Raw genomic sequence first — 56482 nt, 5'->3', positions numbered from 1 at the left:
TACCGGCCGGAGATTCTCCTGCCTGAGTCCAACGGCATGCTCGGGTGCGTCCGTTACCCGCACACAGCCGCACTGGTCGGCTTTCCAGCCCGGCCCGGACGGTTTCCGGAACATTTCCGGAAGTTGTTGACAGTGCGGCGGACCGATATCGACACTGACCCTTCGGAGGCATGCACAAATGTCGATCGATGGCGTCAGCATCAAGGAGGTCCGGTGAACAGCGACCTGAAGCAGCGCAGAAGAGCTGCGCGAATAGCCCTGCCGACGGCGGTGTTGGTGCTGATAGGCGGCGCCGTGACGGTCCACTCCAGCGCCCCGGCCGCGGCGGCCGAGACCACGCTGCGGGCCGCAGCCGCCAAGGCCGGGCTGTTCTTCGGCGTCGCCGCCTCACCCAACCGGCTCTACCCGATCGTCGGTCAGGAATTCAACCAGCTGACCCCCGAGAACGACATGAAGCCGGACAGGATCGCCACCTCAAACGGCGGTCTGCAGAACACCAGCGGTGCGGACACCTTGGTCAACCACGCCCAGAGCAACAACATGCTGGTCCGTGGTCACACACTGGTCTGGCACTCGCAGGCCGGCGCGTTGCAGGGTGCCAGCCAGGCGACGCTGAACACCTTCATCGGCAACGCCATCAACCGCTGGGGCAGCAGGATCGCGTACTGGGACGTCGTCAACGAGGCGCTGGAGGACAACAACACCGGCCGGCGTCGCAACCAGTGGCCGCACACCATGAACCGGGACGCCAACGGCGACGGTGACTTCTTCGACGCCGGCGACACCGACGTCATCCGGGACTCGTTCATCCGGGCCAAGCAGGTCGTGCAGGCCGGCGGGCTGACCACCAAGCTCTGCATCAACGACTACGACGTCGACGGCCTGACGGTCCAGGGCGGTACCCCGAACCGCAAGGCCGACGCGCTGTACGACATCGTCCGCAACTACCGGCAGTACATCGACTGCGTCGGGTTCCAGGCGCACTTCAACGACAACCCGAACAGCATCATCACCAACGACCTGCAGGCCAACATCCAACGCTTCGCCGACCTCGGCGTCGAGGTGCACATCACCGAGCTGGACATCGACGACGACCTGAGCAACAACGACATCGGCGCCGGCCAGGCGGAGAACTACCGCAAGGTCGTACGGGCCTGCCTGAACGTCGCACAGTGCACCGGCATCACCGTCTGGGGCATCTCCGACAGCGAGTCGTGGCGCTCCTCGGAACGGGGCCTGCTGTTCACCGGCAGCAACGGGAGCTACCAGAAGAAGGCCGCCTACCACGCGGTCCTCGACGAGCTGAACAAGGGCCGAAACTCCACTCCGCCGCCGACCACGCCGCCGGTGACGCCGTCGGTCCCGCCGACCACGCCACCTGTTGATCCGACCACGCCGCCGCCGACGACCACGCCGCCGCCGGCCACCGGATGCGCGGCGACGGTCTCGTTGAACTCCTGGACCGGTGGCTTCGTCGCCACCGTGAGAGTCACCGCCGGCACCGCGCCGATCAGCGGGTGGAGCGTCCAGCTCACCCTGCCCTCCGGGGCCACCGTGACCAACGTCTGGAACGCCAACCGCACCGGCAGCAGCGGCACCGTGCAGTTCAGCAACGTCAGCTACAACGGCTCGGTGAACGCTGGGCAGTCCACCGAGTTCGGCTTCCAGGGCGTCGGGACCGCCACCGGCCTGACCCCGGTGTGCACCGCCGCCTGAACACCACCTGTCCTGAACGGGGGCATGCCCCCGTTCAGGACAGGATGCGCCCTGCTCCCAACTCACCGCGCATGATCAACTATCCGGTCGCGTCGCGCGTGATCCCGTGGGCCGCTCCGGGGTCTCCGCCCCGCCGTCCACGAGTTCGTACTGCAACGCTCCGGAGGGACAGCGCCGGACCACTTCGGCCAGGCGCTCGGCCTCGGCACCGTCGGGTCGGATCCACGGGCGCTGGCCCGGGTCGAAGACCTCCGGCAAGCCGCGGACACACTCGGCGGCGTGCCGGCAACGGCTGGCCTCAAAGGTCACGGTGATCGACCGGCCCTCGTACGTCTTCTTCCCGTTTCCGCTGCTCATACCGACCTCCATCGCTGCCGCGCCCTGCTGTTCAGTCGCTGACTCTGCTGCGGGACTGGTACACCAGGTCCTGGTACTCGGGGTGCCGGGCGATCCACCCCGCGAAGAACGGGCAGGTGGGCAGGACCAGCAGGCCCGCGGCGCGGGCCTCGTCGAGGCCCGCGCGGGCCAGGGCCGCGCCGACTCCCCTGCCCTCGTACTCCGGCGAGACCTCGGTGTGTACGAACGCGATGAGTTCCGTGGTGCGGATGTACTGCGCGACACCCGCGACCTTCGACTCTCCCTCCAGCCGCGCCTCGTACTGGTTGGCTTCGGGGACATCCTTCACATTCACGACCATGTTTCCTCCCTCAGATCTCATCTCCGATACGGGCCGGCCGGCACGACGGACCGGTCAGAGATCGTTTACGACCTGTCCGGCGACCAGCTGGGTCTCCCAGCGGCGTCGCGCACCTCGACCATCCGCCGCACACCGGTCACCAGTCGTGTTCGCGGCGTGACGCGGCGGTCGTACGGTCACCACCCCAGTCTCCGGGGCTCACCGGCCACGACCAGTGACACCACGTCACAAGCGATCGTGACACCGCGCCACTGACGCCTCGGGCGCGTCCGCGCTGTCATGGGGAGACTGGCTCGTCGTGATCCGGCAGGCCAGGCGCGCGACACCGCGAGCGGCACGGCTGCCACGTCGAACGGCCAGACCGATCTGTTCCGTTGACCGCGACGCGCCCGTGCTCGGACGAACCGACATGCTGGGAGCCTCGGCAGTAAGGCCTGGTGCGGGGTCACCGGATCGAGTGTGCGGCAGCATGGCCGAAGCGGATCGGCCGGCTAATCGGTCGTCTCGTGAAGGGGCGGACCGGGCTATAGCTTGGACAGGCTGTGCCATCGCGGCCAGACGGGGGAGACATGGAACTGTTCGGACGGCGCGCCGAGACCGCGGCGCTGGATCGGCTGCTGGATCGGGCGGCGGATCGCGCGGGTTCCGGGCTCGTGCTGTGGGGTGAGCCGGGCATCGGCAAGACCGCCCTGCTCGAGTACGCCGTCGGGGCGGCGTCCGACGCGACGGTGTTGCGGTGTCGGGGCACCCGGATGGAGGCAGGGCTCGCGTTCGCGGCGCTGCACGAGCTGCTGTGGCCGGTGTTGGATCGGCTGGAGACGCTACCCGCCCCGCAGGCTGCCGCGTTGCGGGGTGCGTTGGGAATGAGCCGGGACCCGGCCAACCGCTTCCTGATCGGCGCGGCCGTGCTGTCGCTGCTCTCCGGTCTCGCGCGGGAGCGAGCGGTGCTGGTCGTGGTGGACGACGCGCAGTGGGTCGATGAGGCGAGCGCGATGTGCCTGGGGTTCGTCGCCCGCCGGGTGGCGACGGAACCGGTCGCGGTGCTGCTGACCGGACACGAGGATCCCGCCTCGGGTCCGTGGGAGGGGTTGCCGGCCCTGGAGGTCGGTGGTCTGGCCGACGACGATGCGCGCCAACTCCTGGCCGCTGCCGTGTCGGGGATCGACGCGGCGCTTGCCGATCGGACGGTGCGGGCGGCGGGGGGCAACCCGTTGGCGCTGCACGAGCTGCCCACCCTCGATCGAGAGACCGACGGCGAGGCGACGGCCCTCTCAACTTCCGGGAACCCGGTGCCGGTGGGGCCACGGTTGCGGCGGGCATTCTGCGCCCGGGCCGAGGCACTGAAACCGTCGACCCGGGCGCTACTGCTGCTGGCCGCCGCTGAGGGCCGGGGCGACCGGCACGTCGTGCACCGGGCCGGGGCCGCCTGGGGCATCGACACGTCCGCCTGGGACGAGGCCCTGCGTTCGGGCCTGCTCCGAGTCTCGGGAACCCGCCTGGAGTTCCGGCACCCACTGATCCCGGCAGCCATCTACGACGGCTCCCCCGTCGCGGACCGGCAGGCTGTGCATCAGGCGCTGGCTGCGGCCCTGCCGCAGGCCGCCACCATGGAGCGGGCCTGGCACCTGGCAGCCGCCGCCGACGGGCCGGACGAGGAGGTCGCCACACAGCTGGAGCACGCCGCCGAGGAGTGCCTGCGCCGCAGTGCGGGTCCGATGGCGGCTCGCACCCTGGGCCGGGCCGCCGAGCTGTCCCCAGCGCCAGCGGACGCCGCACGCCGGCTGGCCGCCGCCGCCCGTGCCGCGTGGCACGCGGGCCACGCGCAGGCGGCGCGACAGTTGCTCGACGATGCTGAACGTCTGAGCGGTGCACTTCCCGTCGCCCGGCTGAGCGGCGGGCTGCGCGGGATCCTCGAATTCGCACACGGCATGCCCGAGCGTGCCCACCATTACCTGACATCCGACATGGCCGCGGTACCCGAGACCCGCCGCGCCGTGGAGCTGGGCACGGTGGCGGTCCGCGCCGCCTGGTCGGCCGGTCGGTCCGACCTTCAACAGCAGGCGCTACACCGGGTACGGGCCGTGGACACCGCCGCTGACCCCGCGGTATCGGCGCTGCTGCCCGTGCTGGAAAACTGGTGGTCCTGCTACGACGTGACCGGCGAAGCCACCCCGACGCCCCGGGACCTGGCCAGCGACATCGTCGGTCAGCTCGGTACGGTCGCGTGGGAGCTGCTGCCGCCCGTGCCGCTGGTCCAGGCCTGGGGCATCGACGGTGGCCTGCTCGACGTGCTGCGCGTGCAGGCCGCGCAGCTGCGGCGTCGGCACGAACTCACCGCGCTGGCCCTGGTGCTGGCCCAGATCGCGGTCCTCGACACGGCTGCGGGCCGGTGGGACGCCGCCGAGACGGCGGCGGCCGAGGGCCTGCGACTGGCCGAGGAGGTCGAGGCGGATCACCTCGCCACACAGAGCCGCAGCTGCCTCGGTTTGTTGGCTACCGCCCGCGGCGAGCACCGCGCCGTCGAGGAGCACACCAGCCGGATGCTGCGGGTCTCGGTGCCACGCGGAGTGCGAGCGCTCAGCGCATCGGCGTACTGGATTCGTGGACGAGCGGCGCTGTTCGACGGTCGTCCTCAGGAGGCACTGAACGACCTGCTGTGCCTCGTCGAGCCGGGGCACGAGGCCGCCCACACCACCTTCGCGCTGCTCGCCGCCCCGGACACCGTCGAAGCGGCGGTGCAGGTCGGCAAGAGCGACGTCGTCGGGTTTCACGTCGCCATGGTGCAGGACTGGGCGCAGCGTACGGGTGCGACCTGGGCCCGAGCGGCCGGCCATCGGCTCAGGGCCCTCGTCGAGGGTGGACCGGCGGCCGAGGCCTCGTTCCGAGCCGCCCTGGACGTCGCGGGGGCGGGGGTGCAGCCGTTCGAGTATGCCCGCACTCGGCTGCTGTACGGGGAATGGCTGCGGCGGGCGCGTCGCCGGGCCGACGCCAGTACCCAGCTCGCCGCAGCAGCCGAGACCTTCGACCGCCTCGGCGCGCGTCCACTGCGGGAACGGGCGCTGCGCGAGCAGGCTCTGACCGACCGGCGGGCCGCTCCCCGCGTGGTCGATCCCCCGACCGCTGCCGGGCTGACCGCGCAGGAGCTCCGGGTCGCACGGTTGGCCGCGGACCATCTGACGAACCGGGAGATCGCGGCACAGCTGTTGATCAGCCCACGCACGGTCGGCCACCACCTGGCCAACGTCTACCCCAAACTGGGCATCACCTCCCGTACCGAGCTGGCCAGGATCGACTTCGATGGAGACCTACGGCTCAGCTAGTGCGGTGTCCAGGAGCGTTGGCGGTGTCGCGGCGAGGTCCAGGCGGCGATCCGGCAGGGCGGCCCATCGTGGGTTCTCACCGTGCGGGGCTCCGGGCGTGCCAGCGCAGCGGATTGTCCTCCAGCGCGGAGCGGTCCCAGTGCGCCCGGTCGGCAGCTGCTTCGTAGGTGGTGCGGAGGAACTCGGCGACCGCGCGGTCCGGGTCCGGTGCGGTGCGGGCGGCCTCGTACGGCAGCAGGAACTGCTTGAACTCGGTACTGAAATACGCGCCTTCGGGACTGACCTGCTGTTCGGCGAAACCGTCAGGTTCGGGATAGGCGTAGGAGTAGAAGGCGCCTTCCTCGCCGCCGCCGGGCCAGAACCCGCAGCTGGACAACTCCCGGGAGTAGCCCTCGACCATGACCCAGTCCCCGCAGTTGGGCACGCCCCCGGGATGCGGTGGGGCCGACCGGCCGGAGAAACGGGTGCAGGCGAGGTCCATCCCGCCCCAGAAGAAGTGCACCGGACTGACCTTGCCGATGAAATGCGACCGGAACTCGCCGATCACCCGGTTCGCCTGCAGCAGCTGTCGCCAGAACAGGGCGGCCGCCTCGCCGTCGTAGGAGGCGTGGTCGTGGTCCTCGGCGAACGGGATCGCCGGATCGACCTCGTTGGGACGCGGCCGGATCGGTGCCTCGATCCCGAGCTCGCCGAGCATGGCCATGACCCGCGAGTAGAACTCGGCGACCGACATCGGCCGGAGCGGGAGGCTCCGCGCGCCGCCGTTGCTGGTGCGAACGTCGAGCCGATGGCCGAGGAAGTCGAACTCGATCTCGAAGGCCCCTGTGCCGTACGGGATGGCGGACGTCGTCAACCCGCGCGGGCTCACGTACAGGGTCACCTGCCACCAGTGGTTGACAAACGGAGCGTGCGCCATGCGGATCTTGCCCACGATCTGGGTCCACATGTGCAGGGTCTCGCGGGTGGCGGTCCAGTCCGAGACCCGCAGGCTCGGCCAGCTCATCGTTGCCGGGCTTGTCATCGCTACTCACATCCTTGGGCGCTGTGACGCAAAGGGTGGCGGTCATCGTGATCGTGTCCCGCAGGCCGGTACCTACGGGGCGCCACCGGTTCGCTGATCGGCCGTCTTTCCCTTCCTGACGATCAGCGGTACTCCGGGTTGGCGCTGCCGGGGCGAGTGCCGGCGTCCCAGGCCGTGCGCTGGTTGCCGTAGGCCGGGAACCCGCCGGCCCGACGGATCATGGACGCGAGGTGGAGCAGGTTGTAGGTCATGAACGCGGTGTTGCGGTTGGTGAAGTCGTTCTCCGGACCGCCGGAACCCTCGTCGAGGTAGGAGGGCCCGGGGCCGACCTCACCGAGCCAACCCGCGTCGGCCTGCGGCGGGACGGTGAAGCCGATGTGCTGCAGGCTGTAGAGGATGTTCATCGCGCAGTGCTTCAGGCCGTCCTCGTTGCCGGTGAGCAGGCAGCCACCGACCCGCCCGTAGTAGGCGTACTGCCCCTGCTCGTTGAGTACGCCGGAGTAGCCGTAGAGCCGCTCGATCACCCGACGGGTGACCGAACTGTTGTCGCCGAGCCAGATCGGTCCCGCGATGACCAGGATGTCAGCTTCCAGCACCCGGGTCAGCAGTGCGGGCCATTCGTCGGTATCCCACCCGTACTCGGTCATATCGGGTCGGACGCCGGTGGCGATGTCGTGGTCGACGGCGCGGATCTGATCCACGCTGACCCCGTTCGCCTCCATGATCGCCACACTGCGGTCGATCACCCCCTGGGTGTGGCTACGGCCCGGGGAACGGTTGAGGGTGCAGTTGATGTACATCGCGCGCAGCCCGGTGAAGTCGGGCTTCTCGATAACCGTCGCGGTCACGGGGTCCTTTCCTGGTAATCGGTCTCGTGCCGTCGACCCGTCGGTCGACTCGAAGGTCCTCGCACCGGCACGGTCGACAGAACGGGGCCTGGCTCCCGAGCGCAGCGGCGTATCCGGTGGGTCCACAGGACGAGTGTCGAATACCGGGGCCGGTGCCGGATCGGCCGGTCAATCGGTCGGTCCGCTCGGGGGTAGCGCGCCCCTGCAGCTCGACACTCACGCCGCAGCGATCACACCTGATCAACTGAATCGACGACCGCCAGTCGGCCACCATCGCCGGGATCCGGGTCCGGGATCATCATCTCCGGATCTACGAGATAGACATCGTGACCGTCGAGCGTGAGCCGACGCGCGACCTCCAGGAGCATTCGTCGGGCCACATCGTCGATGGAGTGCACAAGCGAGACATCGAGAACCACTCGGCGCTCCGACGGCGGACTCTCCACGAACTCACGAACGATCCGCTCGGCTCCCGCGAAGCGGATTCCGCCCTGCAGCCGGAGAACCCGGGGCGCGTCCACTCCGCCGCCCCGTACTCGATTGGAACGCACGATCGCGCGCGCCGCGGGAGGGACCTCCATCACATGCAGCCCCATGTCGGACGAGAACCGCTCGAACAGCGACACGCCGCGCACGCTGTTGCCGTGCCGGTCCAGTCGAGGCGAGAAGGTGGCGATGCCGAGCTGACCGGGGAGTGCACCGATCAGTCCCCCGGCCACACCGCTCTTCGCCGGGATGCCGACCTGCGTGGCCCAGTCGCCGGCGGCGTCGTACATTCCGCAGGTGGCCATGACGCTCAGGACCTGGCGCACCACTGACCCGTCCACCACCTGCTCGTTCGACAGGGGATTCACCCCGCGGTTGGCCAGCGTCGCCGCCATCATCGCCAGATCCCGGGTGGTCACGAGCACCGAGCACTGACGGATGTAGCCGTCGACGACGGCCCTCGGGTCCTCGGTGAGGATGTCGTGGCTGCGGGGCATGTGCGCGATGGCGAGGTTGCGGTGCGCGCTCTCCATCTCCGATGCGCACACCGTCTCATCGACCGTCAGCTGACGGCCCGCGAACGCCGAAAGCCCCTGAACGACGCGGTCGACCCGCTCGACAGGCTTCAGGTTCTCCGGTCCGGCCAGTGAGTGAGCGGTGATCGCGCCGGCGTTGATCATCGGATTACGGGGACGCCCGGTGTCGCTTTCGAGGGAGATCTCGTTGAACGCCTCCCCGGATGGCTCGACCCCGACCTTGGCGAGCACGCGATCGAAGCCGCGATCGGAGAGCGCCATCGCGTACACGAACGGCTTCGAGATCGACTGGATCGTGAACGCGACATCGACGTCACCGGCGCCGTGAACCGTGCCGTCGACCGTGGCGAAGACCGCTGCGAGACGCTCCGGATCAGCTGTCGCGAGCTCGGGAATGTATCCCGCAGGCTCCCCGGAGGTGTCCGATTCGACATCTCCGAGCACCTCAGCCAGATAGTCGGGAACGACTGACCGCATCCGTCCTCCTCAGGTTCTCGTGGAGGCCGCAGGGCCTCGCGCACCACCAGCCCGACGGCTGCTGGTGGGTTCGAGCTCGGCGGCCTGGACATCCGCCCCGAATGCAGCAGCCCCGGGCTCGCGGCGAGCCCCGGTCCCGCGGCAGCGTGCGTACGCCGTTCGAACGACGTCGCTTCCGGCCACCCTGTCACGTCGGAGAAGGCCGTGAGCCGTCCCCAGAGGAAGATCCGCGCCCTCGACGACCGTGTGACCGCCACCCGCAGGACCGGGAGAGTCCTGACCGAGCTGCGTCGCTGCCCACACCGCGCGACCACCATCGCGCAGGCCATCCTCGTCCTGCACCACGTCGAAACCAACCGCCGCCCAGGATGAGAAGCATCTCATGGATAGTGGGCGCGGTCCCGCGCGTCTGTGGTGGTGAATGAGGCGTACCGGGACGGAGCTGAGCGGTTGGACGACAAGGCGAGAGCCAGGTTCGGCGAGTTCGCGCAGAGCCGCACCGCCGCCCTGATCCGGGCGGCCTACCTGCTCACCGGCGACCAGCATGCCGCCGAGGATCTGGTGCAGTCCGCGTTGGCCAAGACGTACGTCAAATGGCCGACGATCCGGCACGAGGACCCCGAGGGGTACGTGCGCGCGGTGATGTACCGCGAGCGGATCAGCTGGTGGCGGCGACGGGGACGACTCCGGGAGACGCTTGTCGGCTCGCCGGTGGAGCGGGAGCGCCCGGACGACAGCGGCTACACCGACCTGCGGCTGGTCATGCGGACAGCCCTGCTGCGCCTTCCCGTGGCACAGCGTGCGGTGCTGGTCCTGCGGTACTACGAGGACCTGCCCGAGCGACAGGTGGCCGAGGTGCTCGGCTGCTCGGTCGGGACGGTCCGCAGTCGGACCCATCGGGCGGTCAGTCGACTGCGTGAGGTGCTGCCCGATGCCGAACTCGTGCTGGAGCTGAAGCGATGAACACCCCGATCGACGACCTCATCCGATTCACCCTTACCGATCTTGCCGAGGAGGCAGTTCCGATGAATCTGGCAGATTCCGCCGTCGCCCGGGCGCGCAGGCGTCGTACCCTCACCGTCTCGGTGGGGGCGGCGGGCGTCGTCGCCGCCCTCATGGTCGGCACGCCGCTGGCGTTGGCCGCGGTGGACCGGGACGCCCCGCCGCCGTCCGCACCCGCCGACCAGCTGCCAGCCGCCTCCGCCAGCCCTGTCCCGATCAGCCCAGTCCCGCCCCCACCAGCCGCCTCCCCCACCCTCCCGATCAGCCCTGTCCCGATCAGCCCTGCCCCGCCCCCGCCAGCCGCCTCCCCCAGCCCTGTCCCGATCAGCCCGGTCCCGATCCCGCCGGTGGATCCGAAGGGTCCGGGCACGGGTTCCTGATTCCAGGACCGTCAGCACGCGGTCCCACCTGGACGGGGGTCGACCGCCGTCGGGCTCGCCGGCCGGATCGTCGACCGTCCGGCAAGCTCGGCGGCGGCGGGCCCAAGGTCCGCCGCCGACCCGCCGTCCGGTACCGGTGCAACACACGTTCTTCGTACGGACACTCGGCGCCTCTCTGGGCCCGATACCTGGACACAGAGAGGCGCCGTTGGTGTGGCAGGGCGCGGAGAGCATCGGCCACGTGCAGCGCCAATGCTCTTCGTGCGCCGCGCTAGGCCCTGTGTCGAAGTCCCTGGCCGGCCTACGGCGGGCCCAGGCGATGACCGGCCGCGTTGGGGATTGGTCCGGATACAACACCGGTATCCGGACCAATCGCCGCCTTGCCGGATCACCGCCTGGACTCCGCCTCGGCTCGACCGAAGACTTCGGCACAGGGCCTAGTAACCGTAGATCATCTTGTAGGCCACCTCGGGCAGGAACTGTCCGGCGCTGGATCCGCCGCCGACTCCGCAGTTGCCGTCGGACTCACCCGGTGTCTTGAGCCACAGCAGCATCTCCGCGCCGCCGCCCATCCGGCTGGGCGTGCCGATCCTGCGGCCGCCGGGGTTGCACCATTGGCCGTTGGAGCCGTTGCCGTTGCGGCTGGTGTCGATCACGTACGGCTTGCTGTATCCGAACCTCTGTAGCGCGGAAGCGACCTGATTGCCGTAGTTGGTGTTCTCGCCGGTGGTGAAGTAGTTCGAGACGTTCAGCGCGAAGCCGCGTGCGTTGCTCACACCAGCCATGTTGAGCCGCTGCGCCATCGTCTGGGCGTCGACCCAGCGGGGATTGCCGGCGTCGATGTAAACCCAGGTGTTGGCGGCCCTGGACCGGAACTGGCCGACGGCGCGAGAGAGCATCCCCACCCGGTCGTTGATCTGCGCCTGGCTCATGCAGTTGAAGTCGCCCAGGGAGTCCGGTTCGAGGACCACTACGGCAGGACGGCTGCCGATGGCGGAGGCGAAAGAGGCGATCCATGAGTCGTAGGCGGCGACGCTGCCGGCGCCACCACCGGAGTGTCCGCCGCAGGCGTCCCGGCCGGGAAGGTTGTAGGCCACCAGCAACGGAAGCTTGTCAACAGCGTCTGCGGCTCCCACATAGCTCCCGACCGCGCTCCCGATGTTGCCGCTCCAGTTGCCGAACCACCTGGCCATCGGCTTCTGCGCGATCTCGGTGCGGATGGCGGCGGCCCGTCCGTCGCCCGGGTTCGCGGCCGCCCACGTCGCCGGGCTCGAGTTGGGATCGACGTAGAAGCCGCTGGTCTGGCTGATCGGATCCGCGTGCGCAGCTGGCGCCCCGAGCAGGACCGCGGGAACCGCCAACGCCAGGGCGGCGGCAAGCCCCCAGGGGCGGGCGAAGCGTTTCATGGCCAAGTCTCCTTCGGACAAACTGGAAGCGCTTCCAGCGAGATTTGTCGATACATTACCGTCCGATGGTCGGCAAATGTCAGGCAGATGTCAAGAGAGGTCAATCTCGCGGCAAGATCGAGGCCAGGCATTCCTGGGACCGCTTCCAGGCTGACGACGACAGCGAGCCACCTCGACGCCGTCGATGCCGACCGATACGATCGGTTAGCGATAACGGCACCGGCCGGCGGTAGCGGCTGCCCCGACGTCGGACAGGAAGGACTCGGCATCGCGATGGCAGCGCAGCGGCCTCGGCGGCAACCGACCCTCGACGAGGTGGCCGAGCGCGCGGGCGTGTCACGTTCCGCCGCGTCCCGGGTCATCAACAAGGCGCCACATGTCAGCCGCGCCACGCGCGATGCCGTGGAGCGCGCCATCAAGGAGATGGGCTATCTACCCAACCGCACCGCCCGTGCCTTGGCCACCCGACAGACGGGGATCGTCGCACTCGCGGTCTCCCATGATGATCCCGAGTTGTTCGCCGACCCGTTCTTTGCCCAGGTCATCGTCGGCGTGTCCGCAGCCCTCGAGGAGACCGACCTGCACCTGCTGCTGTGCCTCGCCAGCTCCGGCCGGGGCCGGTCCCGGCTGACCAACCTGCTGCACACGCGCGGCGTCGACGGCATCATGCTGATGGCGCTGCACGGCGACGATCCGCTTACCCACATCGTGCGTCGGGCCGGCCTGCCCGCGGTGTACGGCGGGCGGCCATTGAACTTCGAGCCACAGTGGTACGTCGACTCCGACAACCTCGGCGGCGCGCGACTCGCCACCGAACACCTCATCGGCCTCGGCCGAACCCGGATCGTCACCATCACCGGCCCCATGTCCACCGACGTCGGCCGCGCTCGCCACCGCGGCTACCGCGAGGCGATGATCATGGCCGGGCTGACCCCGTACGCGACGGCAGAAGGTGACTTCACCGAGACCGGCGGTGCCGCAGCGATGAAATCACTGCTTGACAGCCATCCCGACCTCGACGCCATCTTCGCCGCAAGCGACGACACAGCGGCGGGCGCCCTCCGCGTCCTCCTCGACGCCGGCCGGTCCGTGCCAGCCGACGTGGCAGTGGTGGGCTTCGACGACCTCGGCATGGCCGAACGAACCGATCCGCCGTTGACCACCGTTCACCAGTCGGTCCAGGCCCTGGGCAGAGAAATGACCCGGATGCTCGTCGACCTCATCGCGGGGCACGAACCCTCGTCCATCATCCTGCCCACGAAGTTGGTGCTACGCGACTCGGCATGATCCGTGACCCAGTTCAGCCGGCTCGATGAGCGGCGGGGTGGCGCTGAGCGGAGCAGGCGTCAGGAGACTGACGGTGGCCAGCGGCGGGTACGCCACTCGGTCCATGTCGTGAATCCGGCCGGTGGGTCATCGATGGGTTCGCTGCCGTCGAGTTCGCCTGGCGTGGGGATGTCGATGATGGCGGCCCATTCGGCGAGTTCCTCGTCGGACATGGGCCACGTCGTGTGGGGCGCTTCGGCTTGGCGCTTGTCGAGTCGTGTGCGCTGCTCGGCTGGACTGAGTTCGAAGTAGCGCATCTCCACCATCGCGCCGAGGTCTGCCGCAGCCTGCCGCAGGGCCGAGCGCTCGTGTCGGCTCCAAAGGCCGAAGTCGATCACGACGCTGGTGCCGAGTTCGAGGGTGCGTAGCCCGATCTGGATGAGCCGTCCTTCGATCACATCCTGAGCCGATGGCGGGTTCTCGTGCCCGTACAGAGCCTTGACCCATTCGTCCTTCGTGAGACGAAGCGCTGGGTGCTCGATCTCGATGCGTCGCGCGGCGGTGGTCTTCCCGGTGCAGGGGAGTCCAACAGTCAGGAACAGCGTTGGTTGCCTCATCAGCACCCGCTTCCGATCACACGTCCGTCCTTGCTGACATCCGATCATGCCGCTGTCGTCGGGCGAGGCTGGTACGGCGGCGCCGGAGGAAGGTTTCATCCTGGGTGGCGGCGGGTCCGGGAAGTGACTTCTCCGAAGAGCCGGCTCGGGGATGAGAGCCGGTCACGCTGGAGCCAGTTGCCGTTCCCCGTTGTCCTCCCGGGCCCGCCGCCGCGGTCAGTCGACGGGGCTGCGGTGGCGCGCGGAGGCGAAACCGAGCCAGGTGTGCCGGTTGCCGGCCCAGCACCATCCGATCTTCGGCGCTCTGCGTCGGGCGGTGCCGTCGCGTCCGGTTCCGCCGCTGATCCAGATGGCGGGGGTTCGAGCGTCGAGGGTGTCGCCGGTGCGTTTGCGAGAGCCGATCGTCATGAAGCAGTGACTGGGTTCGAGCACCTTCGGTTCCTGTAGCAACCAGCTGATCCCCTCGTTGATGGTGAGCGGTGTTCGTCCGCGTTCGAGGATGGCCGGTAGCGCCTCGTTGGGACTCCAGTTGCGCATGTCGTCGCCGCGGTCGGGTTCGCGGACGAGATAGAGCGGGCGGTCGGGTAGTGCGAGGCCGTCAATGGGTACGAACTGCTCAAGGTCCACCATGTCGTCGACGACGAAGCCGGGTTTGTCGTGACGGCGCAGCAGCGGTGCAAGCTGACGCGCGGTGGCCAGCTCGGGGTGCACGGCCAGCACGCACTGGGGTTCGTCTGGCAGCGCGGCGACCCAGGCGGCGAGTTCCGCCGGACTGCTGCCGGTGACGTCAGCGAGTCCGGCGTCGAGCAGGCGGTGCAGTTGGTCGGTCAAGCTCATCTGCTCTCCTGGTGGAGTCGGGACCGTGAATTGGTTTGCGGATCATCGGCACAACCGCTTGAGCGGCGGGCCGAGCGGCGTGGACTGCGGTGCGCACGAACACGGCGTGTCGCGGTCCGGCCGGTTTCAGTTGCGCAGTCTGCGGTACGCGCGCGCGGACAGCGGCACGAAGACCGCGGTCAGCAGGAGCGGCCAACCGACCGCCAGCCACACCGCCCCGTCGACAAGCGGCCCCTCGGTGATGCCGGTCGGGTTGCCGAAGAGCTGACGGGTGGCGGACGCGGTCGCGGACAACGGGTTCCAGGCGGCGATGGCGCCGAGCCAGCCGGGCATCGTCTCGGCGGACACGATCGCGGTGGACAGGAAACCGATGGGCCAGACCAGCACCTGCACCGCCATCGTCGCGCCCTCGCCGCGGAAGGTCAGCCCCAGGAAGATGCCGATCCACAGGACGGCGAACCTCAGTAGGAGCAGGAGCAGCACGGCCAGGGCCGCCGATGCCGGATCCGACGAGATCCGCCAACCGATGAGCAGGCCACCGAGGATCAGGACCAGCAGTTCGACAGCCGAGTTGGCCATGTCGGCGCCGACGCGGCCCAGCGCCACCGACGCGCTGCCGATCGGCATCGAGCGGAACCGGTCGGTGATGCCCTTGCGGGCGTCGTTGGCCATCGCGGTCGCAGTGGCCTCCACCCCGAACATCATGCTCAGTGCCAGCATGCCGGGCAGCAGGAAGCTGATGTAGTCGCCGCCGCCCGGGACGCTTATCGCGCCGCCGAACAGGAAGCCGAAGACCAGCAGCAGCATGATCGAGAAGAGCAGGCCGAAGATGGGTGCCCACGGCTGGCGTACCCAGTGGGCCAGATCCCGCTGGGTGATGACCCAGCCGGCGCGCAGTGTGGTCATCGTGCCACCTCCTTGTCGGTCAGGGTCAGGAACACCTCGTCGAGGGTGGGACGGCGCAGCATCAGGTCCTCCGGGGTGACGCCGAGCTCGTCCAGGGCGCGGACGATCTCGGCGATCGCGACCACGCCGGTGCCGACCTCGAAGGTGATGGTGCGGGTGTCGGCGTCGATCGCGGGCGGCGCCCCGACGGCGGCCGACATCCGCTGCGCGATGGACGCCAGTGGCTCGCGCAGCGGCACCGTGACGCTCACGCGGTCGCCGCCGACCTGGCGTTTGAGGGCGTCCGGCGTACCACTGGCAATGATCCTGCCGTGGTTCATGACGGAGATCCGGGCGGCCAACTGGTCGGCCTCGTCGAGGTACTGCGTGGTCAGCAGGACCGTTGTGCCGCGGTCGGCGATCCTACGGACGGCGGCCCAGACTTCGTTGCGGCCGCGGGGGTCCAGGCCGGTGGTCGGTTCGTCGAGGAACAGCACCGCGGGGGTCAGGATGAGGCCGGCTGCGATGTCGAGTCGGCGGCGCATCCCGCCGCTGTAGGTGGAGACCGCCCGGGTCGCCGCGTCCGTCAGGCCGAAGGCGTCGAGCAACTGGTCGGCGCGCACCCGGGCGTCGGCGGAGTTCAGGCCGTAGAGCCGGCCGAACATCACCAGGTTCTGCCGGCCGCCGAGGATCTCGTCGACGGCGGCATGCTGCCCGACCAGTCCGATGCGGCGCCGGACCTGGTGGGCCTGGGTGCGCACGTCGAACCCGGCGACGCTGGCGCTGCCGCCGTCCACGTCGATCAGGGTGGCCAGCGCCATGACCGCGGTGGTCTTGCCGGCACCGTTGGGACCGAGCAGCCCGTGGATGACACCGGGGGGCACGCTCAGGTCGAAGCCGTCCAGCGCGTGCACGTCGCCGTACCTCTTGCGTAGTCCGTCGGCGGTCAGGGTGTGGTTGGTCAACACAGGCTCCTAACTCCGTATGCCTTACGGAAATGGTCGCGCGGTACACCGTACACCTCACGGGGTAATCTCCGCACATGGAAAGTCAGGACATCGACCGCACGCTCGGACTGCTGTGGCGGCGCACCCTCGGCACGCCGCAGGGCTCCCGGGGACCGAAGCAGCGGGCCACCATCGACGAGGTGGTTCGGGCCGCGATCGCGGTGGCCGACGAGGAGGGCCTGCCAGCCTTCTCGATGCGCAAGGTCGCCGATCGGCTCGGGCTGAAGCTCATGTCCATCTACACCTACGTCCCCGGCCGCTCCGAGCTGATCGGCCTGATGGTGGACGAGGTGGCGGGCGAGCAGGAACTCCCGCCGCACAAGGGCCCGCTGCGGCAGCGGATGACCCGGGTCGCCGAACAGCTGTGGGACGAGTTCCACAGGCATCCCTGGCTGCTGCAGGTGGAGAACAGCCGGCCGTGGATCGGTCCGAACATCTCCGACCGGTACGAGTGGCAACTCGCGGCCATCGAAGGTGCCGGTTTCACCGATCTCCAGATGGATCAGGTGGTCACGCTGCTGAGTGGGTTCACCGCCGGTATGGCGCGGGCATCAGTGGACGCCCGGCGTACGGCGGAGCGGTCCGGCATCTCCGACGCCGAATGGTGGGAGATCAATGCGCCGGTTCTCGAGCGGGTGATGCCCGCCGACGCCTACCCGGTCTCCGGCCGGGTCGGGCAGGCGGCCGGCGCGGAGTACAACGCGATCGGCGATCCGGAACGGACGTTCCGGTTCGGGCTCGACCGCATCCTGGACGGGCTGGAGCAGTTCCTCACCGTCGCCGACACCGGTGACCACCGATGAGCGGTACGGTTCGGCGGTGCCTGCCAGCGACGAAAGCGTACGACCGGGGTGCCGCTGAGTTGGTTGACTCGCCTTGACCCGCTGGCCCGGACCGAACAGGCTGGACGGGTTCGCCGAGCCAACCCAAATCGATGGAAGACGGTAGCGGTGACTGACGCGACACCCAGCCAATCAGGGCCAGGAAGCCCCCGTGGAGCCCGGCAGTTCCGCGCCAGCCGGGGGCGACGCGTGGGCGACGCCGTCATCGGTGTGTTCGTCCGAGCGGGACTGGTGCCCAGCACGTACATGCTGACCACGACAGGCCGAAAGAGCGGCCGGCCGCTCACGCACCCGGCGACGGTGGTCCAGCACGAGGGGCGGCAATGGCTCGTCGCACCCTACGGAGCGGTGTCCTGGGTGCACAACGCCCGCGCCGCCGGACGAGTAGGCCTGGCCCGACGCGGCGACCGGCGGAGTTACGCCGTTCGTGAGATCTCGGCGGCGGAGGCCGGACCGGTACTCAAGCGCTACGTCGCCGTCGCCGCGGCTACCCGGCCGTACTTCAGTGCGGACAAGGACGCGCCGGTCGAGGACTTCGTGGCCGAGGCTGATCGCCACCCGGTGTTCGAACTCCTCCCGATCGATGAGCACCGCCCTGCCACCGATGACTGACGCTGACGGACATGTCTCGATCGCACACTCTGGGCAGGTGCGCGGGGCGTCCCGCCCACGTCGCGACGACCTACGGTTTGCGGGCAAGTAGTCCGACGAAGGTGTGGTAGGTGTCGGTCTGCTTCGGCGCGGGCGTGCCCGGATCCGGACGCCACTCGGCCAGCGGCACCAGCCCCGGCTCCAGCAGCGTCAGCCCATCGGCGAAGGAGAGGATCTCCTCGTCGGTTCGCCAGCGGCCGGTGCCCAGCGACTCGTTGAAGACCCGCTCGACCTCACGGGCCTTACGGGAGCCCTCCGGGTCCCGCTCACCCGGATCACGGAAGTGCGAGATCGCCACGTAACTGCCCGACGGCAGCGCGTCGATCAACTCTGCCGACACCGCTCGCGGCTCCTCGTCGTCGCCGAGATGGTGCAGGATCGCGAAGAGCAACAACCCGATCGGCCGGTCGAAGTCGAGAAACTGGCGGACGTCCGGATCATCGAGGATCTCCTGCGGTCGCCGAATGTCGGCCTGGATCACCGTCGCGGTGCCCTCCGCGGTGAGCAGGGCCCGCCCGTGCGTCAGGACGATCGGGTCGTTGTCCACGTACACCACCCGGGCGTTCGGGTTGTGCTCGGCGGCGACCTCGTGCACGTTGCCCTGGGTGGGCAACCCTGACCCGATGTCCAGGAACTGGTCGATGTCGGCCTCGGTGACGAGGTGACGGATCACCCGGCGCAGGAAGGCACGGTTCGCCTGGCCGGCGGCCGGCCCGTCCGGCGTGATCCGCAGGGCGTGCTCGGCGACCTTCCGGTCGACCTCGAAGTTGTCCTTACCACCCAGAAAGTAGTCGTAGACCCGGGCCACGCTGGGAACGGTGGGGTCGATTCCGGGGGGTGCGGCCTTGTCGCGGGTCAACGGCATCTCCATCCGATTCCTGAGCCAGCGCACCGGGTTCTGTGTGCACTCCGGGACGTTGTCCGGGAGTGTAGCGATCGGACGGTCAAGATTGCCGCCCCGCCGGTATCGCTCCCACCCGATCGGGCCCCGCGACCAGGAAACACGCCATCAGTCGCAGCTGAGGGCGTTGGCTTCTGCGCGAATCACGTCTCGTCATGCTGATCCGCCTCAGGACGGGCTGCGGACCTGCCGCAGCATTAGTGACGGCCGCTCCGGCGGAGGAAGCACGACAGCAGTTGCCTGAACTCGTGCGGGTGCTCGATCGCCGGCACGTGCCCGCATCGGCCGAACACGTGCAGACGGACATCGGCCAGGTGCTCGAGTAGGGGCCCGACTGCCGTCTCGAGCGGGGTGACCCGGTCGTCGGCGCCGTGCACGAGCAGCACGGGTGCGCGGACCGCGGCCAGCGTTTGCGCCGAGAGGGTGAGCCCGTCGACCCATCGTGCCCTGGGTGGAGGGAACAACGACGCGTAGGCGGCCGCCCCCGCTCGCATCGCAGCCGTCCGGGCATCGACGGCCGAGTCGGTCACGAGCGCCTGGTCGAGGACGAGGCGACTCAGCATGTCTCGTGCCCCGAGAGGGCCGGCGGGGGCGGCCCAGATCGCGTCGAGATCGGCGGACAACGGCGCCCCGGGGGCGCCCATCGTCGAGACCGCCACGACCTGGGTGACCTGCTCGGGGCGCGCGGCCGCCAAGGCCAGCGCCACGGCACCACCCATGGAGTGGCCCACCACGGCGTAGTGGTCGATGCCGAGGGCATCCATCAGGCCCGCGGCCTGCTCCGACCACAGCCGGAGCCCACCGGCGGAACCCGCCGGGACAGGTGTACGGCCGAACCCCGCCTGGTCAGGAGCCACCAGGTGCCAGGACGTGCCGAGCGCCTGCGCAGTCGTTGCCCAGGCGCCGGACCCGGTCGTGCCGGGCCCGGAGCCGTGCAGCATCAGCACCGCGGGCCCGGTGCCGCTCTCCAGGACGTGGACGGGGGAACCGTCGACCGTGACGGTCCGAAGTGTCGTCACCGGGGCGGGGTGGGGGCGCTCATGCCGATGCGGGGTCGACGGACTTCGAGAAGACCTCCATCATCGCCCTGCCGAACTGCGGCATGTCGGGCCATCCCCGGCAGGAGACGAGGTTGCCGTCCACGACGTCGGGAGCGTCGATGACCGTCGCGCCCGCGTTCTCCATGTCACCGGTGATGGGTGGGAAGCACGCCGTCTTTCGACCCTTCAGGAGCCCGTACACCGCTGGTACCTGCGCGCCGTGGCACACCAGTGCGATGGGGAGGTTGCGCGCGAAGAAGTGCTCGGTGATGCGCCGGACGTCGGCGTCGACCCGGATCCACTCGGGGGCACGTCCCCCGGGGATGATGAGGGCGTCGTAGCGCTCGACGTCGACCTCGGCCCAGGGCACGTCGACCGGCAGCTTCCGGCCGTTCTTCTCCACGTAGGCGTCGGAGTTGGGGTCGAACTCGTGAATGACCAGTTGCACGTCACGCCTCGTCCGTGACGAGACGTCGACGTCCCAGCCGCCCTCCTGCACGCGGTAGTAGGGATACATGGTGTCGAGTTCCTCGGCGGCGTCGCCGGTCAGGAGCAGCGCTCTGGGCATCTGCTTCTCCTCGCATCTGGGGGCGGGTGAGGTAGATCCAATCCGATCCGATCCGATTCGGTTAGCATTCCCCGGCCCAGCCCGCCCGTCAAGCCTCCGCCGCCACCGCGTCCGCGTCCTTGGCCTCGTCGAACAATCGCCGGAAACGCTCGCCGGACCGCAGGATGTGGCGGCGCATCGCGTACGCGGCGGCGTCGGGATCACGCGCGGCGATCGCGGCCACAATGTCCTCGTGCTCGGCCATGGCCAGGTGAGTGACCTGCGTGTCGTGGTGCAGCCGGAAGAGGTGCACGTGGCTGTGCAGGCGAGCGAGCGCTTCCCGGATGACCTGGTTCTCCGCGCTCAGGGCGACGAGATCGTGAAAGGCGGCGTCGCGTAGACCGAAGGCGCCATAGGCCGTCGGGCCCTTGCCCCCCTCCAGCTCCGCCATCTCCGCCAGCATCCCGCGCAGACCGGCCACCTGCTCCAGGGAGGCACGTTCGGCGGATCTACGCGCCGCCGCCGGCTCCAGGAGCAGGCGAACCTCGAGCATGTCCTCGAACCGCTGACGGGTGATCTGAGGTGGAATGCGGTAGCCGGCATGGGGCACCCGCACGACCAGGCCCTCGGCCTCCATACGGTTCAGCGCGTCTCGGATCGGCGTCTGCGAGACCCCCAGCTCTCGCGCCAGGACGTCGATCGTGACGCGGGAGCCAGGCTCGATCCGTAGGGACATGAGCTGTCCGAGCAGCGTGTCGTACACCTCGTCGGCGAGCCGGCCACCAGATCTTCCCGGCGACGTTCCGCCCGTCACGGCCCGACGGCCCCGCGCGATCGTTCTTTCGTCGTCCATCGTGACGTGAGGCCCTTCTTTGCGTCTTCCGGAACCTGTTGACATCAGTCACAACTCTGCGACATGCTGACGCCCCAGCCGGATCGTATAGGAAAAGTGGCGTACAACCGCCATCCTGCACCGTCGCGGAGTCTCCCGCGATCGCTCCACCTCGATCACCTGAAGCTCCCATGAACGTGCTCGACATCCCGCTCGGTTCGCCCACGGGCCGCGGTTGGGCCGAAGGCTCCTCGACGGCATGAAGATCCAGTAAATCGCGGCGTGCTCGTGACGCCGGCCTGCGGGTCGCCCCGTGTCAGCCCGGCAGCACGCCTGAACAACCCAGCACCTGGTCGGCGAAGCGCATAGCGAGGTTCCAGAAGTCCCCACCCAGGAAGCAGGCGAGAAGATGCGATATCCCCAGCGAATCGGACGACTGTTGGCTCCCGGTCGAAAGGTGCAGTTGGCGACGGCGGCCATGCTGCTGGTGGCCACGACCATGGCGGCTTGCGGCGATGGCCAGGACGACGGCGGGACGGCGAGCGCCCCCAAGGCGCCGGCGACCATCCCGGAACTCACCAAGGACCCGCTGACCCTCAGCTTCATCTGGTTCGACTGGCCCCCCGCCCAGGCACTGGAAGCCTTCGCGAACGCGGAGTACAAGAAGGAGCGACCGAACGCGACCATCAAGGTCAACACTGTGCCGAACGCGAACTGGCACGACGCGATGTTCACCCAGTTCGCCGCGCGCAAGACCGACTTCGACATCGCGATCCTGGACTCGCAGCACATCGGCGAGGCCGTGACGAACGGCAACATCCTCGACATCACCGACTTCGTCAAGAGCAACATCGACGTCACGGCCTACAACCCGTACCTCCTGGCCGCCTACGGCCAGTTCCCCCAGGCGGAGACCGGCAAGCGCGACGAGAACGCCAGCCTGTACGGACTGCCGCTGCTCGGCGACACCTGGACGATGATCTACCGCAAGGACCTGATCGGCGACACGCCACCGCAGACCTGGGATGAGATGATCTCAGTCGCCGAGAAGTGCCAGACGGACAACCCGGGCGTCAGCGGGCTGGCTTTCCACCAGGCCAACGGCTCCGACGCCGCGGCCGTCACCTACAACACGGTCAACGGCGTCTACGGCGGCAACCTCTGGGACGCCAAGACGCGCAAGATCGAAGGCGTCCTCAACGACGCCGCCGGCCAGGAGGCGATGGACGTCCTGGTCAACAAGATGAAGCCGCTTACCGCCAAGGGCTCCGGCAACTGGTTCATCGACGAGGTGAACGCGGCGGTCGCCCAGGGCAAGGCATGCATCGCGTTCAACTGGATCGCCGCGAGCGGTGGCCTGCTCGATCCGAAGCAGTCGACGCTCGGCGCCACCCGGGAGCAGATTCTCGACAAGCTGGGCTTTGCCACCCTGCCGAGCCAGAAGACCAACCTGGTCCCACTCGGCGGTATGGGGATGCACGTGTCGGCCTACTCCCCCGAGGCAAACCAGGCCGAGGCCCTGAACTTCATGAAGTGGTTCGAGCGGGCCGACATCCAGAAGAAGTGGGCCGCGGCCGGTGGCGTGCCAGCGCGTACGGACGCCCTGGAATCGCCCGAGTTCCTCAATGCAGGGCCGTTCAACCAGGTGTACGCCGACTCGGTGCCACGGATGCGGGACATGTGGAACGTGCCCGAGTACGCGCGCCTCGTCGACATCGAGAACACAAACGTCAACGCGGCGCTCAACGGAGCGAAGAGTCCGAAGGACGCGCTCGACGACATCGCCAAGGAGCAGCAGGCGGTGCTCGACTCCAGCAACCGCAGGGGCGGCGGCGGACTGTGAGTGACCCCGTACCTCTGACGACCGATCACCCCGGGCAGGTGGCGTCTGTGACGCCACCTGCACCGGGTCGGTCCCGCCGGCTGAGCGACCGCGGACTCGCCGTGGCCTTCATCTCCCCCGCGCTGCTGCTGTTGCTCGCGATGTCGGTGTTCCCGTTGCTGTGGGCGTTGTACCTGTCCTTCACCGACTACTCGGCCACCCGCGGCGGCTCCCCCCGATTCATCGGGTTCGAGAACTACACCGCCATTCTGACCTCGGCGCAGGTCCACCAGCGGGCCCTGACGACGTTGATCTACGTGGTCGGCGCGGTCACCCTGCAGACCGTGCTCGGTTTCGCCATCGCCTACCTGATCTCCCGGCGCACGCACGGGCGAGGACTGCTGACCACTCTGTTCCTGGTTCCGATGATGCTGTCGCCGGTCGTGGTCGGGCTGTTCTGGCGATTCATGCTCGACGCGCAGTTCGGCGTGATCAACAGCATGCTCGGCTCGATCGGCCTCGGGCAGGTGGAGTGGCTCACCCGGCAGCGCACGGCATTGATCTCCCTGATCGTGGTCGACACCTGGCAGTGGACGCCGTTCATCATGCTCATCGCCCTTGCCGGCCTCACCGCGGTGCCCAAGTACCTGTACGAGGCCGCCTCGATCGACCGGGCGTCCGAGTGGTTCCGGTTCCGCACCATCACTCTTCCGCTGGTGTGGCCGCTACTGCTCATTGCCGTGTTGTTCCGGTCCATCGAGGCCTTCCGGCTGTTCGACCTCGTCTACATCCTCACCAACGGAGGCCCGGGTGTCTCCACCGAGACGTTGTCGTTCCACGTCTACAAGGTCGCGTTCCTGGGCTTCAACACCGGAACCGCCTCGGCGTACGGGATCCTCATGGTCCTCGTCGTCATCGTCCTCACGCAGCTCTACCTGCGCTACTTGAACAAGCTGAAGGAGGGCTGATGGCCGTCTCCGTCGACGAGGCCGTGGCCGCAGGTCCTGCTCTGGACCGCACGCCCCCCGCGCGCCGCCTTGGCGGCCGGGGCCGATCCGCGCTGGAGATCGCGCTGCTGACCGTGCTGGCCGTCGTGATGCTCTTTCCGGTGCTGTGGATGATCGAAACGTCCATCAAGGAGAACCGGGACGTCTATGCCGTTCCGGCCCAGTTCTTCGGCTTCACGGTCACCATGGACCACTTCAAGGACGTGTTCGTCGCTCCCGGCGGCGGTCGCTCGGCCCTGTCCGTCGCGTTCCTCAATTCCGTCGTGGTCGCCGGGGTCTCCACGGTGCTGGCCACCGTGCTGGGCGTCCCGGCGGCCTGGGCCTACTCACGCTTCGCCGTGAAGGCCAAGAAGGACCAGCTGTTCTTCATCCTCTCCACCCGCTTCATGCCGCCCGTGGTGGTGGTAATCCCGATCTTCCTCATGTACCGCCAGGTCGGACTCATCGACAGCAAGCTCGGCCTGATCCTCATCTACACCGCCTTCAACGTCCCGTTCACGATCTGGATGATGAAGGGGTTCGTCGACGAGGTGCCCGCGGAGTACGAGGATGCCGCCATGCTCGACGGCTACACCCGGTTGCAGGCGTTCCGGCGATTCACCCTTCCCCTGCTCGTACCCGGCATCGCCGCGACGGCGGTCTTCGCACTCATCTTCTCGTGGAACGAGTTCGTGTTCGCCATCTTCCTCACCTCAAGCGACAGCGTGCGGACCGCCCCACCCGCCATCGCCGGGCTCATCGGTGGTACCACCACGGACTGGGGTCTCGTGGCCGCCGCCTCCGTGGTGTTCGCCCTACCGGTGCTCGTCTTCGCCTACCTGGTGCGCAAGCACCTCGTCGCCGGTGTGACGCTCGGGGCGGTGCGACGCTGATGGCGGGCATCGAGGTGACCGCCCTGCACAAGCGCTACCCGGACGGGACGGTCGCGGTCGATCACGTGGAGCTGTCCATCCGCGACGGCGAGCTGTTCGTGATGCTCGGCCCGTCGGGTTGCGGCAAAACGACCACGCTGCGGGCCATAGCCGGCCTGGAGCGGCAGACGACGGGCGACATCCGCATCGGCGACACGCTTGTCAACGACCTGCCGCCCGCCGAACGCGACATCGCCATGGTGTTCCAGTTCTACGCTCTCTACCCGCATCTGAGAACCCGCGACAACCTGGCGTTCCCCCTGCGGGCCGAGGGACTACCCAAGCAGCAGGTGCGCGAGCGGGTCGACGAGGCCGCCCGGCTGATGCGGCTCGGTCCGCTGCTGGACCGGCGACCGCGCCAGTTGTCCGGCGGGGAGCAGCAACGCGTCGCGCTTGCTCGCGCCCTGGTGCGACGACCGCGCGCATTCCTCATGGACGAACCGCTCACCAATCTCGACGCGGAGCTGAGGGCGGACATGCGCACGGAGATCAAGCACCTGCAGGGGGAACTGGGGACGACGATGGTCTACGTCACCCACGACCAGGTCGAGGCGATGTCACTCGGTCACCGAATCGCCATCCTCAACAAGGGCCGCGTCGAGCAGATCGGCACGCCGCTGGAGGTTTACGACCGTCCGGCGAGTCTCTTCTGCGCCGCATTCATCGGCTCACCGCCGATGAATCTGATCGAGGTGGAGCTGACCGACGGGAAGCTGCGCAGCCAGGGCGGACTGGCCCTCACACCACCGCCAGGCCTGCCGCGCGACCGTCGCCTGGTCGCCGGCGTCCGGCCGGAGGCACTGGAAGTCACCGAACCGGGGGCGGACCGTTCGGTCCCGGCCCGCGTGGTCTCGGTGGAGTGGCTGGGCGACGAAATCATCTACGTGGTCGACCACGGCAGCCAGCGCGACGTACGGGTGCGGACGCCACCGACCGTCCGGTTCGCCGCTGACACACCGGTCGGGCTGCGGCACACCGGCGGGACCCCGGCGGTCTACGACGTGAGCACGGAAGAACTGGTGGCCTGATGGGAACCGTGGCAGTGCACGGGCTGTGCAAGTCCTTCGGCAAGGTCCAGGCCCTGGACGGGGTGACGCTGGACGTGCCGGACGGCTCGTTCTTCGTCGTGCTCGGGCCCTCCGGGGCAGGCAAGACGACGACCCTGCGGGCGATCGCCGGCCTTGAGAAGCTTGACGCCGGGTCGGTGCACCTGGACGGGCGGGACGCGACAGCTGACGCCCCGGCCGCGCGCGACCTGGCCATGGTCTTCCAGAACTACGCCCTCTACCCGCGGCACACGGCGTACGAGAACATCGCTTCCCCGCTGCGGGCACGCCGCTGTTCGTCGAGCGAGATCGCCGCTGCCGTCGAGCGGATGTCGAACCTGCTGCACATCGAACGGCTGCTGCAGCGTCGTCCCGCACAGCTGTCGGGTGGTGAGATGCAGCGTGTCGCTCTGGCCCGGGCGCTGGTCCGTCACCCGCGCGCGTTTCTCATGGACGAGCCACTGACAAACCTCGATCTCAAGCTCCGCGTCGAGATGCGCACCGAGCTCACCCGCATCCACCGCAGCCTCGGAGCAACCTTCGTCTACGTGACAAACGACCAGGTCGAAGCCCTGTCCATGGCCGACCAGGTCGCGATCCTCAAGGAGGGGAAGGTGCAACAGGTCGGAACGCCGACCGAGGTGTACGAGCGTCCCGCCAACCAGTGGGTCGCAGGATTCGTCGGGAGCCCACCGATCAGCCTGCTCGCCTGCCACGCCGAGGGAGATCGTCTGGTCGGTGCGCAAGGCTGGACGCTGCCGCGGCCCCGCTGGACCACCGCTGAGGACGGTCGAGCGCTGCTGCTGGGCCTGCGTGCGGAGGACCTGTCCGTCGAGCAGCGCGGCGACGCCTCGTTGTCGGGGGAACTCTACGGGCTTGAGCCGCTCGGTGACCGGACGGTCGTCGACGTCCGAGTGGGGACCGAGATCCTCAAGGTCAAGGCACGACCGACCGTCACCGGAACGACGGGCGAGCGGCTGCTGGTCACTGTCGACCTGGACCGTGCGCACCTGTTCGATGCGGGCACCGGGCTGTCGCTGTCGGAGGCGGGGCGGTAACCGCGCCGGCGGCCACGGCACCATGCGCCCACACCCGGCAGCCGAACCTCGGCGGACCGTCACCCTGGAGCACGGCCTGACGACGCCGAGACGGCCGTGGCCCGAGAAGGCGATCGGTGGCCCGGGGCGTCGCCCTGCGGACCGGGCCACTGCCACAGTCGACCCGCTCGGCACCCTCTCTCCCCCCGACGAGGGCGGGTGGCCCGTCCGTCCACGCGCACAGCGCGATCACTGAGGCACGGCAGACCAAGAAGATCGCAGGAGGCGACGCAATGAGTGACCCGATGAACGTCCTGGCCCCGGAGCACCGGCGGCTCCGGGTCGGCGACGCCTGGCGCGAGGCCGCAAGCGGCGCCACCTTTGCCGTCGAGGACCCGGCCACCGGCACGACCATCGCCGAGGTGGCGGACGCCGACGTCGTTGACGGTCTTGCCGCCCTGGACGTGGCGAGCAAGGCCATGGCGGAGTGGGCGGCGACCCCGCCGCGGAAACGGTCAGAGTTGCTGACCGCGACGTACCGGGCGTTGACCGGGCGATCCGAGGAGATCGCCCGGCTGATAACGCTCGAGATGGGCAAGCCGCTCGCCGAGGCTCGGGCAGAGGTGGCCTACGGCGCCGAGTTCTTCCGCTGGTTCGCCGAGGAGGCGGTGCGCGTCGAGGGGCGGTACAGCACCGCCCCCGCAGGTGGGTATCGCATCCTCACCGTGCCGAAGCCGGTCGGACCGTGCGTCTTCGTGACGCCCTGGAACTTTCCGTTGGCCATGGGGGCCCGCAAGATCGCTCCTGCGCTGGCCGCGGGCTGCACGACGATCACCAAGCCGGCAGCGCAGACGCCACTCACCATGCTGGTCCTGGCCCGCATCATGGAGGAGGTCGGCGTTCCCCCGGGCGTGGTAAACGTGGTGACCACCAAGCGTGCCGGCAAGGTGGTCTCCGCGCTGCTCGCCGACAGGCGCACCCGCAAGCTTTCGTTCACCGGGTCGACCGAGGTCGGGCGCGTGCTGCTGCGACAGGCCGCCGACAACGTGCTGCGCACCTCCATGGAACTGGGCGGCAACGCGGCCTTGATCGTGTGTGCCGACGCGGACCTGGACGTCGCGCTCGACGGTGCCATGGTGGCCAAGATGCGCAACATCGGGCAGTCCTGCATCGCGGCCAACCGGATCTACGTCGAGGAGCCGGTGCGCGAGGAGTTCACGGCGCGCTTCGCCGAGCGGATGGGCGCGCTCTCGGTGGGCCATGGTCTCGACGACGGCGTGGACGTCGGGGCGTTGATCGACGAGTCCTCGGTCACCACGATCGACGAGCTGGTCGCCGACGCGGTCGATCGCGGCGCCCGCGTCGTGGTGGGCGGCGAGCGGCCGGATGGGCCGGGCCACTTCTACCCGCCCACAGTCCTCGTCGACGTGCCCGACGATGCGCGGATGCTCAGGACGGAGATCTTCGGCCCGGTCGCGCCGATCATCTCGTTCACCTCCGACGACGAGGTGCTGGCGAAGGCCAACGACACCGAGCACGGCCTGGTCGGATACCTCTTCACCCGTGACCTCCAGCGGGCGCTCCGGTTCACCGAGGGGCTGGACACGGGGATGATCGGCATCAACCGTGGTCTGATCTCGGACCCGTCAGCTCCGTTCGGAGGCGTGAAGCAGTCCGGGGTCGGCAAGGAGGGATCGCACGAGGGCATCCTTGAGTACCTCGACCTCACCTACGCGGCGATCGACCTGCCGTGACCAGCCTGCCACCTCAGGCGTACGCCGAAAATCACCGCGCCCGGTGCGGACACGACCTGACCGGTCTCCACCCGGCGGACGGGAACCGGGCCACGGCCGGCACGAACCCGCCGGCACCTGGGACGCCCGGCACTTCGCCGGCGTGCGCACCGCCGCCGCCCGGCGCGCGCGCCGGCACCACCGGGGCGGCCAAGCTCGCCGACGCCGTCCCGGTCGCGCAGGTGACCTGGACGTCCGCCCAGCACATCGCCGCCGACGTTCCGGAGAGGCACCGACATGCTTGAGACCGTCCGCGGACCACGCCAGCTGATAGTGGGCGAAGGGGTCGCACAGAACATCCCACGAGTGGTGGCCGAGAGCGGCTCGCGAGTCCTCATCGTGACCGACCAGGTTCTCCTAGGGCAGCCGGGCGTGGCCGAGATCGTGGCCGCCGTCCGGGAGAAGATCAAGGTCGTCGCATTGTTCTCCGACGCGGCTCCAGACGTACCACTCGCCGATGTCGCCCTGGCCGTCTCGGTCGCCGCCGAGGTGGACGCCGACGTGATCCTCGCCATCGGTGGTGGCACGGTGATCGACCTCGCCAAGATCGTCGGCGTCATCCGACGCCACGGCGGGACACCGCGCGACTTCTACGGCGAGTCGAAGGTGCCGGGGCCGACGATTCCGCTCGTCGCGGTCCCGACGACGTCAGGCACCGGCTCCGAACTCACCCCCGTCTCGGTGTTGACCGACCCGGACCGCGAGCTGAAGGTGGGGGTTTCCAGCGTCCACATCGTGCCCGACTTCGCCATCGTCGATCCTGAACTCACATACACCTGCCCTGCGACAGTCACCGCTCACTCCGGCATCGACGCGTTCTGTCACGCGGTGGAGAGCTACACCGCGCGACCCCGGGCCCACGGACCGCGCGACCCGGTGGAGCAGGTGTTCCTCGGCCGCAACCCGATCACCGACCACTACGCGCTCCTGGCCGCGGAGCGGATCGCCCGTAGCTTGCGTCGTGCTGTCCGGGACGGCGGCGACACGGACGCGCGCGCGGACATGTCCTACGGGTCCATGCTCGCCGGGCTCGCCTTCTCGCACGCGGGCACCGCGGCCCCACACGCCCTCCAGTACCCCATCGGCGCAGCCACGCACACGCCGCACGGCCTGGGCGTCGGGTTGCTGCTGCCCTACGCGCTGGACGCGGCCAGGGACGCCATCGGCGACCGGTTGGCCATCCTCGCCAGGGTGTGCGGGCTCGACGTGACCGATGCCTCGGATGCCGAGGCCGCAGACACCTTCCTCACCTGGCTCGACGGGTTCCTTGCCGACATCGGCATCCCGCCCACCTTGGCGGACATCGGCGTCGCACGCGCCGACCTCCCGCGTTTCGCGGAGCTGGCCAGTGGCGTCACCCGCCTGATCCAGAATCATCCGGGCCCGAACGACACCGCCAGCCTGACCGCGATCCTCGAAGCGGCCTGGACCGGGGATCGGACCGGAGAACATGTGAGTCCGCGCAGCGACCATTCGACGTACGCACGGCGTCCCGGTTGAGCGCGGTGCGGTGGCCGAGCAGGGCGAGGTGGCGCTGCAGGCGGTTGACGTCCGGCCCGACGAACAGGCCGCCGTCGCCGGCCGCCTGCGCCAGGAGGTAGTTCTCCCAGGTCTCCAGTTCCAGGTCGACCATGTCGACGGACCACTCGATGTGCCGCACCACCGCGCGCAGGACGCGGGCCATCCGCTCCGCGCCGCTACCACCCACCGACCGGCCCCTCCAGCCGCCGGTCCGGCAGCCCCCACGTCCGGTACTTCGAGCCCTCGCCACCGGTCCGTCCGGTCCAGACGACGACGCACCAGCGCGGCGCCCAGATGATCCGGGCGTGCGAAGGACCGTGAACCAGCAGGCATGAGTCGGCGGCGACGGGGGAAGCGGCCGGCAGGAACCTGCGCCACATGAGGTACCGAAGGGAGTGCCATGACCGCGTCCAGCGGGCCGGCCCGCGGGGCCGGTACCTCGACCCGCGCCGGCCGGACCCGATCCGGTACGGCGGCCAAGACCAGCGCGGCCGCCGCGCTCGCGCTCGTGTTCGGCGTGGCCGCGCTGTTCAGCGTGCTCACCGCCATCCTCGCCTGGATCGGTGTGGTGCTCGCCATCGTCGGCATCGTCCTGGGCATCGTCGGGCTCAAGATGGCCGCCCGACCGGAGGTGACCGGCCGAGGTGTGGCGATCGGGGGGCTGGTACTCAGCGTGATCGCGCTGCTGCTCGGGCTGGCACTCGGCGCGGGCATCACGACGTTCCTCAACAACGAGGGCGCGGTGGACCGGCTCCAGCAGCAGGTCGACGACCTGCGTGATCGACTCGACCGCTAGGTGTGCCGCTGCTCTCTGGAACGTGCCCGCGCGAGGGACAGCGCGGGCGGCGAACCAACCGATCAGGGACCAGCCCGGCGGCCGCGGTGAGCGCGGCCGGGGCGGACGCGGCGATCGGCAGGTCGTGCACGATCATCAGGTCAGGCTGCCAGGGTGATCGGGTCGGTCAGGCTGGCGGCGTGCCGAGCAGCCGTTCGATCAGCCGCGGTTCGCCGGGCCAGGCCGCGAGGATGACGTGTCGAGGTACCTGGCGTGCGGCGTAGCGCAGGGCGAGCGCGACGACGACGATGTCGTCGAGGGGTCCGATGACGGGCAGGAACTCGGGGATCAGATCCACGGGGCTGGCTACCCAGATCCCGGCGATCAGCACGGCGATCTTCGCTCGGCGGGGCACTCGGGGGTCGGCGCGCAGCCGGCGGACGGTGGTGACGCAGTCGGGGATGAAGGCGGCCAGGTCGCGCATGATGCCGGGTGGCAGGCGGCGGGCGAGCAGGATCAGCAGTGTCCAGGAGGCAAGCAACAGCACGACCGCGATGGCCAGGCCGACGAGCCAGTCACGCATGATCACGGGCTCAGCATGCCACTGGCGTCGCGGGCGGTGCGATCTGCTCAGGTAGCGGCGTCAGGTGCCGCCGGCCCCGCACCGCCGACACGTCCGCCAGCCAGTCGTCGGGCGGCTGCGGCCGGGCCACTGCCACGGTACGCATTCGCGTGCGGCGTGAAGCCGGGCCGGTGCTGCGAGCACCGGTCCGGACGCCTGAGCACGCTGCGCCTGGTTACCGATGCAGGGTCGCGTGCAACTGTCGGAGGGTGAGCTTGGAGACCTTTCCGGTGGGCGTTCTGGGGATCTCGGGCAGCACCCAGACCTGCTCCGGGATCCACCAGGAGGCGACCCGTCCGGTCAGGTGGGCCCGGAGCGCGGCCGCGTCGAAGTCGGATCCGGGTGTGGTGAGGACGCAGGCGAGCGGACGCTCGCCCCACCGGTCGTCCGGGATGCCGATGACCGCGGCCTCCACCACCTCGGGATGCGTCATGATCTCGTTCTCCAACTCGACCGAGGAAATCCATTCGCCGCCCGACTTCACCAGGTCCTTCGTGCGGTCGACGACGCGCACGTAGCCGTACCGGTCGATGGTGGCGATGTCACCGGTGCGCAGCCAACCGTCGTCGGTGAAGGCGACGGCGCCGGGCTCGGCACCGAAGTAGCCCGCGGCGATGGTGGGCCCGGCTACCTGAAGCTCACCGGGGGTGACGCCGTCGTGGTCGACGGGATCGCCGACGTCATCGATCAGACGCGCCTCTGTCAGCGGGACGGTGGGACCCGGCGTGCCGAGCAGTGCGCGCTGGTCCTCCTGGTCGAGTCCGTCGTGCACGGTCGCGATGCGCGAGCAGGCGACCAGCGGGCTCGCCTCCGTCATGCCCCAGGAACTGGTGATCATCACCCCGGTCGCCTGATGCCAGGCCCGGGCGAGCGCGTCCGGCAGGGCGCTGCCGCCGGAGACGACCATACGCAGGGCCGAGAGGTCGACCTGGTCCAGCAGCGGAAGGAGCCCGCGCCAGATCGCCGGGACGCCAGCGGCAAAGGTGACCCGGTGTCGGGCCAGCTGCCCGGCGAGCGCGGCCGGACTCATCGCGGGGCCGGGCAACACGAGGTCAGAGCCGGCGAGCATGGCGGCGTACGGCAGGCCCCAGGCGTTGACGTGGAACATCGGCACGATGGGCAGTACCACGTCACGCTCGCTGATCGCGAAGCTGTCCGCCCCCAGGAGCAGCAGTGCGTGCAGGACGATCGAGCGGTGGCTGTACAGCACACCTTTGGGGCGGCCGGTGGTGCCCGAGGTGTAGCAGAGGCTCGCCGCGTCGTTCTCGTCGACGACGACCGGCGGTCCAGGGGCGGGTACCTCGTCGAGCAGCGCCTCGTAGTCGCGTACCCGGGAGTCGTCGGGTAGTGGTGCCGTACCGCTGTCGTCCATGACCACGACGTGGCGCACGGTCGGTGCCTGCTCGATCAGCGGCCAGACGACCGGCAGCAGCGAACGGTCGACGAACAGCACGTCGTCGGCGGCGTCGTTGACGATGTAGGTGAGTTCGGGGGCGTGCAGCCGATGGTTGATCGTGTGCAGGATCCGACCGCTGGTCGGCACGGCGAGATACAGCTCGACGTGGCGTTGGGAGTTCCAGCCGAAGGTGCCCACCCGTGCCTGGGGCGGCACGTCGAGCAGGTCGAGAGCGGCGGCGAGGCGACGCGCCCGGTGGACCACCTGGTGCCAGGGGGTGACAACCTCGTCGTCCGCCGTGGCGGTGATGACCCGCTTGTGACCGAACATCCGCTCGACCCGGCGCATGAGCGTCGCGACATCGAGCGGCCGGTCCTGCATCAGACCGCGCATGGGCACCTCCAGCCCTAGCCTGCGGACCGCCGCGGTGACGGTGGGCCGGGGATCGTGTCGTCGTCGGGGGGTGGGGTCGGGCCCGGGTGGGCGACCAGCTTCAGCGCGAGATCCGCGTAGTACTCGCCCAACTGCTCCGGCGAGTCGGACCCTTCGAGGCGGTACCAGCGGACGAGGTCGATGCTGAGCGACAGCATCGCGCGGGTGATCCGTTTGACGTCGACCGGTGCGAACGAGCCGTCGGCCATGCCCCGTGCCACGGTGTCGCGGAGGAACTCGTTGGTCTGGTGGCGCAGTTCGAGCACCTCGGCGTAGTGCTCGGGGGTGAGACCGGCGAGTTCGTACTGGCTGACCCGGGCGGCCACGTGGTGACGGGCGTGCCAGGTGGTGTACCGGGCGATGATGGCCCGCAGCCGCTCGGCGGAGTCTTCGACGGCGGTGACCGCCGGATCCTGGATGTACGCCAGGGCCCGCTCGTGGCCGGTCCGGATGATCTCGAAGAGGACCAGTTCCTTCGACGGGAAGTGGACGTACAGGGCCGCCGGGCTGAGCCCCATGCCCTCGCTGATGTCGCGGGTGGTGGTGGCGTGGAATCCGTTGGCGGCAAAGCAGCGCACGGCCGAGGTCAGCAGACCCCGTGGCACCTCACCCAGTCGTGTGCTCCACAGGTCCGGCGAATCGTCGCGCAGCCGTACGTCCTCCGCCAGATCCTGCGCCGTGAACCGGGCCTGCCGTCTGGCCATGCGTGATCCTCGCCTTTCGTCTCGTCGGTGGGTGTCACTGCCGCTGGTAGTGCATGCGATCAGACGTTCGGCGCAGTTGCAGGTCGCGCGTCCTGTGACCCTTGACACTCGGCAGCCTAGTGGATGACTATGCGCTTAGTCACCACCGACCCAACTTGGAAATATCACCGAAACAACTGAGCCAAACGAACTCCCCCGGGCCCACGCTCCCGCGCCGGCCGCACGGAACCCCTGACGCCTCGCACCCACCCCCGAATCAAGGGAGAGCGCATGCTCCGCACCGGAACAATCCGCGTCGGTTTCACCGCCGGCGCCCTCGGACTGACCCTGCTGGCGACCGCGTGCGGCGACGGCGGCAGCTCGCCGCCCGGCGAAGCCGCCGGATCCGCCCTGGCCGGCAAGACGATCGCCCTGGTCGGCTACGGAAACAGCAACCCGTGGGGCGCCTACTTCAACGAGGTCTTCGGCAAGGAACTGGCGTCGACCGGCGTCAAGATCAACGACATGACGACAATGGACCCGGGTACCCAGGTCCAGAAGTTCAACCAGGCTGTCGCACAGAAACCGGACCTCATCGCGCTGTCCATTCTCGACACCCAGGCCATGGTGGTGCCGATCCAGAAGGCCAAGGCCGCCGGAGTGCCGGTACTGGCCTTCGACGGACCGCCCGACCCGTCGGTGGCCGACGACGTGATGTCGGTCCTGTCCGACAACGAGAAGCTCGGCGAGTACGCCGCCCAGAACATCATTGAGGGCCTCCAGGCCCAGGGCCGCGACTCCGGCAAGATCATTGTGCTCACCGGCACGAAGTCCATGCTCGTCACCCAAGACCGGATGAAGGGCTTCAACCGGGTGCTGGCCGGCGCACCGCAGTACCAGGTCGTCGACGAGCAGGACGCCAACTGGGACCCGCAGCTCTCCGGCACCATCGCCCAGCAACTGCTCGCCAAACACGGTCGTGACGGGGTACAAGCCGCGTACGGCATGGCCGACTACATGGCCCTGCCGATCATCCAGGCGGCCAAGCAGGCCGGAATCCCGGTGGGCGGCAAGGAGGGCCTGATCGTCACCGGCAGCAACTGCTTCAAGGCCGGCATCGACTCCATTCGGGCCGGGGAGATGTACGGCACCGCCACCGAGGATCCGGGCACGATCGCCAAGCAGACCGCGGACTACGCCGTACGGTTCCTGACCGGTCAGAACCCGCCGAAGCGCGAGATCGTCGAGGAGGGGCGCGTCACGGCCGCGACCCTGGACCAGTTCGCCGAGCAATGCAGCAACGTGTGAGCGGATCCGCCGCCGGGCCGGCCCTCGACCGCGTTCAGGTACGCGTCGAGGGCCTGGCCCGGGCCTTCAACGGCGTACCAGCGGTCCGGGACGCCTCCTTCACCGTGGGCCCCGGCGAGATCCACGGTCTGTGCGGTCACAACGGAGCCGGCAAGAGCACCGTCGTGAAGATGCTCTCCGGGCAGCTCGCGCCCGACCGTGGGCGCATCGCCATCGGTGGTACGCCCGTCGAACTGTCCAGCCGGCAGGCCGCCCAACGGCTGGGCGTGGCCCTTGTCGATCAGGAGCTGAGCGTCGTACCGGCACTGACGGTCGGCGAGAACATGCTGCTCGGCGACATCGACGCACCGCTGATCAACCGACGGCGAGCCGCCCGGGCCCGGTGTCGACAGATCCTCGACGGAATGGGACTTGAACACCTCCGGCCCGACCAGCCGGTGACCACGCTCGGCATCGGCGAACGGCAGCTCGTCGAGATCGCCAAGGCCCTCAGCCAGAACGCCCGACTGGTGATCCTCGACGAACCCACGGCGACCCTCAGCGACGTGGAGAGCGCCCACGTATTCGCGGCGATCCGACGGGTCGCGGCCACCGGCTGCTCCGTCGTGTTCGTCTCACACCGGCTGTCGGAGGTCCTCGACCTCTGCGACCGGGTGACCGTGCTGCGCGACGGCAGCACCGTGGCCACCACCGCGGTGCAGCAGCTGACAGTCGACGAACTGATCGTCCAGATGCTCGGCGAGACCCCACACCGGCTAGCCGCGTCCGGCGGTCCCGCGACCAGCCAGGCGTACGCGTTGCGGATCGAAGGGCTCTCCGTGCCCGGTCGGCTGGCGGACTTCGACCTCACCGCTCGGGCCGGGCGCATCCACGCGCTCGCCGGTCAGCTCGGCAGCGGCGCCTCGGACGTGCTGCGGGCACTGGCCGGGCTGCATCCGAAGGCCACCGGAACCGTGCGGTTGCGCGACCACGAGGTGCCCTACCGCGACCCGGTGGCCGCCGCGCGCAACGGCATCGCCTTCGTCTCCAATGATCGCAAGACCGAGGGACTGTTCCTCGACAAGTCGGTCGGCGCGAACCTGGTCGCTACCCGCCTACCGCATCTCGGCCGCGGCGGCGTGCTGCGAACGGGCCGCGAACAGGACGCCGTCCGGTCGATCGCCGACCTGGCCGGACTGCCGGCCGGACGACTACGGGAACGGGTACGCGCACTGAGCGGAGGAAACCAGCAGAAGGTGTTCGTCGCCCGGTGCCTCGACCGCGCCGACGTCCTCGCCCTCCTGCTGGACGAGCCGACCCGTGGTGTCGACATCGGCGGACGTGCCGCCATCCATCGACTGCTGCGCCAGGCCGCCGACGCCGGACTCGTCGTCATCTTCGCCTCCACCGAACTGGAGGAACTGCTGGAACTCGGCGACGAGATCATCACGATGCGGGACGGTCGGATCGTCCGCCGGTACCAGGGCGACGCCGACGGATCCGCGTTGATGCAGGACATGACGCACGGAGTGGACCAGACATGACCCCAGCCGACGACCCGCGCCACAGCGCAGCGACCACCGCGATCGCCGGGTCTCCCGGCCTCACCGACCCGAAGCCGTCCGCGACCGGGCGGGTCCCCCGACGGCCGGGCCCGCTCACGGCCGCGTCGGCCGTACTGCTGCTGCCACTCGCCGTCCTCGCGGTGACGACGGACCGCTTCCTGACCCTCGACAACGCACGCGCGATCCTCGCCTCCGCCGCCTTCGTCGGGATCACCGCGATCGGCGCGACGCTTGTGATGATCGTCGGGTCCGCGGTGTCGCTGGCCGCCTCCCAGACGGCGACAGTGGTCGCGATGGTCTTCCTGGCCACGCAGCAACTGGGCCTGCTGCCCGCGGTTCTCCTCGCACTCGTCTGCGGCGTGGTCCTCACCGCCGCTCAGGGGGCGGTCGTCGGCTACTGGGACGCGAACCCCATCGTGCTGACCATCGCGGCCGGCTTCGCCGTCGGCGCCGCCGCCACCTGGTTCAGTGGCGGCACCCCGGTGTATCCCGCCAGCAACGCCTTCGCCGTGCTCAACAGGACCCTGCTGGGTCTGCCAGTATCGGTGTATGCGCTGCTCGCCGTGACCGCGCTCGCCCACTGGCTGCTGCGCCGCACCACGGCCGGGCGGCAGATGTACCTCGTCGGGGAGAACCGGGCCGCGGCCCGCGCCGCCGGCCTGCCGGTCGGCCGGGTGACCGTCCTGGCCTGGGCGTTCTTCGGCGGGTGCATCGCGGTGGCCGGGATCTTCCTCGCGTCGTTCAACACCGCCGCGACGGTCACCCTCGGCGGCACTCTCACCCTCGACGCCATCGCGGCCGTCCTGGTGGGTGGCACCGCGATCGCCGGTGGTCGCGGATCGGCCCTGCAGACCCTGGGCGGTGCGCTGCTGATCTCCGTCATCTCCGACGTCCTGCTGCTGCGCGGCTACTCCACCGGCATGCAGATTCTCGTGAAAGGTCTCCTCGTGCTCGCCGTCGTCATCGCCGTGCATCTGCGTACCACCCGGGGTTGGCGATGAGCCGGGCGTGGCTGGCCCGGCCGGAGCGGTTGATGCCGGTCGTCTCCCTGGCCGTCGTGCTGGCGTCCTTCCTGGCCTCGCCGATGGTCAGCGGGCGACAACTGGAACTGTTCGACGCGTACAACGCGTTGCAGGGCTTCGCGCACCTGGGGCTGCTGGCCCTGGCCATCGGAATCACGATGATCGCCGGCGAGTTCGACCTGTCGGTTGTCGGCACGTACGCCCTCGGTGGAATGATCGCGGTGAGCACCGGGGCGACCTCGCCGGTGGCGGGCGTCCTGGCCGCCGTGGCCGTCGGTGCCGCCATCGGAGCGGCGCAGGGCGGGCTGATCGCGGGACTGCGCATCCCGTCCATGCCGGTGACGCTCGCGACCTACATCGCGCTGCTGGGTCTGACGAACGTGCTCTCCGGCGGGCTGAGCGTCACCTACCCCAACAGCGACGCGACCCTGTGGGTGGACCAGACCATCGCCGGGATCTTCTCGCCGCGCAGCCTGGTGACGCTCGGGGCGTTCCTCGCCCTGGCGCTGCTGCTCGGCTGCACCAGGCTTGGCCGCGAACTGCGGGCGATCGGTGGTGACCGCCGCGCCAGCCGGGTCACCGGCGTACGGGTGGACCGGCGGCTCGTCGGGCTGTTCACCCTGTCGGGGACACTCGCGGCCCTCGGCGGTGCGCTGCTCGCCTACAGCTACGCCTCGGCCAACCCCGACCCGGGGCTGCAACCGCTGATCCTGGCGGCGGTGGCCGCCCTGCTCGGCGGCGTCTCCCTGGCCGGCGGCCGAGGTGCCCCGCTCGGCCTGCTGGCCGGCGCGCTCTCGGTCGCCCTGCTCGCACAGATCGTGGTGACCACCGCCCTGCCCGACTACTCCACCCAACTGCTCTACGCGGCGCTGCTCGCGGTGATCGTGGCCATCGAGAGCCCCGGCCTGCACCGCAGCATCGACCGGATCCGCGCCCGCCGCGCGGACTCGCCCAGGAGGTACCCGTGCCCGAAGCCGTGATCGTCGCGGCGGCCCGCTCACCGATCGGCCGCGCCCGCAAGGGCTCACTCGCGCAGCTGCGTCCCGACGACCTGACCGTGCAACTGGTGCGGTCCGCGCTCGCGCAGGTGCCGGCGCTGGACCCTACCGACATCGACGACCTGATGCTGGGTTGCGGACTGCCCGGCGGCGAGCAGGGCGACAACATGGCTCGGGTGGTCACCGTCCTGCTCGGGCTGGACGGCGTACCGGGGACCACTGTCACCCGCTACTGCGCCTCCTCGGTGCAGACGACCCGGATGGCCCTGCACGCCATCCGGGCGGGCGAGGGACACGTGTTCGTGTCGGCAGGCGTGGAGACGGTCTCCCGGCACGACCGAGGCACCTCCGACTCATGGCCGGACACCCACAACCCGGCCTTCGCCGAGGCGGAGGCCCGTACCCGCGACGCCGCGGAGTCCGGTGCCGACGGGTGGACCGATCCGCGTGACGGCGGCCGCCTACCCGACGTCTACATCGCCATGGGGCAGACCGCGGAGAACCTGGCCCGCGCCCGGGGCGTCACCCGCGAGGAGATGGACCGGTTCGCGGTGCGCTCCCAACACCTCGCCGAGCGGGCGATCGGCAGCGGCTTCTACCGTCGAGAAATCACCCCGGTGACCCTCCCGGACGGCTCCCTCGTCGACACCGACGACGGCCCCCGCCCCGGCGTCAGCTACGACGCGGTGGCCGCCCTGATGCCGGTCTTCCGGCCCGACGGGCTGGTCACCGCCGGCAACTGCTGCCCGTTGAACGACGGCGCGGCGGCACTCATCGTCATGTCCGACACCCGAGCCCGCGAGTTGGGCATCGCCCCCTTGGCACGGATCGTCGCCACCGGCGTCAGCGGCCTCTCCCCAGAGATCATGGGCCTCGGGCCGGTCGCCGCGTCCCGGCAGGCGCTGCGGCATGCCGGCATGACGATCGACGATGTCGACCTGATCGAGATCAACGAGGCGTTCGCCGCTCAGGTCATACCGTCCGCCCGCGATCTGGGCATCGACCCGTTCGGCGACAAGCTGAACGTGCACGGCGGGGCGATCGCTCTCGGCCATCCGTACGGCATGACCGGCGCCCGGATCACCACGACGCTGATCAACGGGCTCCGCGCCACCGACCGGACCATCGGACTGGAAACCATGTGCGTCGGTGGCGGGCAGGGCATGGCAGTCATCCTGGAAAGGCTCACCTGATGCGCAACATCACCTTCGACTTCACCGGCCGCACGGTCGTGGTCACCGGCGCCGCCCGCGGGGTCGGCCTCGCCGTCGGCAGATACTTCCGGCAGGCCGGCGCCACCGTCTACCTGGTCGACCTGGAAGCCGGACCGGTGAAGGAGGCCGCCGACGAGATCGGCGCGACCGGGCTGGCCGCCGACGTCGCCGACACCGGTCAGGTCACCGAGGTGGTCGAGCGGGTGGTGTCCGAAAGCGGCCGGCTCGACGTCCTGGTCAACAATGCCGGCAATCTCCGCGACGGCGTGGTGTGGAAGTTGAGCGACGACGACTACGAGTCGGTCATGGCGGTGCACGCCGGCGGCACGTTCCGGTTCACCCGCGCAGTGGTCCCGCACTTCCGGCGGCAGGGGGCAGGCCGCATCATCAACGTCACCTCCTACACCGGTCTGCGGGGCAACCCCGGCCAGTCGAACTACTCGATGGCCAAGGCCGGGATCATCGGCTTCACCCGCACCACCGCGAAGGAACTGGCCCGGTTCGGGATCACCGTCAACGCCATCTCACCCAGCGCCCAGACCCGCATGATCGCGTCGGTGCCGCAGGAGAAGCTGGCGCAGCTCACCGCAGCCATTCCCATGGGCCGGTTCGCCGACGCGTCGGAAATGGCGGCGGCTGTCGCGTTCCTGGCCTCCGACGAGGCCTCCTACATCACTGGTGTGGTCCTGCCGGTGGACGGCGGCATGGCCATCTGACCGATCCACCGACGCACACCATTCCCCTATCCACAGCTCAGCGACGCGCAGGACCAACCGAGGAGGAAGGCACATGACCGCAGCGACGACCACCCTGGCGGAGGGCTTCAACTTCCTGGAGGCGCCGCGCTGGCGCGACGGGCGGCTCTGGTTCTCCGACTTCTACGGATACCGGGTCCGCTCGATGAACGAGGACGGCACGGACCTGCGGGTGGAGGCCGACGTGCCGGGGCAGCCCTCCGGTCTCGGCTGGCTCCCCGACGGCCGACTGCTGGTCGTGTCCATGCGGGACCGCAGGGTCCTCCGGCGGGAGCCGGACGGCACGCTCTGCGTCCACGCCGACCTGAGCGGACACGCCACCGGACACACAAACGACATGGTGGTTGACGAACACGGTCGCGCGTACGTGGGAAACTTCGGCTTCGACCTGATGGCCGGCGCGCCGCTGGAGCCGGCGGCGCTGCACCGGGTGGATCCCGACGGACGGGTCACCCAGGTCGCCGACGACCTCTGGTTTCCCAACGGCAGCGTACTCACGCCGGACAACGTCCTACTGGTGGTGGAGACGTTCGGCAACCGGGTCACCGCCTTCACCGTGACGGCCGACGGCGAACTCACCGATCGCCGGGTGTGGGCCGAGTTCGGACCGTTGCCGACCGACCGCGACGTCGCGGGGGCCCTCGGCCAGCTCCGGGTCGCCGGTGACGGCGCCTGCCTCGACGCGGAGGGCGGGCTGTGGATCGCCGACGCCACCGGAAACCGGCTCCTGCGGGTGACCGAAGGAGGAACCGTCACCGACGAGATCAGGCCCGGCACACCCGTCTACGCCTGTGCCCTGGGCGGCGCCGGGGGCGACACCCTGTTCGTCTGCGCCGCACCCGACTTCCACGAGCAGGCCCGCAAGGCCGCCACCGAAGCCCGCATGCTCGCCGTCGGTGTCCGCATCCCGGCAGCTCCGCTCGGCTGAAGATGAGCCAGCCTGGGACGGATTCCGAGCCAGGCGTCCGGGATCCGTCTTCGCGCACGAGCCCTCTCAGCCGGACGCGTCTTACGACCGGACGCCGGTGCGCGCTCATGCCGAAGAGCGAGCGGTCCTAGTGATCGCTCTGCGCTCTTCTCGCAGCCCAGGTGCTGATCGGCGCTGCTGCCAGGGTGAAGACCAGAGCCAGTGCGGCCACGCCGAGCAGCGCGCCGCGCAGGTCGCTGCTCTCGGCCAGCAGACCCACGTAGGCCGGGCCGAGCAGGAAGCCCAGGTAGGCGGTAGCGGCGACGGTGGAGGTGGCCCGGCCGTGCTGAGCGGGGTCGGTGCCTCGCAGACTGCGGCTGAGCAAGGTGGGGAACAGCGTCGCGGTGCCCAGGGCGCTCAGCACCAGCCCGACCAGGGCGATGATGACCGAAGGAGCGGTGGCCAGCACAGCGCTGCCCACGGTGGCCAGCGCGCCTCCACCGACCAACATCGCGGTGGGGCGGCTGCGCGACAGCGGCGCCAGGCTCAGGCGTGTCAGCGCGGCGGTGGCGGCAAAAGCCGCCGGGGCTACGGCCGCCAGCTGGGGTGAGGCGCTGAAGACGTCGGTGAGCATCACCGCTCCCCAACTCTGGTGGGCGTTCTCGATGGCGTAGGCCAACGCAGCCACCAGTCCCACGACGAACAGGGGTGAAGTCGGGCTGATCCGGCACAGCAGCCTCGTGAGCCTTCGTGCGCCACGGGGCTGGGCCACGCCAGAGCCTGCCGGCGCCCCTCGCTCCGCACGGGCACCTTCGCGGGCTTCCGCCCGGGTGCCGGCATCGCCCCGGTGAGCTGGAATCTGCAGCGACTTGCTGGTCAGGTGAGCCATCGCTGCCAGGGCGAGCATCATCGCCGCGACCGCGGCGAAGGCCGCCAGCAGTGACAGCCCCGCGCCCAGCAGCGCTCCAGTGGACAGGCTGGCGATAACCACGCCCACGGAGAACAACCCGTGGGAACGGGTGAGCAGAGGCTTGGCGGTGGCGTGCTCTGCGCGCCCCGCCAAGGTGTTGATGGCCACGTCCGCGGCACCAGAAGCGGCGCCGACCACGAGCATCCCGATGACCAGCAGCACCACCCCGTCGGCGCCGGCCGTGATGAGGAGACCAGCACCGGCCAGTGCCGCCAGCAGCCAGGCCGCCACACGGAGCCCGAAGCGGTCCACCACACGTCCGGTAAAGGCCATCGACGGCAGCGCCCCTAGACCGATGAAGAGCAGGGCGGTGCCCAGTTGGCCTTCGCTGACCCCGGCCTGGTCGCGCAACGCGGGCAGGGCCGCTCCCCAGGCACCCCAGAAGATCCCGAACGCAGCGAACGCCGCGTAGGGCGCATAGACGGCACGGAGCCCGAGGACAGGTGGCCGGGGCGAGGAGACGACCGTGTCTTGAACCATGTTCGTAACGTTACACAGCACGATATGATGTTGTTGTGCCCACACCTGCGCGACGACGTCCCACCGTCAAAGACGTCGCCGAGCAGGCAGGGGTCGCGCCGATGACGGTCTCCTACGCCTTCAACCACCCCACTCGGGTCGCCGAAGCCACCCGCACCCGGGTGCTGGAGGCCGCGGCGAGACTGGGCTACCGCCCCGACAGCACCGCCCGCGCCCTGCGCTCAGGGCGCGCCAAGCAGCTGGGCGTGGTGGTCGGAGAACATTTGTCCTACCTCTTCGACAACCCGCAGGCGGCGCAGTTCCTGGCCGGGGTCACCGACGTCTGCGTCAGTGAGGACCTGGGAGTGGTGCTGATCCCCACCCGCGGGGATGCCTCCGACGTCGACCGGGTGCTGACAGCGGCGGTGGACGGCTACGTGCTGTGGACCACCGTCGCCGATGACCCGGTACTGGCCGCCGTGGCGAGCAGCGGGCGACCAGCCGCCATCCAAGGCGGGCCTGCCCACCCGGGGCTGGTGTGCATCGGGCCCGATGACCGCGCGGCGGCAGCAGCAGTTGCGGCGGCCACGCCGCTGGCTGAAGCGACTCCCGTCATCATCAGCTTCCCCCTGGACCGGCGCCGCACCAGCGGCATCCTGCGCGGCCACGACCTGCCAGTCGACCTGATGGACCTGCAGGCGGTCCCCTTCCCGGTCACCGGGGCTCGTCTGGCCGGCTACCGCGATGCGCTGACCGAGACCGGTCACGACTGGGACGACGTCCGGATCGCCGTGGTCGAGCGCAACCAGCGCGTACTGGGTGAGGACGCCGCCGCAGCGCTGCTGAAAACGCTTGAGGGTGGTGGCCCCGTGGTGGTGCTCGCGATGAGCGATGAGCTGGCGTTGGGGGCCCGCTCGGCGGTGGACCGCACCCAGCGGCAGGCGGGGCTCACCGGGTGGGACGGCACACGAGAGGCCACCACCTCAGGCATCTGGTCCGTAGCGGCCTCGCTGCGCGAGCAGGGCCGTGCGTGCGCGCGAGCGGCCCTATCGAGGGATATCGAGGGACACCAGGTGCCGTGGTCCGTGGTCGCGCCCGAGTTCCTGCACCCCAGTACGGCGGCCTCATAGATCTCGACGGCACGCTTCCGGTACCTCCACCGCCGGAGGTCTCCGCTCTATCGGCCCTGGAGTCCGGCGCTGACCGCCGACGGCGGGAGGAGCGTTCCCAGATCCCACTCTCCCTCATGCCCTATGCGCACGCCATGCAGAAACGGGCGAATGGCCGTGCGGCAAGCCGTTCATCACCGATCGGCTGCCCGCAACGCTCGCAGACGCCGTAGGTCGCCGCGTCCACCCGACGCAGCGCGTCGTCAACGTCGGCGATCCGCTCCCGCGCCCCGGCCAGCAGCGCGGTCAACTGGGCACGTTCGAAGCCGATGGTGGCACCCTCCGGGTCGTGCTCGTCGTCGGCATTCGAATCCCGCGATGCCAGGAACAGCGCCTCCAAGTCCTGGGCCAACGTCGAGGCCTCAGCCACCGCCCTCGCGCGCAGCCGCAGCAGTTCATCCCGGACCATATCCGCAGCCTAACGGCCTGCAGCCGGCACAAACAGGCCCCGGCCGGATACGCGATGACCCGCAGCGGATGTGCGAAGTGCACCGCCAGGAAACGCCACGCCGCCCTGTTCAGCTCCGGCTGCCGAGAATGCGCCACCTCACCCGGGTCGCCCGCAGGAAACAGCAACGGGGCACCCGCGATCCCGCAGCGTCCGACTGCTGTCCTACCGGGAGCTTGCTCCTACCTCGCTCACGCCCCTTCATCACGAGGGAACTGGTTTGTCGGTGCCGTACCGGGCAACCATGGTTCGGACGGCTTCGTCCACGACCGCAGTCGTGCGGGCAGGGGTCACCGTCCAGTCCGGGAGCAGAAGGCTCGGCCAGAACAGGTAGTTGGAGATCATCCCGAGGAACTGCGTAGCGGCCATCTCCGGGTCAGCGATGTCCGCAGCTCCCGTGTCGCGTTCGGCCAGAAGGTAGATCCGGACGGACTCGAAGTATGGCAGTTTGCCCTGTGAGAAGTGCGCCTTGGCCAGCTCGGGAAAGCGTGGCAATTCGGCGATGACGATGCGAAACAGGTCGGTCATCTCCGGCTGGCTCATCAGCGTCGCGTAGCGCCGTCCCAGCACCGTCAGGCCGGCCGTCAGGTCACCGGCGGGCGGCACGTCGGCGACGTCGTTCTCAGCCCACGAATCGATGACTATGGCATCGAACAATGCCGCCTTGGTGGGGAACTGCTTGAACAGCGTCGCTTTCGACACCCCGGCGCTCTCGGCAACACGCGCCAGTGATGCCCGGTCGTAGCCCAACTCGAGGAAAAGCTCAGTAGCGGCCTGCACGATGAGCGCGCGCTTCTCCTGCGCCACGCGCTGGTGATAGGCCGACGGCGCTGGGGTCATGCGCCCAGCATAGCGAGGTGAGTGGGTTGACTCACCACCCCGGGCGGCGTAGTTTCAACAAGGTGAGTCGTCCGACTCACCACCCGGTCCTACGGGTTGTCATCTCTCGCTCGTACTCGGAGGATCAGATGCCCCGCTTCGCCAATCAGACCGTACTCGTGACCGGCGGCACCGGTGGGCAGGGAGCCAGCCACGTTCGTGCCCTGCACGCCGAAGGCGCCAACGTCGTCATCGGCGACATCGATGCCGAGCGAGGCGCCGGCCTCGCCGCCGAGCTGGGAGGCGGGGTGCGCTTCGTCCACCTCGACGTCTCCCAGGAGGAGTCGTGGGCCGCCGCCATCGAGGAGACCGAGAAGGCCTTCGGTGCGCTCACGATCCTGGTCAACAACGCCGGAGTGCAGAACCCGCCGGCCCTCATCGAGTCAACAGACCGGGTCACGTGGGCCCGCATCATCGACATCAACCTCACCGGCACCTTCCTCGGCATCAAGGCGGCCGCCCCGGCGCTACGGCGCGCGGGGGGAGGAGCAATCGTCAACATCGCCTCCACCATGGGCTTCGGCGGTACTGCCTGCTACGCGCCATATGTCGCCAGCAAGTGGGCGGTCCGAGGGCTCACTCAGACCGCTGCCCTTGAGTTGGGCCGCGACAACATCCGCGTCAATGCCATTCACCCAGGCGTTGTGGCCACCCCGTTCATCACCGAGCCGGCGGCCGGCAGCGACGCCCCGATCGCCGACTTCTACTCGCCCGAGCCATTCGCCGTCCCGCGACTCGGGCAGCCCGCCGACATCACTGCGCTGCTGCTGTTCCTCATCTCGCCCCACGCGGCCTTCATCACCGGCGCCGAGTACGTCCTCGACGGCGGGCTGCTCCTCGGCCCCGCACTGCAGAAGGAAGCCGCATGAACCCCACAGACCAGCATGGTGAACGCCGCACGCCTGACCCGCTGGCACACCTGCCGCACGAGATCAGGCGCGCCATCGAGATCACACCCGCGGCCGGAACCCGCGAACGAATCGTGGACATCACCACCACCGGGCGGCGTACCGGACGACCTCGTCGCATTGAGATCTTCTTCTATCGCGCCAACGGCGCAACGTACCTTTGCAGCGGAGCGGGCGCAGGCCCGACCGGCTGGTACGCGAACCTACGAGCGAACCCCGCTTTCACCTTCCACCTCAAGAACGGCATCCGAGCGGACCTGCCGGCGCACGCGACCACCGTCACCGATCCCACGGAACGGGCCGCGGTCATCGCAGCCATCGTCGACGACCTCAACCAGCCTCACGACCCTGGCACCGTCAGGCCGACCCATCCAGACGACTGGGCCGCCAGCAGGCTGATGCGAATCCACTTCGACTGAGCCACTTCCGGAACGCGGCGACTTCGCTCCCGCTGTAGGCGACATGTTCTGCCCGGGTCTTGAAGAACGACCCGGGCGTGGCTCGCACCAACGCCCTCACGTCTTCCTCCGCGTCCGCGACCACCCCGTCGGCGAGGTCGACGAACAACAGAGCGTCGAGCAGACGACCGACCAAGGCGTCGAGCGTCGCACGGCCGACGAAGTACAAAGGCGCTTCGAAACCGCCGGTGCTCCTCGCGACCACGGCAACGATCGGCGCCTCGAGGGTCGAGCGTTCGAACTCGATCGCGAGGGTGCCGCCGAGCAGCGTCGGGTCGTCGCCGACCACGGCCACTCCCCCCTCGCTCAGGTCGGCGAGGTCGCCGGCGACCGGGGCGAGGTCAAACGTGGCGGGCCGTGCGTACGCGATTCGAAGCGTTGGCGCACGGCACCGCGAACCTAGCCGCCGAACCTCAGCGCCTGCCGCAGTTCCGCGTCGAGGCTTTCGTTGTAGTGCGGATCGGGCACAGCCCCAGCAGCGCTGAGGACCGTGCTGAAGAAGCATCTGGCACCAACGGCGAGAATCACGCGGAAGATCTCCGTGTCATCAAGACCGTGACTGCGCAGGTCCGTAATGTCCGCCTCGATGACCGAACTCGCATCGGTCGCGACCTTTCCGGCGAAGTTGACGACCGCGACCTCCTGGGCGGAGAGGCCAGCGCTGCCGTGGTCTGACGCGATGGCGGCGACGGTCGACGCATCGAAGAACTTGTCTCGCAGGATCTTCCCGTGCGCCAGTCCGCAGTAGGAGGATTTCAGGGCCCGCGCTGCGGCGAGGGTCGCCAACTCGTAGCGGCGCAGCTCCATCTCGGCCCTCACCGCACGGTTGAGCTGCTGCCAGGCCAGGTACGCGGCCGGGCTGTGGGCGAACAACCTAGTGAAATTGGGCAGGTAGCCCAACGCCTTCGTGTCCGCGTCGAACATCCGCTCAGTGTCCGGCGACTGCTCAGCCTGCTGCAAAAAGCTCATCCGGCTCCCCCTCACGCTCGACCGCGAACCGTACACCGCTGGATCCCGCGGACGCTGTCCGAAAATGGCGCACGCGGGGTCCGACGATCGTCAGGTGGCGGCCAACTCCTCACACTCGGACACTGCCCGGGCGGCAACACCGGGACATGCGCCGGTGCCTCGCGCTCACGCCCAGGTAACCCGGCCGACGGCGTCGGCGAGCAGGTCGAACAGCACGTAGTGGGCCCCGGCACTCGCACGCCAAGCGCAAGGACGCGCGCGACCGGCGGTGATGCGCCCGGCAGGTACACCCCTTCAGACTCACGGAAGGCGAATCGCCTGCCACCCGTCCCACGTCGGCTCATGCACCAGATCCGGACCATCGGGCACCACGCCGACCTGCTCCGCGAGCATCGACGCCACCGGCCGACGCTGGGCCAGCGGGCAGGCGGAGTAGCCCTCGGCCACAGCTACCGACAGGTAGCCCTCGCGACGATACGTCGAGTTGCGGGGACCTGCCCGCCCGCGCCGACGCCCGCTCGGAGCGGCCCGAAGCGGTTCCGACCTGAGGCAGCGCGGGGCCTCTGGCCATTACGAACTACTGGCCTTATGGCAGTAAGTGTGATAATTGGTACGGCTCGAAGCCGGGTGAGCCATACCTGGCAGAATCCGAACCACATTCCCCCAGCCCAGGAACCGATCGTAACGGTTACGGCCGTACGTAGACGCACGGTTTGACACGGCCCGCCATCGTGACACTGCAGGGTCTCCGGACTCGCCGGAGACCCTGCATGATCCTCGATCATTATTGGTAGGCAACGAAGCAAATTTCAGGCGACTAAGGTCCTCAACGTAGACGAGATCCTTGCCATCAGGCGATGGGCTGGGATGGCACGCAGGGACCATTGCGTGCTCGACGGGCAGCCGCTTGACCTGGGATTATCGGGGTGATCGGCCTCCACGGAGGATGCATAGGGCGGTTGCCCAGTCACGCCTTCCCTCATCTATGCGCTTTCCGGCATCGGGCCCGCCGGGCGGGCCACGACAACGACGCCTGATCAGCGACTTTGAATCGCCAATAGATCGACGGACGTCTGTCTGCTTTTCGACAGCGGCAGTCCAAAGGTGTCCAACCTAGTCCAGGATGGCCGCATGACCAGCCGTGGAGAACTGAAACTCGATATCGACCGGGGCAATCCCCGGTATCTCACACGACCCGAGAAGAGGGATGTTCGATGAGAGCAAGAACAATCCGTGGTCGGCGCCTAACGTACCCCATTCTGGCCCTGGCCTTGGCCCTGCCGCTGCTGACCGTCGGCCAGCCGGCGCAGGCGGCTCCGCACGCCGACGGTGACAGCATCCGTCAGGTGGGCACGGCCGTCAGCGCCGAGGCGTGGGCGGCCGGCAGGCAGCGGTACGGCGCGCAGGTGACTGCCGACGCGGCGATCGAGGCGTACTGGACACCCGAGCGGATGCGCAATGCCAGGCCCGTCGAGGAGTCTCCCTCGTACAAGGCCGCGGCACGGCGTTTCGCCCAGAGCAGGGGGACCTCGTCCGCCGCACCGACCAACCGGTCCAGGCCGGTGGATGTGCCTCCGGTGGCGGGCCTGATGGGTACCCCGGGCATGTCCACGCAGGCCATCAACCCGAACCTCGGCTCCAACCACCCGACCGCCCGGTCCAACGGCAAGGTCTTCTTCAACATGGACGGCGGATCGTGGGTCTGCTCCGGCGCGGTCATCAACTCGGTCGGCTTCAACACGGTGTGGACGGCTGGCCACTGCATCCACGGCGGCCCCGGCAGCAGTCTCGCCACCAACTGGTCGTTCGTCCCGGCGTACGACGATGACCTGGCCAACCCCCGGCCGCACGGCACCTGGACGGCCCGCGAGCTGTGGACCTGGAGCAGTTGGATCGACAGCTCCAACTGGGAGGCCGACATGGCTGTGGCCATCATGAACACCCGGAACGGCGTCCGCATCGTGAACCAGTTCGGGGGCCACGGCTTCCGTACGCACCAGGGCTTCACGGTCGGCATCAACAACTTCGGCTACCCGAGCGGCGCGCCGTTCGACGGCGGCAACCTGTTGAGGTGCAGCGGCAACTCGACCCAGTCCGGGGCGCGGATCCGCATCAACTGCGACCTGACCGCAGGCGCCAGCGGCGGCCCGTGGTTGATCAACTGGGATGGGAACTGGGGCTACCTCAACGGGGTCAACAGCACGCTCAACTCGTACGCGGCACCGACCTTGTGGTGGTCACCCTATTTCGACGACACCGCGTCGGAGTTGTACAACTTCACCGCCACTCGCTGACCGATGTCCGGTGGCAGATATCTCGTCCCGGTAGTGCGCCCTTGACCTGAGCGGGCCTTCTCCAATGGCAAATGATCGAGCGACTGGTCGCCATTGGAGCCGGCCCGCGGCGTGCGGGACGAGCTACTCGCAGAGCGAGGTGCGGTCGTTCTCTCTGGCGGGGCATCGGTGTGGTGCAGGGCGTCGCGGCCGGGGTCCGCGCCAAAGACGGGCTGGTAGTCGGGGTGCGCCCCAACGAGGCCGAACACCGCACCGACCCGCAAGCCGCAGCCGGGATGGTGGACCGTAGTTGGCAGAATCCGGACCACATTCCTCCAGCTCAGTGAACGATCGTAACGGTCCCAGCGGTACGTGGACGCGCGGTCTGACACGGCCAGTCACCGTGACTGCGGGCAGCCACCTCGATCCACCATCAGGTGGCTGCCCGCGGACTAGATCACAGTGCGCGCAGGTGCCAAGCCCTCGGGCAGAACCCAAAGCCGCGCACTCATCGCCGACCGGATGAGAAGCTCGGCCCGCTGTAGCCGTGCACAGGGCAACAGCGATCCGGGATTCCAGATCGCTGTTCCAGCACCCGGTGTTCATCGCAGGGTGAGCGGGGTCTCGGTTTCGACGCGGGTCAGTTTCTCCGGGTTGCGGACGTAGTAGAGGCCCGTGATACGGGCAGCCTGGACGCAGATCGCCATAATGCCGTCGATCTGGCCATTGAGGCGTACGAGGAGTGCCGGGTTGCCGTTGACCATGCTGGGTTCACCGGTGAGCGTGCCTTCGACCCTGCCCAGGCCCCCGAAGAACATCCGGGCCACCTTCTCGGCGCCGGTGACCGGACGCAGCGCGGCCTGCTTAACGCCGCCGCCGTCGCCGACCAGGACAACATCGGGGGCGAGCACGTTGAGGAGACCCTGTAAGTCCCTGGTCTCGACCGCGAGCTTGAACGCCTCCAGCGCCGCCCTGGTCTCGTTCGGGGAGACCGCATGGCGGGGGCGGCGGGCGTCAACGTGCTGGCGGGCCCGGTGCGCGATCTGGTGGACGGCCGCGGGGCTCTTGCCGACGGCAGCGGCGATCTCGCCGTAGCTGATGCCGAAAGCCTCGCGTAGTACAAAGACGGCCCGCTCGGTCGGCGACAGTGTCTCCAGGACGAGCATGAGTGCCATCGACATGCTCTCGGCGAGTTCGATGTCCTCGGCCACGTCCGGTGCGGTGAGTAGCGGTTCAGGCAGCCAGGGGCCGACGTAGGCCTCCTTACGGCGTCTCATGGTGCGCAGCCGGTTGAGGGACTGCCGGGTCGTGATCCGGACCAGGTAGACACGCTGGTCACGTACGTGCTCCAGGTTGACCTTGATCCACCGTAGCCAGGTCTCCTGGAGGACGTCCTCGGCGTCGGCCGCCGACCCGAGCAACTCGTACGCGACGGTGAACAGCAGGTTGCGATGGGCGACGAACGCCTCGGTCGCTGGATCAACGGCATGGTCGCTCATGTCTCGCCCCTTCTTCACGATTCCGCCAGCGGTACATCTCCGTTAGCCGCTGAAGGGTTCGAGGCTGAAGCGGCCCCAGGCGATGAAGGCGGCAAGCGCGACATAGCCCAGGTTCACCGCCACCAGCCTCAACTGACCGAGACGGACATGGATGATCGCCGCGCCGACCATCAGCAGCACCCAGCAGACGGCGGTCACCAGCACCATGAACGGTGCGATGTCAAGCACGGCGGGCAGGATCAGGCCAACCGCGGCCAGGAACTCGAGGATCCCGATGGTCTTGATGAAGCCGACGCTGGCGTGCCCGGTCCATTCCCCGCCCTTGAGCGCTGCCAGTTTCTCCCTGGGAACGAACATCTTGGTGATGCCGCCGGTCACGGAGACTGCGGCCAGCAGCCCGGCGGCGATCCAGAGAGCGATGTTCATGCAGTTCTTTCCTGCCTCGTGTAGGTGATCGGGTGTCTTGCGTCCATCCGGCACGGGCCGAACTCCACCGCCCGGTAGTTGGTAGCCGTTCGAGCCGGGGTGGCCGACTCGTGTCCGTGGCTGTTTGTTCAACGGGTGGCCGGTGCCCTGCCGCGCCCGGCCCGCAGCAGCTCCTGGCGCTTGTCGTCCGTGACCCGGGTGAGCGAGCCGGGCTTGCGTGCCTCGTTCGTCAGATGCTCGACGGTGTGCTCACAGGCGAACTCCTTGAGCTTTGCGCCCAAGCCGCCGCCGATGTACAACCCGTTCGCGGTGTCGTTGCTGGAGGCGAACTGGAAGAGGCCGGCACGACGCCCCAGACTTATGCAATGGCCAAAGAACCCCAGGTTGATGGGCGTTGGCCGGTCACCCGCGATCCGGGCCAACACCGTGTCGGCGGCGTGTGCGCCGATCCTCGTCGCTGCCTGGCAGCTCATCCGGAACGGCAGGTCCGAAGGGGCCGCCGAGTCCCCGGCCGCGACGATGCGTACGTCGTCCACACTGGTCAACGACTCGTCGGCGAGCAGCCGGCCCAGTGCGTCGGTGCTCAACCCACTACGGCCGGCGAGGTCCGGCACGCCGAACCCGGCGGTCCGGATGGTCACCTCGCTGCGCAACTCGCGGCCGTCCGCGAGCCGTACGGCATCGCGGGTCACCGCCGTCACCTTCGTGTCGGGGCCGTCGAACACGGTCACCCCTAGCCGGGCCAGCCGCCTGGCAACCGAGCGCCGACCACGCGGGTGCAGATACGGGCCGAGCATCCCGCCGCAGACCAGAGTCACGGTACGGCCCGCCTCGGCCAGCTCACCGGCGGTCTCGATGCCGGTCGGACCTGCTCCGACCACCGTCACCGGGGCCGTCGCGGCAGCGGCCTCGACGAACTTGGTGTTCCCACTCATAGCGACTCCTCCGCTTCCAGGGGTTCGGCCTCAAGACACCGCGTGACCGGTCGTCCTGACGGCGTGTGAGGCAGACCACTCCACAGCCGCGGGCTCGACACGCGGAGTCCCAGGGCGAATGCCGGCAGCGTCAGTTACCGGAATTCGGCAACGAACGCTGCCCGGATCTGTCCCGACATCAGCCTGGAAAGCCGCCGGGGCAGGGAGCAGGCTGCCGGCATGGTGGAAATCCGTCGCGCGCCGGTCGGGGCCGACACGTCAGAACTACGCACTGGCGAGGGGATGTCTTGTGAACTCGGTGATAGAGGCCCGGGGTCTGACAAAGTTCTACGGCGGTCGCCGTGGATTGGAAGATCTTGATCTGCGTGTCCAGCCGGGTGAGGTGTTCGGGTATCTCGGTCCGAACGGGGCCGGGAAGACGACCACGATCAGACTGCTGCTGGACTTCATTCGTCCCACCCGGGGCACCGCCACGGTGCTCGGCACCGTTCCCCGGCGCGGCGTCGACAATCGCCGCCGGATCGGTTACCTGCCTGGCGAGCTGTCGTTCGAGGGACGGGAACGGGTGGCTGAGCTGCTGCGATTCTTCGGCGACGCCCGTGGCGGCGTTTCGGCCCGGCGCATCGCGGAGCTGGCCGAGCGGCTGGAATTGGACCTGTCCCGCAGGATCCGCAGCCTGTCGAAGGGCAACAAACAGAAGGTCGGCTTGGTGCAGGCGTTCATGCACGAACCGGAGCTGCTGATCCTCGACGAGCCGACCACCGGCCTGGACCCGCTGATGCAGCAGGAGTTCCTGGAGATGGTGCGCGAGGCTCGTGCGAACGGGCAGACGGTGTTCATGTCCTCACACATACTCGCCGAGGTGCAGACGGCGGCCGACCGGGTCGGCATCGTCCGCGCCGGCCGGCTGGTCGCCGTCGAACGGGTCGAGTCGCTGGGCAAACGAGCCGTCCGGCAGGTCGAGGTGCACTTCGCCGAGCCGCCCGTGGCGGCCGACTTCACCGGCCTGGCGGGCGTCACCGACGTCTCCGTCGAAGGACCGGTGCTGCACTGCACCGTCGACGGGCAACTCGACCCGCTGATCAAGGCACTCGGCCGGCACACCGTCGTCGACCTCATCAGCGCCGAACCCGACCTGGAGGAAACCTTCCTCAGCTACTACCACCAGTCCGAGGAGACGACGTCGTGATGCCCAGCCTGGTCCGCAAGTCCCTCCGCGACTACCGGCGAGCGGTCGCCGGCTGGATGGTCGGTGTCGGGGCCTTCGTCACCATCTACGTCTCATCCTGGTCCCAGTTCAAGGGCGATCCGGAGGCCGCCGAGTCCGCCGCCGAGCGCATCCCGCAAGGGATGCAGACCGCGCTGGGATTCCAGGATCTGTACAGTGGCGCCGGCTACCTGCAGGCCGTCATCTTCACTGTGTTCGTACCCCTGCTGCTGATCATGGCAGCGACCGCGTTCGGCACCCGCGCAATCGCCGGGCCCGAGGACGCCGGTGTGCTCGATCTGCTGCTGGCCAACCCGATCAGCCGCCGCCGGTTCGTCCTGCAACGCTTCGCAGCCCTCACCACTGCCGTCGTCGCCGTCGGCGCGGTCGTCTGGCTGCTGGTCCTTGCCCTCGCCGCCGCGTTGGACATGAACGTCGGCGTCAGCAGGATCAGCGCCGTCTCCCTCGGCCTGCTGTTGGTCGGGCTCTGGTTCGGCACCCTCGCCCTGACCGTCAGCGCGTTCGTCGGACGCCGTCCCGTCGTGCTGGCCACCACCGGCAGCGTCGCCGTTGCCACGTACCTGTTGCATGCCCTCGGCAACCAGTTCGACGCCATCCGACCGCTGCGATGGCTGTCGCCGTTCCACTACTACCTCGGCGCCGACCCGCTACACACCGGCTTCCACGTCGGCTATCTCCTCGTCCTGGCCGGCACCATCGCCGTCCTTGTCGGGATGGCCGCCGCGGCGTTCGAGCGACGCGATCTCGCCGTCTGACGTCTCGTCCGGTGCCGTCGGTCGCGCGTCGGCACCGGACGAAGTGAAACCGCCCGTGACCATACAGTTCTTGCTTTGGAGCCAGGTGTGAGTGACGAGCCGTCCAACCCGACACCTGACCTCGGCACGCCCGGCGTGCCAACCGAACTGCTGCACGGTTACCTCGACGCCCTCGCCACCGCCGCAGCAACCGGCCGCCGCCCGCAACGCGCCGACCTCGATAGGTGCCGGCGGCATGGCGAGCGAGCTGCGGACCTCAACATCACCCTGCGTGCCCTCACCGCCGGCTACCTGCACGCCGCCGAGACTCTCCTGCCCACCCTGCCCGGCCTCGCCGACGCCCCCACCCCAAGCGCCGCCCGCGCCGCCACCACCGCCGTCTGGGCAGCGGCCCGACGCCTCCTCGACGCCGCCGCAGAGGGACACGAACGTTCACACCTGCACGCCGCCCGCCGCGACTACACCGCCCGCCGCGAATTCATCGACGATCTGCTCTACGGCCACGGCCACCCCGGGCGGCTCGCCGAACGTGCCCATCGCTTCGCGGTCCAACTCGCCAGCCCGCACCAGGTCATCGTCGCCCGCGCGGCCACCGCATTCACCGACCCGGTGCTCGACCGCGTCGAGGCAGGACTCACCGCCCGGTTCGGCAGCCGGAACATCCTGATCACCAGCCACGACGACCTGCTGGTGTGCATCACCCCGGCAGCGCTTCGCGGCACCACCGGCGAAGTCGCCCACCACCTCCTCACCGCCCTCGGCACCGACAACCGATGGCAAATAGGCGTCGGCCGCCCCCACCCAGGACCAAGCGGCATCCAACAGTCCTACGAAGAAGCCCGCGACACCCTGCAACTCGCCGACCGACTCGGCCTCACCACCCCCGTCCTACGCGCCGCGGACCTGCTCGTCTTCCCCGTCCTCCTCCGCGACCGCGCCGCCATCACCGACCTCGTCCACACCGTTCTCGCGCCACTGACCGAAGCGCGAGGCGGCGCC

Annotated in this window: 56 protein-coding genes (2 of these 56 running past the window's edge); 31 read left to right on the top strand and 25 right to left on the bottom strand. The window is 69.1% G+C overall.

The features are described from left to right. Both AB0I71_RS08680 and AB0I71_RS08675 read left to right on the top strand, forming a co-directional pair. Positions 1–26, top strand: the end of a protein-coding gene (locus AB0I71_RS08680) for a LysR substrate-binding domain-containing protein (protein WP_357582621.1). 913 nt of this gene lie to the left of the window's left edge; the window shows 26 of its 939 coding nt (coding positions 914–939); its start codon lies beyond the left edge, outside the window; it ends in the stop codon at positions 24–26. A gap of 187 nt (positions 27–213) precedes the next feature. Then, the gene (locus AB0I71_RS08675; RefSeq protein WP_357582620.1) at positions 214–1716 is read left to right on the top strand and encodes an endo-1,4-beta-xylanase; all 1503 of its coding nucleotides are present in this window, start codon (positions 214–216) and stop codon (positions 1714–1716) included. Between the two features lie 75 nt (positions 1717–1791). Here the strand turns inward: AB0I71_RS08675 and AB0I71_RS08670 are convergent, their stop codons facing one another. Together AB0I71_RS08670 and AB0I71_RS08665 are read right to left on the bottom strand one after the other, a co-directional pair. Beyond that, positions 1792–2073, bottom strand: coding sequence for a (4Fe-4S)-binding protein (locus AB0I71_RS08670; RefSeq protein WP_357582619.1), 282 nt, complete (start codon positions 2071–2073; stop codon positions 1792–1794). Between the two features lie 31 nt (positions 2074–2104). Further along, positions 2105–2413: a GNAT family N-acetyltransferase gene (locus AB0I71_RS08665; protein ID WP_357582618.1), complete on the bottom strand. Its 309-nt coding sequence runs from the start codon at positions 2411–2413 to the stop codon at positions 2105–2107. A 569-nt stretch (positions 2414–2982) separates the two neighbouring features. Here AB0I71_RS08665 and AB0I71_RS08660 point away from each other — a divergent pair. Next, positions 2983–5733, top strand: a complete 2751-nt coding sequence (locus AB0I71_RS08660) for an AAA family ATPase (protein WP_357582617.1) — start codon at positions 2983–2985, stop codon at positions 5731–5733. 76 nt (positions 5734–5809) lie between these two features. Here AB0I71_RS08660 and AB0I71_RS08655 read toward each other — a convergent pair whose 3' ends face one another. From AB0I71_RS08655 to AB0I71_RS08645, 3 genes are all read right to left on the bottom strand, one after another. Next, entirely contained in the window at positions 5810–6754 is a 945-nt protein-coding gene (locus tag AB0I71_RS08655) for a DUF5996 family protein (protein ID WP_357582616.1), read from the bottom strand. A gap of 122 nt (positions 6755–6876) precedes the next feature. Continuing rightward, a complete protein-coding gene (locus tag AB0I71_RS08650) occupies positions 6877–7602 on the bottom strand; it encodes a flavodoxin family protein (RefSeq protein ID WP_357582615.1) in 726 nt (241 codons plus the stop codon). Between the two features lie 230 nt (positions 7603–7832). Continuing rightward, positions 7833–9101, bottom strand: a complete 1269-nt coding sequence (locus AB0I71_RS08645; RefSeq protein ID WP_357582614.1) for a glutaminase — start codon at positions 9099–9101, stop codon at positions 7833–7835. 204 nt (positions 9102–9305) lie between these two features. Here AB0I71_RS08645 and AB0I71_RS08640 point away from each other — a divergent pair, with 204 nt between their 5' ends. From AB0I71_RS08640 to AB0I71_RS08630, 3 genes are all read left to right on the top strand, one after another. Then, positions 9306–9473: a hypothetical protein gene (locus AB0I71_RS08640; protein ID WP_357582613.1), complete on the top strand. Its 168-nt coding sequence runs from the start codon at positions 9306–9308 to the stop codon at positions 9471–9473. Between the two features lie 78 nt (positions 9474–9551). Next, positions 9552–10064, top strand: coding sequence for a SigE family RNA polymerase sigma factor (locus AB0I71_RS08635; protein WP_357582637.1), 513 nt, complete (start codon positions 9552–9554; stop codon positions 10062–10064). Next, positions 10061–10483: a hypothetical protein gene (locus AB0I71_RS08630; RefSeq protein ID WP_357582612.1), complete on the top strand. Its 423-nt coding sequence runs from the start codon at positions 10061–10063 to the stop codon at positions 10481–10483. The genes AB0I71_RS08635 and AB0I71_RS08630 overlap by 4 nt, the downstream gene beginning before the upstream one ends. Positions 10484–10920: 437 nt before the next feature. Here AB0I71_RS08630 and AB0I71_RS08625 read toward each other — a convergent pair whose 3' ends face one another. Then, positions 10921–11889 carry a glycoside hydrolase family 6 protein gene (locus AB0I71_RS08625; protein ID WP_357582611.1) on the bottom strand — a complete coding sequence of 323 codons (969 nt, stop codon included), beginning with the start codon at positions 11887–11889 and terminating at the stop codon, positions 10921–10923. Between the two features lie 273 nt (positions 11890–12162). Here AB0I71_RS08625 and AB0I71_RS08620 point away from each other — a divergent pair, with 273 nt between their 5' ends. Further along, entirely contained in the window at positions 12163–13176 is a 1014-nt protein-coding gene (locus AB0I71_RS08620; protein ID WP_357582610.1) for a LacI family DNA-binding transcriptional regulator, read from the top strand. A gap of 59 nt (positions 13177–13235) precedes the next feature. Here the strand turns inward: AB0I71_RS08620 and AB0I71_RS08615 are convergent, their stop codons facing one another. From AB0I71_RS08615 to AB0I71_RS08600, 4 genes are all read right to left on the bottom strand, one after another. Beyond that, positions 13236–13772 carry an ATP-binding protein gene (locus AB0I71_RS08615; protein WP_357582609.1) on the bottom strand — a complete coding sequence of 179 codons (537 nt, stop codon included), beginning with the start codon at positions 13770–13772 and terminating at the stop codon, positions 13236–13238. A 216-nt stretch (positions 13773–13988) separates the two neighbouring features. Further along, on the bottom strand, positions 13989–14609 hold the full coding sequence (locus AB0I71_RS08610) for a DUF5701 family protein (RefSeq protein ID WP_357582608.1): 621 nt from the start codon (positions 14607–14609) through the stop codon (positions 13989–13991). Positions 14610–14735: 126 nt separating this feature from the next. Continuing rightward, positions 14736–15515 carry an ABC transporter permease gene (locus tag AB0I71_RS08605; RefSeq protein ID WP_357582607.1) on the bottom strand — a complete coding sequence of 260 codons (780 nt, stop codon included), beginning with the start codon at positions 15513–15515 and terminating at the stop codon, positions 14736–14738. Beyond that, the gene (locus AB0I71_RS08600; protein ID WP_357582606.1) at positions 15512–16459 is read right to left on the bottom strand and encodes an ATP-binding cassette domain-containing protein; all 948 of its coding nucleotides are present in this window, start codon (positions 16457–16459) and stop codon (positions 15512–15514) included. The genes AB0I71_RS08605 and AB0I71_RS08600 overlap by 4 nt, the downstream gene beginning before the upstream one ends. Before the next feature lie 77 nt (positions 16460–16536). On the opposite strand from AB0I71_RS08600, the gene AB0I71_RS08595 reads away from it, so the two are divergent. Both AB0I71_RS08595 and AB0I71_RS08590 read left to right on the top strand, forming a co-directional pair. Continuing rightward, the gene (locus AB0I71_RS08595; RefSeq protein ID WP_357582605.1) at positions 16537–17304 is read left to right on the top strand and encodes a TetR/AcrR family transcriptional regulator C-terminal domain-containing protein; all 768 of its coding nucleotides are present in this window, start codon (positions 16537–16539) and stop codon (positions 17302–17304) included. 228 nt (positions 17305–17532) lie between these two features. Beyond that, positions 17533–17955: a nitroreductase family deazaflavin-dependent oxidoreductase gene (locus AB0I71_RS08590; RefSeq protein ID WP_357582604.1), complete on the top strand. Its 423-nt coding sequence runs from the start codon at positions 17533–17535 to the stop codon at positions 17953–17955. A 70-nt stretch (positions 17956–18025) separates the two neighbouring features. Here the strand turns inward: AB0I71_RS08590 and AB0I71_RS08585 are convergent, their stop codons facing one another. The 4 genes from AB0I71_RS08585 to AB0I71_RS08570 all read right to left on the bottom strand — a co-directional run bounded on the left by AB0I71_RS08585 (position 18026) and on the right by AB0I71_RS08570 (position 21245). Then, positions 18026–18865, bottom strand: a complete 840-nt coding sequence (locus tag AB0I71_RS08585) for an SAM-dependent methyltransferase (RefSeq protein WP_357582603.1) — start codon at positions 18863–18865, stop codon at positions 18026–18028. Between the two features lie 227 nt (positions 18866–19092). Continuing rightward, a complete protein-coding gene (locus AB0I71_RS08580; protein ID WP_357582602.1) occupies positions 19093–19914 on the bottom strand; it encodes an alpha/beta hydrolase in 822 nt (273 codons plus the stop codon). A gap of 19 nt (positions 19915–19933) precedes the next feature. Then, positions 19934–20503 carry a DJ-1/PfpI family protein gene (locus AB0I71_RS08575; RefSeq protein WP_074474091.1) on the bottom strand — a complete coding sequence of 190 codons (570 nt, stop codon included), beginning with the start codon at positions 20501–20503 and terminating at the stop codon, positions 19934–19936. An 88-nt stretch (positions 20504–20591) separates the two neighbouring features. Then, complete coding sequence (locus AB0I71_RS08570) at positions 20592–21245, bottom strand: GntR family transcriptional regulator (RefSeq protein ID WP_357582601.1); 654 nt, start codon at positions 21243–21245, stop codon at positions 20592–20594. 478 nt (positions 21246–21723) lie between these two features. On the opposite strand from AB0I71_RS08570, the gene AB0I71_RS08565 reads away from it, so the two are divergent. The 8 genes from AB0I71_RS08565 (at position 21724) to AB0I71_RS08530 (ending at position 31247) form a co-directional block, all read left to right on the top strand. After that, positions 21724–23157 (top strand): extracellular solute-binding protein, encoded by a 1434-nt coding sequence (locus AB0I71_RS08565; protein WP_357582600.1) that lies wholly within the window; start codon positions 21724–21726, stop codon positions 23155–23157. Positions 23158–23204: 47 nt separating this feature from the next. Beyond that, positions 23205–24104: a sugar ABC transporter permease gene (locus AB0I71_RS08560; RefSeq protein WP_357582599.1), complete on the top strand. Its 900-nt coding sequence runs from the start codon at positions 23205–23207 to the stop codon at positions 24102–24104. Further along, the gene (locus AB0I71_RS08555; protein ID WP_357582598.1) at positions 24104–25015 is read left to right on the top strand and encodes a carbohydrate ABC transporter permease; all 912 of its coding nucleotides are present in this window, start codon (positions 24104–24106) and stop codon (positions 25013–25015) included. The genes AB0I71_RS08560 and AB0I71_RS08555 overlap by 1 nt, the downstream gene beginning before the upstream one ends. Beyond that, on the top strand, positions 25015–26082 hold the full coding sequence (locus AB0I71_RS08550; protein ID WP_357582597.1) for an ATP-binding cassette domain-containing protein: 1068 nt from the start codon (positions 25015–25017) through the stop codon (positions 26080–26082). The genes AB0I71_RS08555 and AB0I71_RS08550 overlap by 1 nt, the downstream gene beginning before the upstream one ends. Beyond that, positions 26082–27158 (top strand): ABC transporter ATP-binding protein, encoded by a 1077-nt coding sequence (locus tag AB0I71_RS08545; protein WP_357582596.1) that lies wholly within the window; start codon positions 26082–26084, stop codon positions 27156–27158. The genes AB0I71_RS08550 and AB0I71_RS08545 overlap by 1 nt, the downstream gene beginning before the upstream one ends. Positions 27159–27430: 272 nt before the next feature. Next, a complete protein-coding gene (locus AB0I71_RS08540; protein ID WP_357582595.1) occupies positions 27431–28891 on the top strand; it encodes an NAD-dependent succinate-semialdehyde dehydrogenase in 1461 nt (486 codons plus the stop codon). A 276-nt stretch (positions 28892–29167) separates the two neighbouring features. Next, positions 29168–30430, top strand: coding sequence for an iron-containing alcohol dehydrogenase (locus tag AB0I71_RS08535; RefSeq protein WP_357582594.1), 1263 nt, complete (start codon positions 29168–29170; stop codon positions 30428–30430). A 421-nt stretch (positions 30431–30851) separates the two neighbouring features. Continuing rightward, complete coding sequence (locus AB0I71_RS08530; RefSeq protein ID WP_357582593.1) at positions 30852–31247, top strand: DUF4190 domain-containing protein; 396 nt, start codon at positions 30852–30854, stop codon at positions 31245–31247. Between the two features lie 166 nt (positions 31248–31413). On the opposite strand, the gene AB0I71_RS08525 is transcribed toward AB0I71_RS08530, so the two are convergent. From AB0I71_RS08525 to AB0I71_RS08515, 3 genes are all read right to left on the bottom strand, one after another. After that, positions 31414–31809 carry a DUF1232 domain-containing protein gene (locus AB0I71_RS08525; RefSeq protein WP_357582636.1) on the bottom strand — a complete coding sequence of 132 codons (396 nt, stop codon included), beginning with the start codon at positions 31807–31809 and terminating at the stop codon, positions 31414–31416. Positions 31810–32023: 214 nt separating this feature from the next. Next, positions 32024–33637 carry a long-chain fatty acid--CoA ligase gene (locus AB0I71_RS08520; protein ID WP_357582592.1) on the bottom strand — a complete coding sequence of 538 codons (1614 nt, stop codon included), beginning with the start codon at positions 33635–33637 and terminating at the stop codon, positions 32024–32026. 14 nt (positions 33638–33651) lie between these two features. Then, the gene (locus AB0I71_RS08515) at positions 33652–34380 is read right to left on the bottom strand and encodes a TetR/AcrR family transcriptional regulator (RefSeq protein WP_357582591.1); all 729 of its coding nucleotides are present in this window, start codon (positions 34378–34380) and stop codon (positions 33652–33654) included. 270 nt (positions 34381–34650) lie between these two features. On the opposite strand from AB0I71_RS08515, the gene AB0I71_RS08510 reads away from it, so the two are divergent. The 7 genes from AB0I71_RS08510 to AB0I71_RS08480 all read left to right on the top strand — a co-directional run bounded on the left by AB0I71_RS08510 (position 34651) and on the right by AB0I71_RS08480 (position 42128). Then, positions 34651–35667 (top strand): sugar ABC transporter substrate-binding protein, encoded by a 1017-nt coding sequence (locus AB0I71_RS08510; protein WP_357582590.1) that lies wholly within the window; start codon positions 34651–34653, stop codon positions 35665–35667. Beyond that, entirely contained in the window at positions 35664–37190 is a 1527-nt protein-coding gene (locus AB0I71_RS08505; protein WP_357582589.1) for a sugar ABC transporter ATP-binding protein, read from the top strand. Before AB0I71_RS08510 ends, AB0I71_RS08505 begins: the two co-directional genes overlap by 4 nt. Next, positions 37187–38212 carry an ABC transporter permease gene (locus AB0I71_RS08500; protein WP_357582588.1) on the top strand — a complete coding sequence of 342 codons (1026 nt, stop codon included), beginning with the start codon at positions 37187–37189 and terminating at the stop codon, positions 38210–38212. The genes AB0I71_RS08505 and AB0I71_RS08500 overlap by 4 nt, the downstream gene beginning before the upstream one ends. Then, positions 38209–39213 carry a hypothetical protein gene (locus AB0I71_RS08495; protein ID WP_357582587.1) on the top strand — a complete coding sequence of 335 codons (1005 nt, stop codon included), beginning with the start codon at positions 38209–38211 and terminating at the stop codon, positions 39211–39213. Before AB0I71_RS08500 ends, AB0I71_RS08495 begins: the two co-directional genes overlap by 4 nt. Beyond that, entirely contained in the window at positions 39198–40424 is a 1227-nt protein-coding gene (locus AB0I71_RS08490; RefSeq protein ID WP_357582586.1) for an acetyl-CoA C-acetyltransferase, read from the top strand. The genes AB0I71_RS08495 and AB0I71_RS08490 overlap by 16 nt, the downstream gene beginning before the upstream one ends. Then, entirely contained in the window at positions 40424–41161 is a 738-nt protein-coding gene (locus tag AB0I71_RS08485) for an SDR family oxidoreductase (RefSeq protein WP_357582585.1), read from the top strand. Before AB0I71_RS08490 ends, AB0I71_RS08485 begins: the two co-directional genes overlap by 1 nt. 73 nt (positions 41162–41234) lie before the next feature. After that, the gene (locus AB0I71_RS08480; protein ID WP_357582584.1) at positions 41235–42128 is read left to right on the top strand and encodes an SMP-30/gluconolactonase/LRE family protein; all 894 of its coding nucleotides are present in this window, start codon (positions 41235–41237) and stop codon (positions 42126–42128) included. Between the two features lie 127 nt (positions 42129–42255). On the opposite strand, the gene AB0I71_RS08475 is transcribed toward AB0I71_RS08480, so the two are convergent. Further along, positions 42256–43557 carry an MFS transporter gene (locus tag AB0I71_RS08475; protein ID WP_357582583.1) on the bottom strand — a complete coding sequence of 434 codons (1302 nt, stop codon included), beginning with the start codon at positions 43555–43557 and terminating at the stop codon, positions 42256–42258. Positions 43558–43592: 35 nt separating this feature from the next. Between AB0I71_RS08475 and AB0I71_RS08470 the strand changes: the two genes are divergently transcribed. Further along, complete coding sequence (locus tag AB0I71_RS08470; RefSeq protein ID WP_357582582.1) at positions 43593–44666, top strand: LacI family DNA-binding transcriptional regulator; 1074 nt, start codon at positions 43593–43595, stop codon at positions 44664–44666. Positions 44667–44787: 121 nt separating this feature from the next. Here the strand turns inward: AB0I71_RS08470 and AB0I71_RS08465 are convergent, their stop codons facing one another. Together AB0I71_RS08465 and AB0I71_RS08460 are read right to left on the bottom strand one after the other, a co-directional pair. Further along, on the bottom strand, positions 44788–45114 hold the full coding sequence (locus AB0I71_RS08465) for a TraR/DksA C4-type zinc finger protein (RefSeq protein WP_357582581.1): 327 nt from the start codon (positions 45112–45114) through the stop codon (positions 44788–44790). A gap of 243 nt (positions 45115–45357) precedes the next feature. Next, positions 45358–45993, bottom strand: coding sequence for a TetR/AcrR family transcriptional regulator (locus tag AB0I71_RS08460; protein WP_357582580.1), 636 nt, complete (start codon positions 45991–45993; stop codon positions 45358–45360). A gap of 128 nt (positions 45994–46121) precedes the next feature. Between AB0I71_RS08460 and AB0I71_RS08455 the strand changes: the two genes are divergently transcribed. Together AB0I71_RS08455 and AB0I71_RS08450 are read left to right on the top strand one after the other, a co-directional pair. Then, entirely contained in the window at positions 46122–46901 is a 780-nt protein-coding gene (locus AB0I71_RS08455; RefSeq protein WP_357582579.1) for an SDR family oxidoreductase, read from the top strand. Continuing rightward, entirely contained in the window at positions 46898–47359 is a 462-nt protein-coding gene (locus AB0I71_RS08450) for a nitroreductase/quinone reductase family protein (protein ID WP_357582578.1), read from the top strand. Before AB0I71_RS08455 ends, AB0I71_RS08450 begins: the two co-directional genes overlap by 4 nt. On the opposite strand, the gene AB0I71_RS08445 is transcribed toward AB0I71_RS08450, so the two are convergent. Both AB0I71_RS08445 and AB0I71_RS08440 read right to left on the bottom strand, forming a co-directional pair. Beyond that, a complete protein-coding gene (locus AB0I71_RS08445) occupies positions 47298–47687 on the bottom strand; it encodes a hypothetical protein (RefSeq protein ID WP_357582577.1) in 390 nt (129 codons plus the stop codon). The two genes, AB0I71_RS08450 and AB0I71_RS08445, sit on opposite strands and share 62 nt — an antisense overlap. 110 nt (positions 47688–47797) lie before the next feature. Next, on the bottom strand, positions 47798–48367 hold the full coding sequence (locus tag AB0I71_RS08440; protein ID WP_357582576.1) for a peroxidase: 570 nt from the start codon (positions 48365–48367) through the stop codon (positions 47798–47800). Between the two features lie 1214 nt (positions 48368–49581). Between AB0I71_RS08440 and AB0I71_RS08435 the strand changes: the two genes are divergently transcribed. After that, the gene (locus AB0I71_RS08435; RefSeq protein ID WP_357582575.1) at positions 49582–50661 is read left to right on the top strand and encodes a hypothetical protein; all 1080 of its coding nucleotides are present in this window, start codon (positions 49582–49584) and stop codon (positions 50659–50661) included. A gap of 581 nt (positions 50662–51242) precedes the next feature. Here the strand turns inward: AB0I71_RS08435 and AB0I71_RS08430 are convergent. The 3 genes from AB0I71_RS08430 to AB0I71_RS08420 form a co-directional block, all read right to left on the bottom strand. Next, positions 51243–52139 (bottom strand): RNA polymerase sigma-70 factor, encoded by an 897-nt coding sequence (locus AB0I71_RS08430; RefSeq protein ID WP_357582574.1) that lies wholly within the window; start codon positions 52137–52139, stop codon positions 51243–51245. Between the two features lie 42 nt (positions 52140–52181). Further along, entirely contained in the window at positions 52182–52565 is a 384-nt protein-coding gene (locus AB0I71_RS08425; protein WP_357582573.1) for a DoxX family protein, read from the bottom strand. 128 nt (positions 52566–52693) lie between these two features. Then, positions 52694–53500, bottom strand: coding sequence for an FAD-dependent oxidoreductase (locus AB0I71_RS08420; RefSeq protein WP_357582572.1), 807 nt, complete (start codon positions 53498–53500; stop codon positions 52694–52696). 289 nt (positions 53501–53789) lie between these two features. On the opposite strand from AB0I71_RS08420, the gene AB0I71_RS08415 reads away from it, so the two are divergent. The 3 genes from AB0I71_RS08415 to AB0I71_RS08405 form a co-directional block, all read left to right on the top strand. Next, a complete protein-coding gene (locus AB0I71_RS08415) occupies positions 53790–54689 on the top strand; it encodes an ABC transporter ATP-binding protein (protein WP_357582571.1) in 900 nt (299 codons plus the stop codon). Then, the gene (locus tag AB0I71_RS08410) at positions 54689–55483 is read left to right on the top strand and encodes an ABC transporter permease subunit (RefSeq protein ID WP_357582570.1); all 795 of its coding nucleotides are present in this window, start codon (positions 54689–54691) and stop codon (positions 55481–55483) included. The genes AB0I71_RS08415 and AB0I71_RS08410 overlap by 1 nt, the downstream gene beginning before the upstream one ends. Before the next feature lie 87 nt (positions 55484–55570). Continuing rightward, positions 55571–56482 carry the 5' portion of a helix-turn-helix domain-containing protein gene (locus AB0I71_RS08405; protein WP_357582569.1) on the top strand. It continues 216 nt past the right edge of the window, so only the first 912 of its 1128 coding nucleotides appear in the window; the start codon lies at positions 55571–55573; the stop codon falls past the right edge of the window.

This window comes from Micromonospora sp. NPDC049891 (assembly GCF_040660295.1).
In the GTDB taxonomy this organism is placed as follows: Bacteria; Actinomycetota; Actinomycetes; order Mycobacteriales; family Micromonosporaceae; genus Micromonospora.
This window is presented reverse-complemented; position numbering and strand designations above follow the sequence as displayed.

Bases quoted from the DNA above. Each gene is read 5' to 3' on its own strand.
- AB0I71_RS08670 (WP_357582619.1), bottom strand. From the start codon at position 2,073: ATGAGCAGCGGAAACGGGAAGAAGACGTACGAGGGCCGGTCGATCACC.
- AB0I71_RS08665 (WP_357582618.1), bottom strand. From the start codon at position 2,413: ATGGTCGTGAATGTGAAGGATGTCCCCGAAGCCAACCAGTACGAGGCG.
- AB0I71_RS08660 (WP_357582617.1), top strand. From the start codon at position 2,983: ATGGAACTGTTCGGACGGCGCGCCGAGACCGCGGCGCTGGATCGGCTG.
- AB0I71_RS08655 (WP_357582616.1), bottom strand. From the start codon at position 6,754: ATGACAAGCCCGGCAACGATGAGCTGGCCGAGCCTGCGGGTCTCGGAC.
- AB0I71_RS08645 (WP_357582614.1), bottom strand. From the start codon at position 9,101: ATGCGGTCAGTCGTTCCCGACTATCTGGCTGAGGTGCTCGGAGATGTC.
- AB0I71_RS08630 (WP_357582612.1), top strand. From the start codon at position 10,061: ATGAACACCCCGATCGACGACCTCATCCGATTCACCCTTACCGATCTT.
- AB0I71_RS08625 (WP_357582611.1), bottom strand. From the start codon at position 11,889: ATGAAACGCTTCGCCCGCCCCTGGGGGCTTGCCGCCGCCCTGGCGTTG.
- AB0I71_RS08620 (WP_357582610.1), top strand. From the start codon at position 12,163: ATGGCAGCGCAGCGGCCTCGGCGGCAACCGACCCTCGACGAGGTGGCC.
- AB0I71_RS08615 (WP_357582609.1), bottom strand. From the start codon at position 13,772: ATGAGGCAACCAACGCTGTTCCTGACTGTTGGACTCCCCTGCACCGGG.
- AB0I71_RS08610 (WP_357582608.1), bottom strand. From the start codon at position 14,609: ATGAGCTTGACCGACCAACTGCACCGCCTGCTCGACGCCGGACTCGCT.
- AB0I71_RS08605 (WP_357582607.1), bottom strand. From the start codon at position 15,515: ATGACCACACTGCGCGCCGGCTGGGTCATCACCCAGCGGGATCTGGCC.
- AB0I71_RS08595 (WP_357582605.1), top strand. From the start codon at position 16,537: ATGGAAAGTCAGGACATCGACCGCACGCTCGGACTGCTGTGGCGGCGC.
- AB0I71_RS08585 (WP_357582603.1), bottom strand. From the start codon at position 18,865: ATGGAGATGCCGTTGACCCGCGACAAGGCCGCACCCCCCGGAATCGAC.
- AB0I71_RS08575 (WP_074474091.1), bottom strand. From the start codon at position 20,503: ATGCCCAGAGCGCTGCTCCTGACCGGCGACGCCGCCGAGGAACTCGAC.
- AB0I71_RS08565 (WP_357582600.1), top strand. From the start codon at position 21,724: ATGCGATATCCCCAGCGAATCGGACGACTGTTGGCTCCCGGTCGAAAG.
- AB0I71_RS08555 (WP_357582598.1), top strand. From the start codon at position 24,104: ATGGCCGTCTCCGTCGACGAGGCCGTGGCCGCAGGTCCTGCTCTGGAC.
- AB0I71_RS08550 (WP_357582597.1), top strand. From the start codon at position 25,015: ATGGCGGGCATCGAGGTGACCGCCCTGCACAAGCGCTACCCGGACGGG.
- AB0I71_RS08545 (WP_357582596.1), top strand. From the start codon at position 26,082: ATGGGAACCGTGGCAGTGCACGGGCTGTGCAAGTCCTTCGGCAAGGTC.
- AB0I71_RS08540 (WP_357582595.1), top strand. From the start codon at position 27,431: ATGAGTGACCCGATGAACGTCCTGGCCCCGGAGCACCGGCGGCTCCGG.
- AB0I71_RS08535 (WP_357582594.1), top strand. From the start codon at position 29,168: ATGCTTGAGACCGTCCGCGGACCACGCCAGCTGATAGTGGGCGAAGGG.
- AB0I71_RS08530 (WP_357582593.1), top strand. From the start codon at position 30,852: ATGACCGCGTCCAGCGGGCCGGCCCGCGGGGCCGGTACCTCGACCCGC.
- AB0I71_RS08525 (WP_357582636.1), bottom strand. From the start codon at position 31,809: ATGCGTGACTGGCTCGTCGGCCTGGCCATCGCGGTCGTGCTGTTGCTT.
- AB0I71_RS08520 (WP_357582592.1), bottom strand. From the start codon at position 33,637: ATGCGCGGTCTGATGCAGGACCGGCCGCTCGATGTCGCGACGCTCATG.
- AB0I71_RS08515 (WP_357582591.1), bottom strand. From the start codon at position 34,380: ATGGCCAGACGGCAGGCCCGGTTCACGGCGCAGGATCTGGCGGAGGAC.
- AB0I71_RS08510 (WP_357582590.1), top strand. From the start codon at position 34,651: ATGCTCCGCACCGGAACAATCCGCGTCGGTTTCACCGCCGGCGCCCTC.
- AB0I71_RS08500 (WP_357582588.1), top strand. From the start codon at position 37,187: ATGACCCCAGCCGACGACCCGCGCCACAGCGCAGCGACCACCGCGATC.
- AB0I71_RS08495 (WP_357582587.1), top strand. From the start codon at position 38,209: ATGAGCCGGGCGTGGCTGGCCCGGCCGGAGCGGTTGATGCCGGTCGTC.
- AB0I71_RS08485 (WP_357582585.1), top strand. From the start codon at position 40,424: ATGCGCAACATCACCTTCGACTTCACCGGCCGCACGGTCGTGGTCACC.
- AB0I71_RS08480 (WP_357582584.1), top strand. From the start codon at position 41,235: ATGACCGCAGCGACGACCACCCTGGCGGAGGGCTTCAACTTCCTGGAG.
- AB0I71_RS08475 (WP_357582583.1), bottom strand. From the start codon at position 43,557: ATGGTTCAAGACACGGTCGTCTCCTCGCCCCGGCCACCTGTCCTCGGG.
- AB0I71_RS08465 (WP_357582581.1), bottom strand. From the start codon at position 45,114: ATGGTCCGGGATGAACTGCTGCGGCTGCGCGCGAGGGCGGTGGCTGAG.
- AB0I71_RS08460 (WP_357582580.1), bottom strand. From the start codon at position 45,993: ATGACCCCAGCGCCGTCGGCCTATCACCAGCGCGTGGCGCAGGAGAAG.
- AB0I71_RS08455 (WP_357582579.1), top strand. From the start codon at position 46,122: ATGCCCCGCTTCGCCAATCAGACCGTACTCGTGACCGGCGGCACCGGT.
- AB0I71_RS08450 (WP_357582578.1), top strand. From the start codon at position 46,898: ATGAACCCCACAGACCAGCATGGTGAACGCCGCACGCCTGACCCGCTG.
- AB0I71_RS08440 (WP_357582576.1), bottom strand. From the start codon at position 48,367: ATGAGCTTTTTGCAGCAGGCTGAGCAGTCGCCGGACACTGAGCGGATG.
- AB0I71_RS08435 (WP_357582575.1), top strand. From the start codon at position 49,582: ATGAGAGCAAGAACAATCCGTGGTCGGCGCCTAACGTACCCCATTCTG.
- AB0I71_RS08430 (WP_357582574.1), bottom strand. From the start codon at position 52,139: ATGAGCGACCATGCCGTTGATCCAGCGACCGAGGCGTTCGTCGCCCAT.
- AB0I71_RS08425 (WP_357582573.1), bottom strand. From the start codon at position 52,565: ATGAACATCGCTCTCTGGATCGCCGCCGGGCTGCTGGCCGCAGTCTCC.
- AB0I71_RS08420 (WP_357582572.1), bottom strand. From the start codon at position 53,500: ATGAGTGGGAACACCAAGTTCGTCGAGGCCGCTGCCGCGACGGCCCCG.
- AB0I71_RS08410 (WP_357582570.1), top strand. From the start codon at position 54,689: ATGCCCAGCCTGGTCCGCAAGTCCCTCCGCGACTACCGGCGAGCGGTC.